This is a genomic window from Micromonospora globbae, assembly GCF_003610785.1.
GTDB classification, from domain to species: domain Bacteria; phylum Actinomycetota; class Actinomycetes; order Mycobacteriales; family Micromonosporaceae; genus Micromonospora; species Micromonospora globbae.
Window position 1 is genome coordinate 284263 of sequence record NZ_RAQQ01000005.1, and the last position, 56915, is coordinate 341177.

Here is a 56915-nt window from a genome sequence, read left to right on the forward strand (position 1 = left end):
GGGTGTAGAAGCCGGTGTGGTCGCCGAACGGCCCCTCCGGCAGCCGCTCGCCGGGCTCCAGGTAGCCCTCCAGCACCACCTGGGCGTGCGCCGGCACCTGGAGCGGCACGGTGAGGCAGTCCACCATCTCCACCCGCTCGCCGCGCAGGAAGCCCGCGAACAGGTACTCGTCGATGTCGCTGGGCAGCGGCGCCGAGGCGGCGTACGACACCACCGGGTCGCACCCGATCGCCACGGCGACCGGCAGCCGCTGACCGAGCCGCTCGGCCACGGCGTGGTGGGCCGTCGAGTCCTTGTGGATCTGCCAGTGCATGCCGAGGGTGTTGGGCGAGTGCTGCTGGAGCCGGTACAGGCCGAGGTTGCGCTTGCCGGTCTCCGGATGCTTCGTGTGGGTCAGCCCGAAGTTGTGGAAGACGCCGCCGTCGCCGGGCCAGACCTGCAGGCCGGGCAACCGGTTGAGGTCGACGTCGTCGCCCCGGTAGACCACCTGCTGGCAGGGGGCGGTCTTCACCTTCCGCGGCGGCAGGGACTTGAGCTGCATGACCTTCCCGAGCCCCTCGCGGATGCCGGACCAACCGACCGGAAGCTCCGGCTTGACCAGCTCACCGATCCGCGCGCCGACCTCGTCGAGCGTCTCGACGCCGAGCGCCATGGCCATCCGCTTCTCGGTGCCGAAGAGGTTGATCGCGACGGGCATCTCGCCCCGGGTCGGGCGCTCGAAGAGCAGCGCCGGGCCGCCTGCGCGGACCGTCCGGGTCACGATCTCGCTGATCTCCAGGGTCGGGTCGACCGGGACGGTCACCCGCCGCAGCTCGCCCGCGCGCTCCAGGGCCGCGAGGAAGTCCTTGAGGTCGGTGTACGGGAAGCCACGAGCCGCCATAGGCGCAAGTCTCCCCCACCGCCGCCCGGGGGGTGCCGCCGCCCCGGCCGGTCGCGTACGTTCCGCAGGCCGGTGAGGTCCGCCACAGCGACCGCCCGGAGGGGCCCGGCTGTCGGTGCCGGACGGCACCATCCGTGGGCTGCCGCACGAGAACGAGGGAGTCCCGCCATGCCGCGCCGTACGTCCGTGACCCTGAACGCCGTCGAGCACGGCACCGGCGTCCCCGTGCTGGCGTTGCACGGATGGACACCGGACCACCGGCTGATGCTCGGCTGCCTCGAACCGGTGTTCGCCGGCCGCGCCGGCTACCGGCGGCTGTACCCGGACCTGCCCGGCATGGGCGCGTCGCCCGCCCCGCCGGAGATCGCCAGCTCCGACGACGTGCTCGCCACCGTGCAGGACTTCGTGGACGACACCCTCGGGGACACGCCGTTCCTGCTCGTCGGCGAGTCGTACGGCGGCTACCTCGCGCGGGCGCTGGCCCGGTCCCGGCCGGCGCAGGTGCGCGGCCTCGCGCTGATCTGCCCCATCGGCACCGCCGTGGAGAACGCGGAGCGCCGCGTGCCGCCGCCGCAGGTGCTGCGACCCGATCCCGACCTGCTCGCCGCGACCGACGCCCGGGCCGCCGCCGAGTTCGCGGACATGGCCGTCGTGCAGACCCCGGAGACGTTGCGCCGGTTCCGCGAGGAGATCCTCGTGGGCCTCGACGTGGCGGACACGGCGGCGATGGCCCGCATCCGGCAGCGCTGGACGCTCAGCGAGGATCCGGAGGGCGGTGAGCCGTTCGCCCGGCCGACCCTGATCCTCACCGGCCGGCAGGACCACGCCACCGGTTACCTCGACCAGTTCGCGCTGCTGCCGCACTACCCGCGGGCGACGTTCGCGGTGCTGGACGTCGCCGGGCACAACCTCCAGATCGAGCAGCCCGCCCTGTTCGACGCGCTGATGGGCGAGTGGCTCGACCGGGTGGCCGCCGAGGGCTGAGCGCCGGGCGCGGTCAGGCGGCGGGCTCCCAGGCGTACGCGGCCAGCGGGGCGTCGAGCGGCGCGTCGACGAGACGGTTGGCGAACGTCGAGATGGTGTACGCCCCGACGCCGAGCACCACGTCCAGGGCGTGCCGGGGCTGGTAGCCGGCGGCCAGGAAGGCCCGCAGGTCCTCGTCCGGGACGGCGCCCCGCCGCTCCAGCACGGCCAGCACGAACCGCCGCAGCGCCTCCAGCCGGGCCTCCGGCAGCGGTGTGCCGGCGCGGAGCCCGTCGACCAGCTCGGTGGCGGCGCCGAGCCGGTGCAGCGTGGCGGTGTGCAGGGCCACGCAGACGTGGCACTCGTTGCGGGTGGCGACGGTCAGCACGACGACCTCCCGCTCCAGCGGGGCCAGCCCCGAGGACTCGAAGATCTTGTTGACGGTGAGGAAGCCCTTGAGGGTCTCCGGTGACTCGGCCAGCCGCGCGACCGCGGTGGGCACGTAGCCGAACGTCCGCCGGACGCCCTCGATGGTCTGGCGGGCGGCGGGCGGGGCGGTGTCGGGCGTGTGGGTGGGGAAGACGTGCTCGGGCACGGGTGACCTGCTCTCGGAGGGGTGGCGCCACGTACGATGGTCAACGTGGTTGACGAAATAGTAAACGTGGTTGTCGAACGTGGCAACGCCTGACCCCGACCGGCCCGGCTTCCTCCTGCCCCTGCTGCTGCTGGCCGGCTTCCGTACGCTCATCGACGACCTGCACGCGGAACTCGCCCGGCAGGGGCACCCCGACCTGCGGCCCCTGCACGGCTTCGTGCTCCAGGCCGTGGGCAACGGCACCACCGCCAGCGAGCTGGGCCAACGCCTGGGCGTCTCCAAGCAGGCCGCCGGCAAGACGGTGGACCGGCTGGTCGCCCTCGGCTACCTCGAACGGGCCGACGATCCCGCCGACGCCCGGCGCAAGCTGGTCCGGCCGACCGACCGGGGCCTGGACGGGCTGCGCCGTTCCGCTGTCGTCTTCGACCAGCTCCGGGACCGCTGGGCGGCCACCCTTGGCCCCGACCGGGTCGCGGCCATCGAGGACGACCTGCGCCGCATGGTCCCGGCCGACGTCTTCCGCCTCGACGTGCCCGGCTGGTTCGGCACCTGACACCGGATCGTCGGCGGCGTAGCCATCAGACACGCCGGGGCGGCGACGGCTGCGCTGTCACCCATCACCAGTCGACCCGGACGAGGGTCAGCTCAGGCCGCCGTACGAGTGCAGGCCCGTGAAGAAGATGTTCACGCCGAACAGGTTCATGAGCATGGTGAGGAAGCCGACCACGGCGATCCAGGTCGCCACGTTCCGCTTGACGCTCGGGGTGGCCCGGGCGTGCAGGTAGCCGGCGTACACCACCCAGGAGATGAACGCCCAGGTCTCCTTCGGGTCCCAGCCCCACGGCCGGCCCCAGGCCGCCTCGGCCCAGATCGCGCCGGCGATCACCGCGAACGTGAAGACCGGGAACGAGAAGGCGTGCAGCACGAACGTCAGCCGCTCCAGCGCGGCCGCCGCCGGCAGCCGCTTGGCCAGCGTGTACGGGAAGCTGCGCTTGCCCGCCTCGTAGCCGCGACGCATGAGGAACGCCACGGCCGGCACCACACCGAGCAGGAGGATGCCGGAGCTGAACACGATGGTGGAGACGTGGATGATGAACCAGTACGAGTTCAGCGCCGGGACCAGCGGCACCACCGGCACGTACAGCACCAGCTCGGCGGTCGCCACCAGCAGCACCATCACGAGGGTGAGGAACAGGCCGAGCTTGCGCAGCGACGGCCGCTTGGCGAGCACCACCAGCCAGCCCGCCACGCCGACGAAGGTGACCGTCAGCACGAACTCGTACATGTTGCCCCACGGCATCCGGTCGGCGGCGATGCCACGGGTGACCAGGGCGGCCAGGTGCAACGCGGCGGCCACCACGGTGGCGCCCACCGCGACCAGCCCGGCGATCCGCGCCTGGCCGACGGGACGGCCCTCCACGCCCGTCACCCGCGGCGCCGGATCCGGGGCCTTCGTGATCGTGCCACCGGAGCCGCCGACGGCCGCGCCGACCAGCTCCCGGGCGGGCTGCGCCACGACGTACCGCCGCCGGGCGTTGCCGAGGGCGTACTCGACGGCGTGGCTGATCATCGCGACCAGGTACGCGAGGATCGCGAACGTCACCAGCTGGTCGGAGAGTGCGGACATCAGTCGGTCCCTTCCCGCGTCCCGGCCCGGTCGTGGCCGTCGCGACCCGTGCCGGCCGCCTCGTCCGGCCGCCCGCCACCGCCCACGGCGGCGACGAGCTGCGCGAACTCGTCGGCGAAGCCTGGATAGTCGGTGCGCGGCAACCCACCGGCCTCGACCAAACTACTACCGCTCGTCGGAGTTTCGCCCGCGGGGTCCGCATCTCCGGGCGTCGTCACCCGGAAGAACACTCGCCGCCGGCGGCCGAACAGCGACCCCATCAGCCCGGCGAGCAGGAACCCGCAGCTCACCAGCAGCAGGCCCGAGCCGGGGTCGTGCCGCACCGAGAGCGTCACGTACCGCTTGGTGCCGAGGAACTCGACAGTCGTGCCGTCGTCCAGCTTCCACGACTCGCCCGGCCTGAGCACCTTGTCGCCGATCTGCTTCACCTTGCCCGTACGGATCTGCCGCTCGTCCAGCTCGTAGACCGATCCGGGGATGCCGGCGTCGAGGCCCAGGTTCCCCCGGTACGCGACGAGGTTGAGCGCCGGGTTGCGCTCGGCCGGATACTGCGAGCGCACGTACGGCGGGGCTTCCGGCGCCGTCGGCAGGTAGAGCCCCGTGAAGGCGACCTGGAGGTTCGAGTCCCGCCGGCCGGTCTTCGGGTCGACGTTGGCGTCCGGGAACGCGGCCAGTCCCTCGCCCGTCAGGCCGGCGTCGCCCGTGGTGAGGAAGGGCTCGTCGCTGACCTGGCTCTTGCCGTAGCGGTCGGTGTAGCGGATGACCGGCGCGTACCCGTGGCCGAGCAGGTAGACGTTGGCGCCGTCCAGCCGCAGCGGCGAGTTCACCGAGAAGTCCGCGCTGCGAGGAGCCTTGCCCGGCTCCTCGACGGTCACCGTGGCGTTGAAGTGGTCCGGCTGCCCCGACTCGAGGAACCGGGCCTCGAACCGGTCCAGGACCAGGCAGAACCCCGGCAGGTGGGCGCTGTCCACCCGCGGCCCGAGCTTCGCCTCCGCGTACTGCTGGCGGGTGTTGCAGAAGGCGTTGTCCTCGCCGGCCACCAGCAGCCGGTTGCCGCTCCAGCCGTACCAGTGGCCGAGCGCCACGCCGGCCAGCACCACGACCATGGAGATGTGGAAGACCAGGTTGCCGGTCTCCTTGAGGTAGCCCTTCTCGGCCGAGACCTCGTTGCCGCGCACCGCGACCCGCCAGCGGCGCCGGCGCAGCGCCTCGACGATCGCCGGCACGCCCCCCTCGGGAAGCGGCAGGACGGCGTGCTGGGGCAGCCGGTCCAGCCGCTTCGGGGCGGCCGGCGGCTTCGACCGCAGCGCCCGGACGTGGTCACGCATCCGGGGCGTGATGCAGCCGATCAGCGAGGTGAACAGCAGCAGGTAGATCGCGGAGAACCAGACCGAGCCGAAGACCTCGAAGGCGCCGATCCGGTCGAGCCGGGGAGCCAGGTCGGGGTGCTCGACGAAGTACTCGTTGACCTTCTCCGGGCTGATGTTCCGCTGTGGCAGCACCGAGCCCGGGACGGCCGCGACCGCGAGCAGGAAGAGCAGGACCAGCGCCGTACGCATGCTGGTGAGCTGCCGCCACGAGTTGCGCAGCAGCGCCAGGAGCCGGTTGGGGCGGCGGCGCGGCGCCTCGGCCGGGGTGGTGGGCCGCTCGTCCACGACGGTCATCAGATGCTCACCTCACCCACCCCGACGGTGGTCTGCAACCAGATCACGATGTTCGTCCACCCTCCGGTGACCAGCGCGAGCCCGATGAGCACGAGCAGGACGCCGCCGACCCGCGTGACCCAGCGGCTGTTCCGGCGGATGGCGCGGAAGACGCCCAGCAGGCGCTGGAAGCCCAACCCGAAGACGACGAACGGTATCCCCAGACCCAGGCAGTACGCCACGGCGAGCACCACGGCCCGGTCGGTCTGCCCGCTCACCGTGGCCATGCCCATGACGGCGGCCAGGGTGGGGCCGACGCACGGCACCCAGCTCAACGCGAACACGGCGCCGAAGACCGGTGCTCCCAGCAGCCCGGCGGCGGGGAGGCGCCGGATGCGGAACTCGCGCTCCATGCCCGGGATCAGGCCGACGAAGGCCAGCCCGAGCAGGATGACGAGCGCACCGATGACGATCTCCAGCGTCCGCTCGTACGTGAAGAAGACCTTCCCCACGCTGGCGAAGAGCACGGCGGTGGCCGTGAAGACGACCGTGAAGCCGGCGATGAACAGCAGCGTCCCGGCGAGCACCCGGCCCTTGACCGCGGCGACCGCGGTGGCCCGCCGGCGCACGACGGTGGCCGTCCCGCCGCCACCGGAACCGTCAGCCGGTGCCCCGTCCTCCACCTCGGGCGTCGAGAGAGCGCCCGTCCGTGCGCCGCGGCCCTCCAGGTCGGCGCCGGCCAGGCCGGTGACGTACGAGAGGTAGCCGGGAACCAGCGGGAGCACGCACGGGGACAGGAAGCTCACGAGGCCGGCGAGGGCCGCCGCGCCGATGGCCAGCAGCAGCGGGCCGGAGAGGGCGACCTGCCGGAACGTCTCGCCCATCAGCGTGCACCGGACTGCTCGGCGGCGATCCGCTCGACGATGGGTTGCAGGCCCTCCTGCCGTACGGCGGCCCGGATCACCACGGCGATCCGACCTTCCCGGTCGAGCACCACGGTGGCCGGGATCGTGTTCGGCGGGATATCCAGGGCGAGCGCCAGCCGGCTCGGCGGGTCGAAGATGCTCGGGTAGGTGACCCGGCCCTCCTCGAACGCAAGCGCCTTGTCCTTGCTGTCCTGCACGTTGATGCCGAGGAACGTGACGCCCGAGCCCTTGGTCGCCTGGTAGGTGGCCTCCAGGTCGTCCGCCTCCGCCCGGCAGGGCGCGCACCACGAACCCCAGAAGTTGAGGACGACCACCTGCCCGCGGGCCTGCGAGACGTCGTAGTTGCCGCCGGTGAGCAGCTCACCGGCGATCTTCGGCGGCGCGGACCGCTGGTCGGGCGCGCACTCGATGACGCCCTCCGGGGTGGTCGCGCACGTCTTCTCCTGGCTCTTCGACGTGCAACCCGCCAGCGCCACCGCGGCGACGGTGGCGAGCAGACCGGCGGTCCACCTCCGGGCGCGCATCAGGCCCCCTTGGCCGTCCGTGCGGTCGGCGACATGGCGACCAGGTGGGCGGCGGGCTCCGAGTAGCCGATGCCGACCACCTTCGCCCCGTCGAAGTGGAACGAGGTGAGGCTCGCGAGCCCGCACTGCCGCTTGCGCGGGTCGTGCCAGAGCCGCTTGCGCTCGACGTACCGGCGGAGCGTCCAGATGGGCAGCTGGTGCGAGACCAGGACGGCCTCGCGTCCCTCGGCGGCGACCCGGGCGGCGTGCAGCGCGGCGAACATGCGCTCGGCGATCGCCCGGTACGCCTCGCCCCACGACGGGGTGACGGGATCGCGCAGCACCCACCAGTTGCGCGGGTCGCGGAACGAGCCGTCGCCGGGCGAGACCCGCTTGCCCTCGAACCAGTTGGCGCTCTCGATGAGCCGCTCGTCCACCCCGACCGGCAGGCCGAACTGCGCGGCGATCGGCTCGGCCGTCTGCTGGGCGCGCTCCAGCGGGCTGGCCACCACGTGCACCACGTCCCGCTCGGCGAGCACCTGCGCGGCGGCCTTGGCCATCTGCACACCCAGCTCCGAGAGGCGGAAACCGGGCAGGCGCCCGTACAGGATCCGGTCCGGGTTGTGCACCTCCCCGTGCCGGAGCACGTGGACCACCGTCTTGCTCACCGCGTCACCCCCCGTGACCCGCCGCTGCCGCCGCCCGCGCCGCCGTCGGCAGCGCGGTGGCGATCTGCTCCAGGGCGGCGTCGTCCAGCGCCGCCGAGACGAACCAGGCCTCGAACGCGCTCGGCGGCAGGTAGACGCCGCCGGCGAGCATCGCGTGGAAGAACGCCTTGAACGCCGGCACCTGCTGGGTCCGCGCGCTGTCGTAGTCGACCACGTCGGCGTCCGTGAAGAAGATCGAGAACATGTTGCCCGCGTACGACAGCCGGTGCGGGACCCCGGCGGCGGCCAGCGCGTCGGACGCCAGCTTGCTCACGGCGGCGGCCGTCTCGTCCAGCCGGCGGTAGAGCGCGTCGTCGGCCAGCCGCAGGGTGGCGAGGCCCGCCGCGCAGGCCAGCGGGTTGCCGGAGAGCGTGCCCGCCTGGTAGACCGGACCGGCCGGGGCGAGCCGGGCCATGATCTCCGCGCGCCCGCCGAACGCCGCCGCCGGCAGGCCACCACCCATGACCTTGCCGTACGTCCAGAGGTCGGCGTCGCACGGGTCGAGGCCGTGCCAGCCGGAGCGGGACACGCGGAACCCGGTCATGACCTCGTCGACGATGAGCAGCGCGCCGTGTGCGTGGGCGATCCGGGCCAGCTCCTGGTTGAAGCCGTCACGCGGGGCGACGACGCCCATGTTGCCGGCGGCCGCCTCGGTGATCACGGCGGCGATGTGCGGGCCCTCGGCGGCGAAGGCCTCCTCCACCGCCCGCAGGTCGTTGTACGGCAGCACGATCGTCTCGCTCGCCGCGGCGCCGGTGACCCCGGGCGAGTCGGGCAGGCCCAGGGTGGCCACGCCGGACCCGGCGGCGGCGAGCAGCGCGTCCACGTGACCGTGGTAGCAGCCGGCGAACTTCACGATCTTGGAGCGGCCGGTGAAGCCGCGGGCGAGCCGGATGGCCGACATGGTGGCCTCGGTGCCCGAGTTGACCAGCCGGACCTGCTCGACCGGCGTACGGTCGACGATCTCGGCGGCCAGCTCGACCTCACCCGGCGTCGGGGTGCCGAAGCTCGTGCCCCCTGCCGCGGCGGCCTGCACGGCGGCGACCACCTCGGGGTGGGCGTGACCGAGGATCAGCGGCCCCCAGGAGCAGACCAGGTCGACGTAGCGCCGGCCGTCGGCGTCGTAGAGCCAGGGCCCCTCCCCCCGGACCATGAAGCGCGGGGTGCCGCCGACGGCACGGAACGCGCGCACGGGGGAGTTGACCCCGCCCGGCACGAGGGCGCGGGCGCGGTCGAACAGGGCCTCGGAGGCCGGCGCGTCGGCCGGGTAGCGGCCGGATCCGGCGGAAACGGTATCGGTCACGATGCCGCCATTGTGTCAGCGCCGACCGGCGAACCGGCAGGCACCCCGGCCAGGGGTTACCGGGCTCACCCGGCACGGGACTTCGCCACCCGGCAGGGGCGGGGTCGCTCCTCGGCAGGCCGGGTCGATCGGATCGCGTTAGGCTGGCCGGGTGGATCGTGCCGAACTGTCCATCACGCTACACCGGACGGGTGACGAGGTCGTGCTGCGTCTCGCCGGTGAGATCGACATGCTCACGGCCGCCCAGCTCTCGACCGTCGTGAACGAGGTGCTCACCGATCCGCCGCCGCGGATCGTGCTGGACCTCGCCGGTGTCACCTTCTGCGACTCCCAGGGCCTGGGCACGCTGGTCGTGCTCAGCCGCAAGGCGAGCCACGCCCAGAGCCTCCTGGTCCTCACCCACGTGGGCGATTTCCTGCTGCGCGTCCTGGACATCACGGGCCTCCGCTCGGCCCTGATGATCCGCAACGACCAGCCAGCCAGCTGACGACCCCTGCCCGACCCGGCGGCCGCCGCCCACCGCGCCCCCGGTCTGCCCGTCTGCCCGTCTGCCCGTCTGCCCGCCCGTCTGCCCGGTGATCATGAGGTTGACGGGGCGACGTGCCCCGTCAGTGCCCGCCAACCTCATGATCACGGGAAGGAACGCGGGGCGCGGAGGGCGCGTGCGCGGGTCAGGCCGGGGCGCCCCAGCGGGCCTGTTCCAGCAGGTCCGCGGCACGGTCGCGCGCGTCCGGGTCGTCGCTGCGCAGCAGGGCCGTGGCCTCGTCGACCGCGTCGGTCAGCATCCGCCACTGCGCCTCACGCTCCCGCACCAGCTCCGACTGGGCGGCGAGCTGCCGGGTCTTGACCCACAGCTCGACGAAGACGGAGACCTTGGCGCGGAGCACCCACGGGTCGAACGGCTTCGTGAGGTAGTCGACCGCACCGACCTGGTAGCCGCGCAGGGCCAGCTGGGCGTCCCGGTCGGCGGCGGTGAGGAAGATGATCGGCACGTGCCGGGTCCGCTCCCGGCGCTTGATGTGCCCGGCGGTCTCGAAGCCGTCCATGTCCGGCATCTGGGCGTCCAGCAGGATCACCGCGAAGTCGTCCACCAGCAACTGCTTGAGCGCCGCCTCGCCGCTCTCCACGGCGACCACCTGGACCGGCAGGCCCTGGAGGATCGCCTCCAGCGCCATCAGGTTCTCCCGGCGGTCGTCGACGAGCAGCGCCTTGGCCATCTGGGTCACGAGTTCTCCTCGGTCCGGCTGCCGCTGATCCAGGACGACATGAGTTCGATCAGTTCGTCCAGGTCGACCGGCTTCGTGATGTAGTCGCTACCGCCGGCCGCCAGCGCCGACTCCCGGTCGCCCGGCATGGCCTTCGCGGTCAGGAAGACGATGGGCAGGTCGGCGAAGCGGTGGTTGCGACGGATCTGGCGGGTCGTCTCGTACCCGTCCTGGTCCGGCATCATGGCGTCCATCAGCACGATGTCCACCTCCGGATGCTCGGCCAGCAGGCGGACGCCGTCCGCCCCGTTGTCCGAGTACAACACGGTCATCCCGTGCAGTTCCAACGCGCTGGTCAGGGCGAAGACGTTCCGGACGTCGTCGTCGATGATCAACACGGTCGCGCCGTCGAGCTGGCGGCTGGTCGGCCCGGGCGCCGGCTCGGGCACCTCCAGCGGCGGCATGAGCAGCGACGACGGCAGACCGGCCCGGGACGGCGACGGCGGCAGCGGGGCGACCACCGCGTCCGGCGCCAGCACGTCCGGTACGAAGAGCGTGAACGTCGAACCCTGACCGGGCGCCGAGGTCACGGTGATGGTGCCGCCGAGCAGCCGGGCCAGGTCGCGGCTGATCGACAGGCCCAGGCCCGTGCCGCCGTACCGGCGGCTCGTCGTGCCGTCGGCCTGCTGGAACGCCTCGAAGATGATCGACAGCTTGTCGTCCGAGATGCCGATGCCGGTGTCGATCACGGTGAACGCGATCACCTGACGGGCGTTCGTCAGCGTCGGCACGTCGAAGACGGCGCTCTCGGCCGCCGGGGCGATCCGCAGGGTCACCGCGCCGTTGTCGGTGAACTTCACGGCGTTGGAGAGCAGGTTGCGCAGGATCTGCTGCAACCGCTGCGCGTCGGTGACGAGCGACGGCGGCAGATCCTTGCTGACCCGCACCTGGAAGTCGAGCCCCTTGTCCTCGGCCTGCGGCGCGAACGCCTGCTCGACGTAGCCGCGGATCTCGTCGAACCGGACCTCGGTCGGCTCGATGTCCATCCGCCCGGCCTCGATCTTGGACAGGTCGAGGATGTCGTCGATCAACGAGAGCAGGTCGGAACCGGCGCTGTGGATCGTACGGGCGAACTCGATCTGCTTCGGCGTGAGGTTCTGCTCCGAGTTCTCGGCGAGGAGCCGAGCCAGCAGGAGCAGCGAGTTGAGCGGCGTACGCAGCTCGTGGCTCATGTTCGCCAGGAACTCCGACTTGTACGCCGAGGCGCGGGTGAGCTGCTGCGCCTTCTCCTCCAGGCCCAGCCGGGCCAGCTCGATCTCCCGGTTCTTGATCTCGATGTTGCCCTTCTGCTCGGAGAGCAGGGTGGCCTTCTCCTCCAGCTCGGCGTTGGTGCGCTGCAGCTCCGCCGACTGTTCCTGGAGCTCGTGCGCCAGCCGCTGCGACTGGGCCAGCAGCTCCTCCGTACGCCGGTTGGCCTGGATGGTGTTGACGGCGATGCCGATGGTGAGCACCAGGCGCTCCAGGAACGACAGGTGCAGCTCGGAGAAGGGCACCACGCTGGCGAACTCGATCACGCCGAGCAGCTCCCCCTCGAACAGCACGGGGAGCACCACGAGGTCGGCGGGGGGCGTGCTGGCGAGCCCGGAGCGGAGCGTCAGCGAGCCGTTCGGAGAGGCGCTGACCCGGATGGTCCGGCGCGAGAGCGCCGCCTGCCCGACCAGCCCCTCACCCGGCCCGAACGTGACGTCCTGCCCGCGCGCCACGTACCCGTACGAGGCGGTGAGCCGCAGCCGCATGCTGCCCTCGGAGTTGTCCACCAGGAAGAACGCGCCGAGCTGCGCGTCGACGAGCGGCGTGACCTCCATCATGATCATCCGGCAGACCTCGCCGAGGTCGCGCTGTCCCTGGAGCAGACCGCTGATCCGGGCGAGGTTGGAGTCGAGCCAGCCCTGCTCGGCGTTCTTCTTGGTCGTCTCCCGCAGGGTGACGATCATCTGGTTGATGTTGTCCTTCAGCTCGGCGATCTCGCCCTGCGCCTGGACGTTGATCCGCTGGGTCAGGTCGCCGCGCGTCACGGACGTCGAGACCTGGGCGATGGCCCGCAGCTGGGTGGTCAGCGTGGAGGCCAGCTGGTTGACGTTCTCGGTGAGGTCCCGCCACGTGCCGGAGACGCCCTTGACCTGGGCCTGGCCGCCGAGCTGCCCCTCGATGCCGACCTCGCGGCCGACCCGGGTCACCTCGTCGGCGAACGACGACAGCTGGTCGACCATCGTGTTGATGGTGTTCTTGAGTTCCAGGATCTCGCCCTGGGCGTCGACCGTGATCTTCTGGCTCAGGTCGCCCTTCGCCACGGCCGTGGTGACCGAGGCGATGTTGCGCACCTGCGCGGTGAGGTTCGACGCCATCGAGTTGACGTTGTCGGTGAGGTCGCGCCAGGTGCCCGACACGCCCTTGACCTGCGCCTGACCGCCGAGCTTGCCCTCGGTGCCCACCTCGCGGGCCACCCGCGTCACCTCGTCGGCGAACGACGACAACTGGTCGACCATCGTGTTCACGGTCGACTTCAGCTCCAGGATCTCGCCCTGGGCGTCGACCGTGATCTTCTGCGACAGGTCGCCCTTCGCCACGGCCGTGGACACCTGGGCGATGTTGCGCACCTGCGCGGTGAGGTTCGACGCCATCGAGTTCACGTTGTCGGTGAGGTCGCGCCACGTGCCGGCGACGCCCTTGACCTGCGCCTGACCGCCCAGCTTGCCCTCGGTGCCCACCTCACGGGCCACCCGCGTCACCTCGTCGGCGAACGACGACAGCTGGTCCACCATCGTGTTCACCGTGTTCTTCAACTCCAGGATCTCGCCCCGGGCGTCCACGGTGATCTTCTGGCTCAGGTCGCCCTTCGCGACGGCGGTGGTGACCGAGGCGATGTTGCGGACCTGGCTGGTCAGGTTCGACGCCATCGAGTTCACGTTGTCGGTGAGGTCGCGCCAGGTGCCCGACACGCCCTTGACCTGCGCCTGGCCGCCGAGTTTGCCCTCGGTGCCCACCTCGCGGGCCACCCGCGTCACCTCGTCGGCGAACGACGACAGCTGATCCACCATCGTGTTCACCGTGTTCTTCAGCTCCAGGATCTCGCCCTGGGCGTCGACCGTGATCTTCTGCGACAGGTCGCCCTTCGCCACGGCCGTGGACACCTGCGAGATGTTCCGCACCTGCGCGGTGAGGTTGCCGGCGAGCTGGTTGACGTTCTCCGTGAGGTCACGCCACGTCCCGGAGACGCCGCGGACCTGGGCCTGACCACCCAGCTTGCCCTCGATGCCCACCTCACGGGCCACCCGCGTCACCTCGTCGGCGAACGACGACAGCTGATCCACCATCGTGTTCACCGTGTTCTTCAACTCCAGGATCTCGCCCTGGGCCGCGACCGTGATCTTCTGCGACAGGTCGCCCCGGGCCACCGCGGTCGAGACCTGGGCGATGTTGCGCACCTGCGCCGTCAGGTTCGACGCCATCGAGTTGACGCTGTCGGTCAGGTCCTTCCAGGTGCCCGCGACGTTCGGCACCTCCGCCTGGCCACCGAGCTTGCCCTCGGTGCCCACCTCGCGCGCCACCCGGGTCACCTGCTCGGCGAAGAGCCGCAGGGTGTCGGTGAGCGAGTTCATCGTGTCGGCGAGTTCGGCGACCTCGCCGCGCGCCCCGACGGTGATCTTCTGCGACAGGTCGCCCTTCGCGACCGCCCGGGCCACCTGGGAGATCGACCGCACCTGGCCCGTCAGGTTCGACGCCATGGTGTTCACCGAGTCGGTGAGGTCCTTCCAGGTGCCGGCCACGCCCCGCACGTCGGCCTGGCCGCCCAGCTTGCCCTCCGTGCCCACCTCGCGGGCCACCCGGGTCACCTCGTCGGCGAACGACGACAACTGGTCGACCATCGTGTTCACGGTGCGCCCGATCCGCAGGTACTCACCGCGCAGCGGCCGGCCGTCGATCTCCATGGCCATGTGCTGGGACAGGTCGCCGTCGGCCACGGCGACGATCACCCGGGCGATCTCGGTGGTGGGCCGCCCCAGGTCGTCGATGAGCGAGTTGACCGCACGGTGGTTCTCGGCCCAGGAGCCGTCCAGCCCCTCCTCGTCCAGCCGCTCGGTGAGCCGGCCGTCCCGGCCGACGACCCGGCTGATCCGCTTCAGGTCGAGGTGCTGCCGCTCCTGGAGCGACACGACCTCGTTGAAGGCGTCCGCGACCTCCCCGACCCGCCCGGCGCGCCGGGGCAACCGGACCTTCAGGTCACCACGGCGCATCCGCCGCAGCGCGTCGGTCAACTCGTCGAGGAACGCCTCGTGGTCGGACGCGGACGGATCCGCCACCGACTGCTTCACCGCGGTCATTCTTCCTCGTCTCCGCTCGGGGGCGACCGGCTCGTGCCGAGATGCCGGCCATCCCCATATTGTGCCCGTGGAGCCGCTGGTGCCAGGGCCAGCGCCCACGCGCCACACGCCGGGCGGCCCGGGCCGCCCGGCCAGCACGCCGCGCTTCCCGCCGGTCGTGGCCGGCACCGGTTTGGCAGCCACCGGGCCGGCGGTGGAGGATACGAGGGTGTCGGCGGAGACGAGGCCCGCGGCGGCCGGGGGCCCGGACGGGCACCTCCGGCGCGTCCGCCTGCCGGCCGACCGGCGTACGCCCGCGGCCGCCCGCGCCCTGGTCCGCTCCGTCCTGGCCGAGGCGCACCTGGACGAACTGCTCAACGAGGCACTGCTGCTCACCACCGAGCTCACCACGAACGCCGTGGAGCACGCCGGCACGGACCTGGACATCGAGGTCGTCGCGGACGATGTCGGGCTGACCGTCACGGTCTCCGACTTCGCCTCCGGGCCCGTCGAGGAACTGATCGTCGGCGTCCGCAACGAGGCCCACGAGATCGCCGAGGTCGCCGAGCGGGGTCGCGGCCTGCTGCTCGTCGACCACTTCGCCAGCCGGTGGGGCACCACCTACCTGCCGAGCGGCAAGGGCGTCTGGTTCCGGCTCGACCGGACCGCCGGAGCCGGGACCGCGGAGGAGCCCGCCGTCGGCGCGCTGGCCACGCCGGGCGCCACCGGGAGCGCCGACCCGTCGCCGGAGGCCAGCTCCGCGTCGAGCGCCGCCGCCGTGAGCGAGCTGATGCAGATCGGCCCCGACCCGTACGCGGAGGACCCGCTGCCCGACTTCGCGACGAGCCTGCTCACGCGGGTGGCCGAGATGGTCGGCGCGGCCGGCGGGCTGATCCGGCTCGACCGGGGCGACGGCACGGGGCCGCAGGTGCTCGCCCGCTACGGGCGGCAGCCCCGGGCCGGCAACGAACTGCTCCACGTGCCGCTGACCGTGCACCGCCCGTACACCGGCGAGCTGGAGCTGGACGCCGCGCCGTCGGCGTACGCCCGGCCGCTGGCGGTGCTCGCGGCCGAGCGGCTGTCGCTGCACCTGGAGAACGACCGCCTCCGCCGAGCCGACGTCCGGCGGCAGGCGTGGCTGACCTTCCTCGCCGAGGCGAGCGAACTGCTCGCCCAGTCGCTCGACGTCGAGTTGACCATGGCGCTCGTCCCGCAACTGGTGGTGCCCCGGCTCGGGCAGTGGTGCGCGGTGCACACGACCGACGAGTGGGGACGCCTGCGGTTGGCGGCGGCGACCCACGCCGACGAGTCGGTCCTGCCGCAGCTGCACAAGGTGCTCGCCGAGACCGGCCCGGACTCGATCCAGGCGCGGCTGCGCGAGGCGTCCCGCAGCGCCGCGCAGGTGCCGCTCGGCGGGCCGATGGAGGGTTTCGCCGTCCCCCTGATCGCCCGGGGCCAGCGGCTCGGCACCCTGGCCGTGGGCCGTCACCAGCGGCACCGGCACGACCCGGACGAGCTCGCCGTCCTGGAGGACGTGGCCCGCCGGGCGGCGCTGGCGATCGAGAACGCCCGGATCCACGCCGAGCGTCGCCGGGTCGCCCAGACGCTCCAGCAGTCGCTGCTGCCCCCGGTGCTGCCCGTCGTGGAGGGGATCGGCTTCGCGGCCGAGTACGTCCCGGCCGGCGGCGACGCCGACGTGGGCGGCGACTTCTACGACGTGGTGCCCCTGCCGGACGGGCGGTGGCTCGTGGTGATCGGTGACGTCTCCGGCAAGGGCGTGCAGGCGGCGGCCGTCACCGGGCTGGTCCGCGACGTGATCCGCGTACTGGTCGGCGACGGCAAGCCGCTGCCCGAGGTGCTCGCCCGTCTCAACGAGACGCTCGTCGAGCGCGGCGGTGGGCGGTACTGCACGCTGGCCCTCGCGGCGGTCGGCCCCGGCGACGGCGACCGGCTGGACGTCTCCCTGCACCTGGCCGGGCACGACCGGCCCGTGCTGCTCCGGGGCGCGGGCGGCGGCCGGTTCGTCGGCACCGGCGGCACCGCGCTCGGCCTGCTCGACACGATCAGCACGCCCAGCGCGAACGTCCCCCTCGGTCCGGGCGACGCCCTGGTCTTCTACACCGACGGCGTGACCGAGCGGCGGCGCGGACGGGAACTCTTCGGCACCGAGCGTCTCCGCGAGGCCGCCGTGCCGCTGGCCGGCTACTCGGCCGACGTGGTCGCCGCGAGGCTGCGGGCCACCGCGCTGAACTTCTCGGTCGAGGCGCCCCGCGACGACATCGCGATCCTCGTCCTGCGCAACGACGCCGCCTGACGGCGGCCGGCCGGCAGCCGGGCGGGACGGGGGTCAGCCGCCGCCGGGGAGGCGGCCGGGGGCGAGCCGGTGGTGCGGATCGAGGTGGGCCTTGGCCGCCCGCAACCGGGGCAGGCCGGTCAGCTCACCCCACAGGTCCACGGCCCGGCGGACCGTCGGGGGCGCGGACAGGACCACGCAGCGCCCCTTGCGCGCCAGCAGCACGCCGCGGACGGCGGCCAGGATCGAGGCGACCCGGTCGGCGGGGAGCGACCCGGGCAGCGCGGCGTGCACCACGCCGAGACCGGCGGAACCGCGTACCGGCACGGGCGCGCCGGCCGCGTCGCGCAGCGCGTAGACGGCCGCGTGCAGGTCGGTGATCGGCACCTCGATGCGCAGCGCCGTGTCGCCCGGCGCGAACGGGTACCGCCGCCACCACGGCGGGGGCGAGTGGGTGACGGTCGCCTCGCCGTCCAGGAGGGCGACCAGCCGCTCGGCCCGCTCGGCGGCGTCCGCCGGCCCGCCCTCCAGCAGCACCACGAGGCTGCCGGCCCGCGACGGTACGCGGGCGCGGCCGGCCATCGACGGGTGCCGCGCCCGCGCCGCGGCGGCCGGGTCGTCGGGTCGGATCCTCGGCCGGGGCCGCGCGTCGCCGGGAAGGTCCAGCTCGATGGCGGCCGGGTCGAGCCGCGCCGCGAGGATCGCCCGCACCAGGTCGTGCACCTCCAGCGGCGTCCACACGGGACGGGACACCCACAGCCGGCTGGCCGGCACGGGCTGCACCCGCAGCGTGGCGGAGACCAGGACGCCGAGCGCGCCCTGCGAGCCGCAGAGCAGCCGGGCCAGGTCCAGCCCGGGCACCCCGCCACCGGCGCTGACCAGTTCGCCCTCGGCCGTCAGGTAGCGGAGGCCGACGAGCTGGTCGCAGGGGGCGCCGTGCCGGTGCCGCAGCGGACCGGCCTCGCCCGCGGCGAGCACCCCGCCCACGGTGGCCCCCGGCGAGGGCGCGTCGACGGCGAGCCGCTGCCCCGTGCGCTCCAACGTGGCCTGCACGGCCCGCAGCGGCGTGCCCGCGCCGACCTCGGCCACCGGAGCGCCGACCGGCTGGTGCCCGATGCCGGCCAGCCGGCCGGTGTCGAGCAGGATGTCGACCTGCTCGGGCGCCGCACCCCAATCGATCTTCGTGCCGGCGCCGCGGGGCACCACCGTGAGGTCGTGTCGGGCGGCGAGCCGGAGCACCTCGGCCGCCGCGTGCGGGCTGCCCGGGACGGCCACCCAGCGGGCGGCGCGACCGGCCACCTCGTCGGCGGGCCCGGCGAACCGGGCGAAGGGCGGCCCGCAGATCTCCGTCAGTCGTTGGGTGATGTCGAGGGCGCCGGGTCGATCGGTGGAACTCGCTGCTGCCGCCATGTCGGCCATCGTACACATGTTCGAAAGCGGAGGTGGCGGATTTGCGACCGCGCGCGGAACAGGCGCCTGTGCCGTCCGCATCCGGAACGCACCCCCGACGGGCCGGTAACGTGGCGCCGTGACCACCGAGACTTCCCCGCCCGTCGCCAAGCGGGTGCCCGCCGAGCGCACGCACCACGGCGACACCGTCGTCGACGAGTACGCCTGGCTGGCCACCAAGGACGACCCCGACACGATCGCGTACCTGACGGCCGAGAACGAGTACACCGAGGCGCGTACGGCACACCTGGCGCCGCTGCGCGAGCGGCTGTTCGAGGAGATCCGCCGGCGTACGCAGGAGACCGACCTCTCGGTGCCGACCCGCAAGGGCGGCTACTGGTACTACACGCGCACCGTCGAGGGGCAGCAGTACGGCGTGCACTGCCGCCGCGCGGTCCGCGACGGCGAGACCGAGCCGCCGGTCAGCGCGGACGGCGCCCCGCTCGACGGCGAGGAGGTGCTGCTCGACGGCAACGTGCTGGCCGACGGGCACGACTTCTTCGCCCTCGGCGCGTTCGACGTCAGCCCCGACGGGCGGTGGCTCGCGTACTCCACCGACTTCTCCGGCGACGAGCGGTTCACCCTGCGGGTCAAGGACCTCGCCACCGGGGAACTGCTTCCCGACGAGGTGCCCGGCACCTTCTACGGCACCGCCTGGTCCGCTGACGCGTCGGTGCTCTTCTACGTGACCGTCGACGAGGCGTGGCGGCCGTACCGGGTCTGGCGGCACGTCATCGGCTCCCCCTCCGCCGAGGACGTGGTCGTCCACCAGGAGGACGACGAGCGCTTCTGGGTGGGTGTCGAGCTGACCCGCTCGGAGAAGTTCATCGTCATCGACATCCACAGCAAGATCACCAGCGAGGTGCGGGTGATCCCGGCGGGCAACCCGACCGGGGTACCCGCCGTCGTGGCGCCCCGACGGCAGGGCGTGGAGTACACGGTGGAGCACCACGGCCACCGGTTCCTCATCCTGCACAACGACGGCGCGGAGGACTTCGCGCTGGCGTACACCTCGGCGGACGCGCCCGGCGACTGGGTGCCGTTGATCGAGCACTCGCCGGGCACCCGCCTCGAGGCGGTCGACGCGTTCGAGAACCACCTGGTGGTCTCGCTGCGGACCAACGGGCTGACCGGGCTGCGGGTGCTGCCGATCGGCGGCGGCGACGCGCACGACATCGACTTCCCCGAGCCCCTCTACAGCGTCGGCCTGGACGCCAACCCGGAGTACCGCACCGGGCAGATCCGCCTGCGCTACTCGTCGCTGGTCACCCCGGACTCGGTCTACGACTACGACCTGGTGACCCGCCGGATGGTGCTGCGCAAGCGGAAGCCGGTGCTGCCCGGGCCGGACGGGCGGCCGTACGACCCGGACGACTACGAGATGCAGCGCGACTGGGCGCTCGCCGACGACGGCACCCGCGTACCCATCTCCCTGGTCTTCCGCAGGGGCACGCCCCGCGACGGCTCCACCCCCTGCCTGCTGTACGGCTACGGCTCGTACGAGGCCAGCATGGATCCGTGGTTCTCCGTGGCCCGGCTGTCGCTGCTGGACCGTGGCGTGATCTTCGCGGTCGCGCACATCCGGGGCGGCGGCGAGCTGGGGCGGCGCTGGTACGAGCAGGGCAAGCTGCTGGCCAAGAAGAACACGTTCACCGACTTCGTGGCCTGCGCACGGCACCTCGTGAAGGCCGGCTGGACGTCGAGCGACCGGCTGGTCGCCCGTGGCGCGTCGGCCGGCGGGCTGCTGATGGGCGCCGTGGCGAACCTCGCCCCGGACGCGTTCGCGGGGATCGTCGCGCAGGTGCCGTTCGTGGACGCGCTCACCTCGATCCTCGACCCGTCGCTGCCGCTCACGGTCACCGAGTGGGAGGAGTGGGGCAACCCGCTCGACGACCCGGAGGTGTACGCGTACATGAAGTCGTACACGCCGTACGAGAACGTGGCGGACGTCGACTACCCGGCGATCCTCGCGGTGACCAGCCTCAACGACACCCGCGTGCTCTACCACGAGCCGGCGAAGTGGATCGCCCGGCTGCGGGCCACCGCGCCGCAGGGCGACTACCTGCTCAAGACGGAGATGGGCGCCGGCCACGGCGGCCCGAGCGGCCGGTACGACGCGTGGCGCGAGGAGGCGTTCGTCAACGCCTGGATCCTCGACCGGCTCGGCCGCGCCTGACGTCGTACGGGGAGGGGCCCTCCGGAAGGGCCCCTCCCCGACGCGCCCCGGGTGCTCAGCCCAGCACTCCGGCCAGCACCGCCGGGTCGACGTTGCCGCCCGTCACCACGGCGACGGTCCGCCCGGCCGGCAGGTCGTCGGCGTGGAACAGCCGGGCGGCGGCCGCCACGGCGCCGCTCGGCTCGACCACCAGCCGGGCCTCCCGGACGAGCCGGGCCATGGCCAGGGCGATCTCCTCCTCGGTCACCGTCACGATGCCGTCGAGCCGGTCCCGCAGGTGGGCGAGGGTCAGGTCGGACAGGTGGGTCCGTAGCCCGTCGGCGCTGGTCCGCTGGGTCCGCTCGACGTCCCAGAGCACCACCTCGCCGGCCGCGAGCGACTCGCGGGCGTCGGCGGCGAGCAGCGGCTCGACCCCGATCACGGCGGCGGACGGCCGCAGGGCCTTCACCGCCGTCGCGACCCCGGACGACAGCCCCCCGCCGCCCACGGGGACGAGCACCACGTCCACGTCCGGCAGGTCCTCGACGATCTCCAGACCGATGGTCCCCTGACCGGCGATCACGTGCCGGTCGTCGAAGGGCGGCACGAGCGTGCCGCCCGTCTCCGCCGCGATCCGCTCCGCCTCGGCGAGCCGGCGGGCCGGCGGGACGAGCACGACCTCCGCGCCCCGGGCCCGGATCCGGTCGACCTTGACCGTGGGCGCGCCCTCCGGCACGACCACCCGGCACGCCACGCCGGCGGACCGCGCCGCGTACGCCAGCGCCTGCCCGTGGTTGCCCGACGAGTGGGTGACCACGCCACGGGCGCGGACCGCCGGGTCGATCCGGGCCACGGCGTGGGTCGCCCCGCGCAGCTTGAACGACCCGACGGGTTGCAGGCTCTCCGGCTTCAGCCACAGGGCGTCGTCCCAGGATGCCGGCAGCAGCGGCGTCCGCACGACCGTGCCCGCGATGTCCGCGGCGGCGGCCCGGACGTCCTCGATCGAGATCAGCTCCATCGCACCATCCTGCCCCGGGTCACGCCGGCACGCCGCCCCTCATGATCGCGCTCGATCGCGGAACGAGTTCCCTCCCCGACAGGCGGAAGCCACTACTTCCCGGACCAGGCACGATCTTCCCGCCGCGAGCCCCGCCGCAGGCCACCTAGACTGCGCGGGTGACCGAGGAGCCTGCGGCGGGAGAACCGGACGGTACGCGGCGCCGTCCGCCGTTGCTGATCGTCGCGGTGCTGGTCGCCGCCCTGATCGTCTGCTGCTGCTCGGCGGTGGTCGGCCTGTTCATCGCCTGGTCCGCCGGCCTGTTCCACCCGCCGGCCTGACCGCGCCCGTTCCACCCGCAGCCTGGACGCGCCGGCCGGAACGGCCAGCCGCACGGCCGCCGCCGCTCCGCCCCGCCGCCCCTCAGGTCGCCCGCAGCTCCTCGACCGCGGTGCTCGACCGCAGGAAGAGCAGGCCGACGGCCACCGTGACGAGCACCGCCGCGAGGGCGCCGGCCCCGAGCAGCGCCAGGTGTTCCAGCGGTACGTCCGGCACCCGGTGCGTCGCGGGGACCTCCACGATCCGGCTGTACCGCTCCCGGGTGGCCGGGTCCGAGCAGAGCCGCTCGCCCGCGTCGCACACCAGCGAGGTGTAGGACCCGCTCGTGGCGTCACCGAACAGCCCCCGTGCGACGAGCGTGCCGACGGCCAGCGCCAGCAGGATGGCCGGGACGGCGGGGAGCACCGACTGCCAGGCGATCGACCGGGCCAGCGTGCCCCGGGGAACGCCCGTCGCCACCAGCGCCGCGTACGCCCGTCGCCGCGCCACGATGCCCTCCACGACGGCGACGAGCAGACCGGCGGCGGCGATCACCACGGCCACCGTGACCGCGAGGTCCACGAGCGTCATCGTGGCGAGGTAGAACGGGTTGTCGCCCGCCTCGACACCGACGCGGCGGCTCGCCTCACGCCGGAGTTCGTCCTGCGCCACGAAGTGGGCGCGGAGAGCCGCGGCGCCGGCCCCGAACGTCACCGCCGCCAGCAGGGCCGCGAAGGTGCGGCTGCCGGCCCAGGGGTCGGCCATCAGCCGGCTCGCGGCGAGCAGCGCGGCGGGCCGCCGGGCGTACCGGCGCAGCACCCGGCCCGTGGTGTACGAGAACCAGCCGGCGGCCGACACCACGCCGGCCAGCGCGGCCAGCCCGCCCCCGACGAGGAACACCGGCCCCAGTGCCGCGGAGGGGCCGTACGCGGACCACCGGGCCAGGAGCGGCCACCCGAGGACGAGGACGGCCGCGCCGACGACGATGAGGACCATCGCGCCGGGGCCCGGGCCGCGCTCCCGGGCCGCCCGGCGGGTCACGCCGAGCGGCGTGGTGATGACCCCGCGCAGCATGAGCGCCGTGGCCGCACCGGCGACGACCGGCAGCCCGAGCACCACGGCCGCCAGCGCCCCCACGGGCGGGAGCACGTCGGTGGGGAGGGCTAGGCGCCCGTGCTCGTCCGGGCGGTGCAACAGCTCCCGGGCGGCCAGGTACAGACCCAGACCGGTGAGCGTGCCGAGGAGGCTCGCGACGCCGGTCTCCAGCATGGCGAGCCAGGTGACCTGCCGCGGGGTGGCGCCGGCGAGCCGGAGCGCCGCGAGCCGGCGGTCCCGGGCGGGAGCGCCGAGCCGGGCGCACTGCCCGGCCAGCGCCAGCACCGGGACGGTGAGCAGTACCAGGGCGAAGGCGGTGCCGCCCCGCAGGCCCGGCTCCCGCAGGAGGGCCTGGGAGTAGTGCTCGGACCAGCGGACGGGATTGTCGGCGGTGGCCGGCGGCGTTGGGATGGCCAGCACGGTGAACGCGGCCAGTACGGCCAGTGCGGCGAGCACGGCACTCAACGCGGTGAGCAGCACGCGAGCGGTGTCGGTGCGGGTGCCGGCCAGGGCGAGCCGGACCAGCGCGCCCGGCGTCACCGGTGGCCGCCGGTCGACGGGACGCCGAGGCCGCTGTGGTCGACCGTTCCGTCCCGGAGGACCACCTCCCGGTCGGCGTAGGCCGCGATGCGCGGCTCGTGGGTGACCAGCACCACCGAGGTGCCCTTCTCGCGGGAGAGCCGGACCAGCGTGGTGAGCAACTGCTCTCCCGCGAGGGTGTCCAGCGCGCCGGTCGGCTCGTCCGCGAAGAGCACGCGCGGCCCGGTGACCAGCGCCCGGGCCGCCGCGCACCGCTGCTGCTGCCCGCCGGACATCTCACCCGGCCGGACGTCGGCCACCTCGCCCACGCCGAGCCGGTCCAGCCAGCTCGCCGCCACCGCCCGCGCCTCTCGCCGCCCCGTGCCGGCGAGAAGCAGCGGCAGCGCGACGTTCTCGGCCGCCGTGAGTTCGGCGACGAGCTGGCCGAACTGGAACAGCACCCCGAACTCGGTGCGACGCAGCCGCGAGCGCGCCGCCTCCGACCAGGTGTCGATCCGCTCGCCGCGCCAGGTCACCTCGCCCGAGTCGGGGCGCAGGATCCCGGCGAGGCAGTGCAGCAGCGTGGACTTGCCGCAGCCGCTCGGGCCGGTGACCGCGAGGATCTCGCCCTCGTCGAGGTCGAGCGTCACTCCGCGCAGGGCGGGCGTCCGCCCGTACGACCGGACCACGTCGCGGGCCTGGAGCTGGGTCATGGGTGCACCTCCCGGTGCCAGTCGGCGACCCGGTCGAGGGTGGTGGCCAGCCACCTCAGGTCGGCGTCGAGGTGAGCGATGGCGTAGTCGGCCGCCACGACGTCGTCGAGGGTGGCCGAGGGTGCGTGCTTCACGCCGGTCAGCTCCCGGAGCCGGGCGGTGTGCGCCTGGCGTTGGGCGACCAGACAGGACCGTGCCCGGTCCACGTCGGCGACGAGCAGCGCCACCACCACCTTGGCGAGGAGCGTGCTGGCCACGTACGGCAGGGGCGGCTCGACGTCGCTGAGCCAGCGGTCGAGCGCGGCCCGCCCCTCGTCGGTCAGCGCGTAGGTGGTGCGGTCGGGACCGCCGTCCCGCTCCTGCCCGGTGACCGCCACCATCCCGTCCCGTTCGAGGCGGCCGAGCGTGGCGTAGACCTGGCCGAAGGCCAGCGGACGCGCCTGCGGCAGCCGCGCGTCGTAGGCGCGCTTGAGCTCGTAGCCGTGCCTGCCGCCGCTGGCGAGCAGCCCGAGCAGGACGTGCGGAGTGGACACCTCGCTCACTATTCACCGGGTGAATAGTGGTGTCAACGGTCCTCCGGCTCCACCTGCCGGAGCCGGCGGGGGCCGTTCAGCCCCAGCGGGACCGTTCAGCCCCGCGGGGGGCCGGCGGCGACCAGGGCGGCCGCCTCGCCGGTACGGACCATGCGGTGCCAGCGCAGCCGGTTGCCGATCACGGCGGTGACCACCGACTGCACCACTACGAGGTACATGACCTGGCGGTAGACCACCTGCTGCAACGGCAGCGCCCAGAGCGGCCCGAGGCGTTCCCGGTCCAGCCGCAGCGCGTAGCCGGCGGTCACCGCCTGGAGCAGCAGCAGCCCCACCCAGGCCAGCACGAGCGACGACCAGGGCAGGAAGAGCAGGCCGTAGAGGGCGAAGACGTCGACCGCCGGCGCGGCCAGCGGCAGCAGGATCTGGAACACCGTGAGGTACGGCAGGCCGCGCCGGCCCAGCCTGCCGCCCGCCCCGGGCTCCCGCAGGGCGTGCCGGTGCTTCCACATCGCCTGCATCGTGCCGTAGCACCAGCGGTAGCGCTGCCGCCACAGCTGCCGCAGCGTGGACGGCGCCTCGGTCCAGGCGACGGCCGCCTCCTCGTACACGACCCGCCATCCGGCCCGCAGCACCGCCATGGTGAGGTCGGTGTCCTCCGCCAGGGTGTCACCGGGGACTCCGCTCACGGCGCGCAGCACCTCGCGGCGGAACGCGCCGATCGCGCCGGGGATCGTCGGCATGCACTCCAGGACGTCGTACATGCGCCGGTCGAGGTTGAAGCCGATCACGTACTCCAGGTGCTGCCAGCGGCCGAGCAGCCGCCGGCGGTTCGCCACCTTGGTGTTGCCGGAGATCGCGCCCACGGTCGGGTCGGCGAAGCCCTGCACCAGCCGGTACACGGTGTCCGGCTGGAACACCGTGTCCCCGTCCACCAGCACCAGCAGGTCGGCCCGGGCCGCCCGGATCCCCGTGTTCAGGGCCGCCGGCTTGCCGGCGTTCGCCTGCCGGATGACCCGCACCCCGCGCAGCCGCATCCGCTCGACGATGTCGGCCGTGCCGTCGCTCGACCCGTCGTCGACCACGATGACCTCGAGCGCCGGGTACGCGCTCGCCACCAGCGACCGGACGGTCGCGGCGATGTTGGCCGCCTCGTTGTACGCCGGCACGATCACCGAGACCGGCGCGCGGACCTCGGGCTGGTGCCCGGTACGCCGCCGCACCCGCCGGACGTGCCGCTGGGCGCACACCACCTGGATCGCCAGCCGGGCGACGCCGAGCACCAACGCGATCCCGAGCAGCAGGTTCATCCCGGCCGCGACCCAGCCCGCGCCGAGCTGGGTACCGCGCAGCGCGAGCCCGCTGAGCCGGGTGCCGGTGCCGGCCGGAACCGTCGACTCGGGCGCGCCGATCCCCGCCGACACGGTGGTGAACCGGTAGCCCTGCCGGGTCAGTTCGGGCAGCAGCCGCTCCAGCGCCGCCACCGTCTGGTCGCGGTTCCCGCCCCCGTCGTGCATCAGCACCACGGCGCCGCGGCCGCCGGCCGGGGTGGCGGCCCGCACGATCCGCGCGACTCCGGGGCGCTGCCAGTCCCGGGTGTCCCGGTCGGCGAGCACCGCGACGTGGCCGCTGCCGGCGGCGGCGCGCAGCACGTCGTACTCCGGCCCGTCGAGCGCCGACGGCAGGGACGAGAAGGGCGGCCGCAACAGCGTGGGCTCGCGCCCGGTCGCCCCGGCGACCGCCTTGCGGGTCAGGGACAGTTCCAGGTCCCGCCGCCAGCCCGGCACGGACGCGAGGTCCGCGTGCGTGAACGTGTGCGAGCCGATCTCGTGCCCCTCGGCGAGGATCCGCCGCACCAGGTCGGGATGTTCGTTGACCCGAGCGCCGACCACGAAGAACGTGGCGTGGGCGTGGTGCCGGCGCAGCACGTCGAGCACCCGCGGCGTCCAGCGCGGGTCCGGCCCGTCGTCGAACGTGAGCGCGATCGTCCGGTCCGGCATCGCCCGGGTCACCGGCTCGGGCCGGTCCAGCCGGATCACCGGCCCGCCGGCGACGACGCTCCCCGGCGTGCCCGCCACCGTTCCCGGCGTGGACCCGTCCCCCGCCCCGGCGACCGGCCCGGAGCCACCGCCGAGACCGGTCACGAGGCCGTGCACGGTGAGTGTGGCGAGCAGCAGGGCCAGGCCGAGCAGGAGGAGGAACCAGTGCGCCCGCGGATCCCGGCGGGCGCGGTGTCGCGGGGTCGTCACGTCGGCTTGCCCGGCGACCTGCTCGGCCTCGGCGTCGGACGCCGCTCGTCGCCCTGCCCCGGGTGGTCCGAGCGGGCGGGCCGCGCGGAGCGGGTGAGCGCCGGGACCGGCGACCGGTCCGCGGTCGACGGCGGCGTCGTGGTGGGCGTCCCGGTGCGGGCGTCCGGGGACGGGACGGTGGAGGGGGAGTGACCGAACCCGTCCCGACCGTCGACGCCCGCCTCGACGGGCTGCGCCGGCCGGGAGTCCGGCCAGCCGGGCACCGGCACGGGGGCCTCGAAGAGGAGGCCGGCAAGGATCAGCGCGATGCTGGTGAGCAGGCCGAGACCCATGACGGTGCCACCGATCACCGCCAGTCGGCGTCGGCGACCGGTGCGGTCGACGAACACCGGCGGTACGGCGCTCGGCTGGTCGTGCATCTGTATCGCTCCAAGGCTGCTGCCGTCGAGGCCCGTCCGGACCTCGGTGGGACCCGACCGTCCGGGCCTCCACGGCTCACAGCGCTGCCCGCGCGGGGGGCGTTACAGCGGTGACGGAGCGCGGGGTGGCGGGCTCACCCCGTCACCGGGGCATCAGACGGCCGTACCCGCCGAACCGGCCCAGGCCGGGTCGCGGCCGGTGAGAGCGAGCAGGCGGTCGAGGTCGGGCATGCCGTCGGCGGCCGGCACCGGGTCGGCGAACACGCCCATCTTCCGGCCGGTAGGGGCGAGGTTCTCGGTGAGGTCGTGCAGCACGGGAACGGCCTCGGGGGCCGCCGCGTACGGCTGCCCCGTGGCGACGGCGAGGTCCCACGCGTGGACGGTGAGGTCCAGCAGCACCATGCCGCCCACCGTGGTCTGCGGCATGCCCATCCCCGGTGACATGCCCTCCAGGCTGGCCGGGTCGGACCAGGCGGTGATCAGCTTGCCGGTCTCCACCTCGAACCGGTCGCGCCAGCCGTCGGTGAGGAAGTCCGGCTTCTCCGCCCACTCCACCGGCCGCTTCGCGGCCAGGTCCTGGAAGTTGACCACCACCTCGTAGAGGTGGTTGAGCAGATCCCGTACGGAGTAGTCGCGGCACGGCGTCGGCAGGTGCAGCTGGTCGTCGGCGATGCCCCGCACCACCGCGACCGTCCGTGGCGCCGCCGCCGCCAGCAGATCGCTAGTCTGGGTTGCCATAGGCCCAGCTTATGAGGGTGGTCTTGAAGAAATGCGACAGCGGCCGCGGGGCGACAGCCGGGGCATCCTGGCACCTGGCCGGCTGCTGCGACAGGTCCGCTTCCGCCGCCACCTGCCCGCGCCCGCGCTGCGCCCGTGGGTCGAGCACTACTGGTTCGTCGACTGGGACCTCGCCGAGCCGTTCGCGCAGCAGGTCGTACCCCATCCGGCCGTCAACGTGGTCTTCCGCCGCGACGGCGACGGCCCGGAGACGGCCGAGGTGGCCGGCGTCGGGCGGGAACTCTTCTCGATCACGCTGGTCGGCAGCGGGCGGGTCAGCGGTGTGCAGTTCCGCCCGGGCGGCTTCCGCCCGTTCTGGCCCGGGCCGGTCGCCGAGCTGACCGGCCTGCGCCGGTCGTTCGCCGACCTCGCCGGGCGCTGGCCGCCGGCGCGCGACCACACCGGCGGCGCCTGCGACGGTACGGACGCCGAGCGCTGCCACGTCCTGGACACCCTGCTCACCGGCTGGGCGCCCGCGTCGGACCCGGTGACCGACGAGGTGATCCGGCTGGTGGAGGAGATCCGCACGGACCGCACGGTGCTGCGGGTGGACGCCTTCGCCCGCCGCCACGGGCTGTCCACCCGGCGGTTGCAGCGCCTCTTCCTGGACCGGGTTGGCGTCGGTCCCAAGTGGGTGATCCGTCGCTACCGGATCCAGGAGGCCATCGAGCAGGCCGCCGACGGGCCGCCACCGGACTGGGCGCGGCTCGCCGCCGACCTCGGCTACAGCGACCAGGCGCACCTGATCCGCGAGTTCACCGCCGTCACGGGGACGTCGCCCGCCGCGTACGCCCGCTCCGTCGGCTGACGCCGCCAGGCTGTCGCGGGCCCGCGCCGGCGCCGCGCGGGCAGGGCGGCGCTGGCCCGGCTACCTGCGCCGCAGGGCCACCACCGCCACGTCGTCGTTGATCTCGTTCGGGGCGAGTTCGACGAGCAGCCGCTCGCAGAAGCGGTCCAGGTCGTCGTCGACCTGCGTCGCGGCGCCCGCCAACGCGGACAGCCCCTCGTCGATGGTGGCGTCCCGCCGCTCGATGAGGCCGTCGGTGTAGAGGACCAGCGTCGCGCCGACCGGCAGCACGAACTCCAGATCCTCCGGCCGACGGGCCCGGACGCCGAGCAGCGGCGCCGAGTGCTCGACGAACTCGACCTTGCCGTCGACACTGAGCACCGGCGGCAGGTGACCGGCGCTCGCCAGCCGGACCCGGCCGGTGGACGGCTCCAGGAGCAGCACGCAGAGCGTCGCCGACTCGTTCGGCAGCAGCGTCCGCATCAGCTCGTTGACCCGGTGCACGATCGTCCCCGGCTGGTGCCCCTCGACGGCGTACGCGCGGACGGCGTGGCGCAGCTCGGCCATCACCGTCGCCGCGTGCAGCGAGTGCCCCGCCACGTCCCCGACGGCCAGCAGCAGGTGCCCGTCCAGCATCACCAGTTCGTAGAAGTCGCCACCCACCTCGGTCCGGGCGCTGGCCGGCTCGTAGCGCACGGCGAGGTCCAGGCCGTTGACCTCGGGGATCCGGCGCGGCAGCAGGCTGCGCTGGAGGGTGACGGCGATCCGGTGCTCCTCGTCGAAGGAGCGCTGCGCCTCCACGGCGGCCGTCACGTTCTGCGCCAACTGCACGAGCACCGGCGTCCGGGCGGTCTGCGTGCTGGTGGGCACCACGACGTAGAGCGGAGGGCGGTCGTCGCGCAGGCGGGCCGCGGCCACCGTGAGCGTGTCGCCGGCCGGCCAGTCCAGCAGCGCCCATTCGGCCGGGTCGGTGACCCGGACCGTCGCGCCGATCGGCACGTCCCTGTCGTCGACGGTCCACGGCACGATGACGGTGCCGGCGTCGGTGCCGGTGGCGACGGCGGCGAGGCAGTCTCCGTCGGACGATTCCGCCACCACCACCGCCGGGCTCTTGAAGATCCGCGCCGCGCCGGCCGCCGCCGCTTCGAGCAGCCGGGTGAACGTCGATGCGGTGTGCACCGCCACCGTGGTGTCGGCGAGCGCGAGGAGCCGTTCGACGAGGAACTCCGCCCGCTGCCGCGCCTGGTAGTAGCGGAGCACCGCGTGCGCGGTGGCCACCAGTTCGTCCGGCTCGATCGGCTCGGTCAGGTAGGCGTCCGCGCCCCGGGTCAACCCCTGGGCCCGGTCCACCACGTCCACCGCGTGCGCCGACACGTGGATCACCGGCACGGCCGGGTAGGCGTCCTTGATCCGCTCGCAGACGTCGAAGCCGCTCACGTCGGGCAGCCGGACGTCGAGCACCACGAGGTCGACGTCCCCGCTCTCGACCCGGGCCAGGGCCTCCGCGCCGTTCTCCGCCTCGATCACCCCGAACCCGGCCCGGGTGAGCCAGTTGACGAGCAGGTACCGCTTGGCGCTGTTGTCGTCGACCACCAGCACGGTCGGGTGGGTGGCCACCTCAGGCTCCGCTCGCCGGTAGAGCGACGGTGAACGTGCTGCCCCGCCCCGGCTCGCTGTCGAGGTGCAGGGTGCCGCCGAGCAGGGTGACCAGGCGCCGCGCGTACGGCAGGCCGAGGCCGGTGCCGTACGCCCGGGTGGTGCCGGGCACCTGGTAGAACTCCTCGAAGATCCGATCGTGGAGGTCGGGGGCGATGCCGGGGCCCGTGTCGGTGACGGTGAGTTCCCAGCCCTCGTCCCGCCGGCTCGCCCGGAGCCGGACCTCCCCCCGCTCGGTGAACTTCAACCCGTTGTGCAGCAGGTTGCGCAGCACCTGGGCGAGCAGCACCTCGTCGGTACGCAGGACGGCGGGGCTCGGCGGCTCCTCCACGACCAGTTCCACCTCGGGTCGGGTGGCGAGGGCGCGAAGGGTGCCGCGCAGCTGCCCGAACACCGGCCGGAGGTCCACGTCCGCCCAGGTCGGCTCGATCCGTCCCGACTCCGCCTTGGCGAGGTCGAGCAGTTCGTTGACCAGGTTCAGCAGGTCGGCGGCCGAGGAGCGGATCAACCCCACCTGCCGGGCCTGCTCCTCGGTGAGCGGGTCGGAGGCGGAGTCGGCGAGCAGCCGGCCGAGCCCGATGATCGCCGTGACGGGCGCCCGCAGCTCGTGGCTGACGTTGGCCAGGAACCGGCTCTTGGACTCGCTCGCCGCCCGGAGCTGGGCCGACTTCTCGTCCAGCTCGGCGTAGAGCGCCACCACGCCGCGGTTCGTCTCGTCCAGCTCCTCGGAGAGCTGGTTGTAGAGCGCCATCACACCGCGGTTGGTCTCCTCCAGCTCGGTGTTGAGCACCGCCAGTTCGTCCCGCTGGCTGCGTACCTCGTCGAGCGCCGCGATCAGCTGCTGGTTCTGCGCCGTCAACTCGTCCAGGGCGCTGCCCGGCACGCTGCGGCCGAGCTCCGTACGAAGCTCGGCGAGCCGTTCCGGGGTCAGCGCCTGAGCGGTGACCGGCACGCGTCGGGACATCCTCACGACGGTATCCCGGCCGAGCCCGACGACGCCCAGGCTGTCCACGAGACGCGCCACCGCTCCGGACTGCGGCACGTACCGGCCGTCGGGCAGCGGGCCGACCGGGACGAGGTCCACGCGCAGGTGCCACCGGCCGTCGGGGCGTGGCTCGGCGTAGAAGATCACATCGGCGCCGCCGACGGCGCGCAGCAGGTCCCGGGCCACCTCGCTGAGCGCGGTCGCCATCCGGACCTGGTCCTGGTGCTCCAGTCCCACGGCCGCGGCGACCTCGCGGCCCCGCTGCCGGACCACGAAGATGTCCTGCTCGACCCGCAGCACCATCTGGAGCAGCGGCGGGCGGTCGGACCCCGACGTCACTCCCCGGCCCTCGCCACCAGCACGCAGGCGTCGTCGCGGCGGGTGCCGGCGTCCCGCAGCACGGTCGCCGCCACGACGAGCGGGGAGCGCGCGGCGAGCCCCGGGTAGTCGTCGAGCTGCCACCGGTCCACCACACCGTCACTGTGCATGACGAGCAGGTCCTGCGGTTCGAGGCCGTACTCGTACTCGCGTACGGTCGGGCGCTGGTGCCCGGCGATGCCGGGCAGCGAGACCAGCCCGCGGCGCCGGCCGCCCGCCACCACCTGCGCCGTGATGTTGCCCAGGCCGGCGTAGCGCAGCACGCCGGCCGGCGGGTCCAGCTCCGCCACGCCCACGGCGGCGCCGCGGGTGTGCGACATCGCCCGGTGCAGGTGCTCGACCACCACGGCCGGCGACGCGGCCGGCGCGGCGTGGAAGGCGGCGATCGCCGCGTCGCTGGCCGCGGAGGCCAGCGGGCCGTGTCCCAGGCCGTCGCAGACCAGCACCTGGCGGCGCCCGTCGGCCACCCGGACGGCGTACCCGTCACCGCTGACCGCCTCGCCGCTGAGCGGCCGGGTCAGCGCGCCCACCCACGGTGTGCCGTTCGCGTCCGACGGCCAGACCTGGACGGCCAGGACGGTGCCCCGGCCGGGCAGCGAGTAGCCGTCGAACCAGCTGGCCTGGCGCGCGATCGCGCCGAGGCCGATACCGAGGGTGCCGGCCGTGGAGTGCCCGTCCCGGGAGGAGAGACCGAGGTCCGCCATGCCCGGCCCGGCGTCGATGGCGACGAGCTCCACGCCGGCCTCACGCTCGCCGCGGACCGGGCGCAGCAGCAGGACGCCGTCCTCGGCGTGCTTGGCCAGGTTGCTGCTCAGCTCGGCGGCCACGATGGCCAGGTCCGCGGTGCGCGCGTCGCCCAGCTCCAGTTGCTGGCCGAGCCGCTCGGCGGCCCGCCGTACGACGCTGCCCGTGCTCCCGGCCTCCAGCCGGAACCAGATTCCGCGGTCGGTGACCGCGTCCTCCCTCATCGGGCCCACTTGACGACGGTCACGCGGGTGCCACGGTCGGCTCCGGTGTCGATGGCGAACTCGTCGACGAGCCGTCGTGCGCCGCTGAGCCCGAGGCCGAGGCCGCTGCCGGTGGTGTAGCCGTCGGTGAACGCCAGTTCGAGGTCGGCGATCCCCGGACCGGAGTCGGCGAAGACGATCCGCACCCCGCGGCGCAGCCCGTTGTCCACGGTCGCCACCTCGACGCTGCCGCCACCGCCGTAGACGAGGGTGTTGCGGGCCAGCTCGCTGGCCGCCGTGACCACCTTGGTCTGGTCGACCAGCGACAGCTTCGCGGCCACCGCCGCCGTACGCACCAGCTGCCGGACACGCACCACGTCCTCATCGCTCCGGATCGCCTGCACCTGCGGCTGACCCAGGTCGATGCCCGCGGTCACGGCGACGCCGTCGTCTCGACGTCCGTGTCGCCCGCGTCGTCGACCCCGTCGGAGTGCCCGAGGTCGTCCGCACGCGCGGCCGCGATCAGCTCCATGCCCCGCTCGACGTTCAGGGCCGTCCGGATGCCGTTGAGCGACAGGCCCAGCTCGACCAGGGTGATGGCCACCGCGGGGCGCATCCCGACCACGACGGTCTCGGCGTCGAGCACCTTCGAGATCGACGCGATGGTGGAGAGCATCCGCCCGACGAAGGAGTCGACGATGTCCAGCGCCGTGATGTCGATGATCACGCCGTGGCTGCCGGTCGCCACGATCCGCTCGGCCAGGTCCTCCTGGAGTTGCAGGGCGGTCTGGTCGGACATGTCGACCTGGATGGAGACCAGCAGGATGTCGCCGATCTTGAGGATCGGCACCCGCTCCATCAGGACTCCCGGCGCGGCCGGCGCGCGGTCTCGACGCCGGTGAGGCGCAGGACGTGCCGGAGGGCGTCGGCGAGGCTGGCCTTGGTGGCGATGTCGCCGAACTCGATGCCGAGCGCCACGATCGTCTGCGCGATCTGCGGCCGGATGCCGGAGATGATGCAGTCGGCGCCCATGAGCCGGGCCGCCACGACGGTCTTCAGGATGTGCTGGGCCACCTGGGTGTCGACGGCCGGGACACCGGTGATGTCGATGATCGCGTACGGCGAGCTGGTGTCGACCAGCGTCTGCAACAGCCGTTCCATGACCACCTGGGCCCGCGCCGAATCGAGCGTGCCGACGAGCGGCACGGCCACGACGCCCTCCCAGAGCTTGACCACCGGGGTGGAGAGTTCGAGCAGCTGCTCGGCCTGGTCGGCGATCAGGCTCTCCCTGGTCCGGACGTAGCTCTCGAAGGTGAACAGGCCCATCTGGTCGATCAGGCCGGAGAACGCGACGTAGTCGCGCAGGGTCCCCTCGCCGCCGCGGGCCTCGAGCACCTCCAGCAGCACGTCCTTCAGCGCGAAGACGCTGATGGCCGTCTCGGTGGCCGAGAAGCCCTGCCGGGCCCGGTCCCGCGACAACTCGCCGAGGACCGCGCGCAGCTCGGCGGCGTGCTCGGCGTCGAGGTCCAGGGGTCCCTGCTCCCCCACCGTGAGCAGGGCCCGGTGCAGCTCCTCGATCTGGCGCCGCAGTTCGGCCTGACTGAGGCGGCCCCGCAGCGACCCCGCCACGGCCTCGGTCCAACGCTGCGTGACCTTCTCAGCGCCGTCCGTCAGCACGGCCGCGAACCGGCCGCTCTCCTCGGCGTTCAACGCCATGACGAACCCCCCTCGATCAGGACCGGCCGGACTCTATCACCGCAGCCCACGAACTAGTTGCTGGAGGGCAACGGAATGACGGCGGCCACGCGACGGGTGCTCCCGTTCTGCGTACGACCCGATTCGTGGGATACCGTTCCACCGATAACAGGAGGTCTGGCGAATGTCCTTGACGGTGCACACGGAACAGCGCGGCGACGTGGTCGTCGTGTCGGTCGCGGGCGAGCTGGACATGGCGACCGCACCCCAGCTGCAGGACCAGATCACCGACCTGCTCGACAAGGGCCGCAACCGCCTGGTCTTCGACCTCGCGGAGGTCTCCTTCTGCGACTCGACCGGGCTGTCGGTGTTCGTACGGGCCAAGAACAGCTGCGACGAGGCGGGCGGTGTGGTCCGGCTGGCCGCGCCGCAACGCGGGGTGCTGCGCATCCTCGAGGTCAGCGGCCTCGTCGAGGTGCTCCAGACGTACCCGACGGTCGAGCAGGCCGTCGCGGGCGACCCGACGCCGGCCTCCTCCTGACCGTCCGCTCTCACGCCTCGTCCTCGATGTGCCGGGGACGGGCGATCACCATGCCCGCGCCGGTCTGCACGGCGAGCGCGACCAGCAGCAGGCCGATGGGCGCGGTCCACCCACCGGTCCGCTCGTAGAGCACGCCCACCAGCAGCGGACCCAGCGCCGCGATGAGGTAGCCGGTGCTCTGCGCGAACGCGGAGAGCGCCACCGTCCCGTCCGCGGTCCGGGCGCGCAGCCCGATGGCGGTCAGGATCAGCGGGAACGCCCCCTGGCCGAGCGCCAGCAGGCCCACCCAGAGCAGCGCGGCGTCGTGCGGCGCCACCGCCAGCCCGACGTACGACACGGTCGACGCCGCCGTGAGCCCGAACACCAGCGGGTGCAGCGTCCGCAGGCGGCCGGCCACGGTCGGCATCAGCAGCGCGATGGGCACGCCGAGCGCGGTCACCCCGGCCAGCAGCAGCCCGGCCTGCTCCGGCTGGAAACCCGCGTCCCGGAAGAGCTGGGCCAGCCAGCCCATGATCGCGTACCCGCTGAGCGACTGCGCGCCGAAGTAGACCGCCATCGCCCAGCCGAGCCGGGTCCGGGCCGGCCGGATCCGGGACACGGCCGTCGCGGTCGTCCGCCGCGGGACCGACCGGGCGCGCAGCGCCAGCGGCACCCACGGGAGTACGGCCAGCGCCGCCAGCCCGGCCCAGACGCCCAGGCCGGCGCGCCAGGAACCGAACGCGTGCGCGATCGGCACCGCGGAGGCCGCGGCCACCGTCGTGCCCGCGGTCAACGTCATGGTGTACGCCCCGGTGACGAGCCCGGTGCGGTGCGGGAAGTGCTGCTTGACCAGCATCGGCAGCAGGATGTTGGCGACCGCGATGCCGGCGAGCGCCAGCGCGCTGGTGAGCAGGAAGACCAGCGCCGAGTCGGTGACCGCTCGGAGCACCTGGCCGACGACGAGGGCCGCCATCCCGACCACCAGCACCCGGGCCGGCGCCACCCGGCGGACCAACCACGGGGTGAGCGCCCCGAGACCGGCGAACGCGATGGTCGGCAGGGTCGTGGCGATGCCCGCCATCGTGCCGGTGAGGCCCAGCCCGTCGCGCACCTCGTCGAGCAGGGCCCCGAGGCTCGTCACGGCGGCGCGCAGGTTGACGGCGACGAGCAGCATGCCGGCGAGCACCAGCGCGCCACCGGTCGCGGGGTGCGCCCTGCGTCCCGTGCCCGACGCCACCGCGCCCGGCACGGGGGGCGCCTCGGCGGCGACGGAGGAGCCGGCGGACGCGGGTGGGGGCGGCGGTGTCATGCTGTTGAACCTACAATCATGGGATGAATTTCGAGCCGGTGATGTAACCAGTGCCACCCTCGGTCGATTCCCCGTCGGTGCCGCCGCGCGGCCACCGCGTACGCCAGACGATCGCCCAGCTCCGGGAGCGGATCCTCGCCGGCGAGTGGCCGGTGGGCGGGCGCATCCCGACCGAGCCGCAACTGGTGGCGGCGCTGGGGGTCGGACGGAACACGGTCCGCGAGGCGGTCCGGGCGCTCCAGCACGCGGGCGTCCTGGAGTGCCGGCAGGGCTCCGGGACGTACGTGGTGTCGACCGACGAGCTGGCCCCCGTGGTGGCCCGCCGGGTCGGCGACCACCGGACGGCCGAGGTGATCGAGGTACGCCGGGCCTTCGAGGTGGAGGCGGCCCGCCTCGCGGCGCTGCGGCGTACGCCCGAGGACCTGGCGGCCCTCGACGGCGCGCTCGCCGCCCGCGAGGCGGCCTGGCACGGCGGCCGGGTCGACGAGTTCGTGGAGGCCGACGCCGCCCTGCACACGGCGGTGGTGGCCGCCGCGCACAACGCCATGCTGGCCGAGCTGTACGCCTCGGTCGGCACCGCGCTGCGCAGCAGCCTCACCCAGGCGATGAGTGAGTCGCTGACGCCGGAGCGCTACGTGGACCACTCACGGCTGGTGGCGGCCATCCGTGCCGGCGACCCGGAGTGGGCGGCCCGCGAGGCCGGGTCTTTTCTGGAGCCGACGCCCAGGGCATAGGTTGTCCCGGATCGAGAAACCGGACAGCACGGGAGTGCGGATGCTCAAGGGCTTCAAAGACTTCATCATGCGCGGGAACGTCATCGACCTGGCGGTCGGTGTCGTCATCGGCGCCGCGTTCACGGGCGTGGTCACCCAGCTCACCAAGTCGTTCCTCGACCCGCTGATCCGGGTCATCGTGCTGGTCGTCACCGGCAGTGACAAGGGCCTCTCCGGCACCGCCCCGAAGTTCCGGGGCATCGAGTTCGACTGGATCGCCTTCGTCAACGCCGTGATCACCTTTCTGCTCACCGCGGCGGCGCTGTACTTCCTCGTGGTCTTCCCGATGAACAAGCTCGCCGAGCGGCGGCGCCGGGGCGAGGAGCGCCGCCCTCCGCCCCGAGCGAGGAAATCAAGCTGCTCACCGAGATCCGGGACGCGCTCGTGGCGGCGGGTCACCGCACGCCGGCGCAGCAGCGCGGCGCCCTCGACGACGTGCTCGGCCGGAACGAACCGCCCACCGGGCGCTGAATCCGGGCACCGGCACACCGGCCCCTGTGGGAATCCCGCAGGGGCCGCACATTCTCGTACGTGTGTTCGATAGAGTCCGCGCATGGAGCAGCGGAAGCACTGGTGGAACGGGAAATGGGGGCGGCTGGCGCGGCGGGACGTCTTCCTCCGTGTCGACGGCGACCGGTGGCACGTCGAGCAGCGGGCCGGCGGCGCGGAGGGGGTCTCCCGTTTCTACGAGTACGACAGTGCCGACGAGGCCGAGGAGACGGTCCGAGCGTTGCTCGAAGGGCCGGACACCTGGCGGGAGCTGTCGCCCCGCCCGCCGAGCGGCTGGGGACCGCCCAGCGTTTAGCGGCGCACCGCCCCGGGAACCGCGACGGAATGAGGCAGCAGGGCGACCAGCAGACCATCTCCCGGATCACCACGGGCATGCCGGTGATCGACGCCGACGGCATCGAGGTCGGCACGGTGGATCTCGTCCAGCGGGGCGACCCGAACGCGGTGACCGTGCAGGCCCCGAGCGCCGACCCGGGCAGCAGCCTGGACGAGCTGATCGAGTCGACGGCCGTCGAGGAGCCGTACGTACCGGCCGACCTGGCGGCCCGCCTCCTGCACGGCGGCTACCTGAAGGTCACCACCGAACTCGCCGCCACCGGAGCGGTCTACGTGCCGGCCGACTGGGTCGCCGCCGTGGACGACGGCCGGGTCCGGTTGGAGGTACCGGTCGGCGACCTCCCCGCCGAGGAGTGAGTACCGGCTTCCTCCGCCCGTCCGTTTCCGGGGTCGGCCCCCGCGTCGACAGCGGGGGCCGACAGTGTCGTCAGGGGGCTGTCGAGCTGCCCCGGATATGGGGCACGGCGGGCGGCCACCCGCAGCGGGGCGGTTGAACAGCACGCGGCAGCGCAGGCAGAGCACCATCCCTTTCCAGCACGCCCAGATATGGGGCACGGCGGGCGACCGCCCACAGCGGGGCGGTTGAACAGCACGCGGCAGCGCAGGGAGAGCACCATCTCTTATCCAGCAGCGGCAGCGCAGGGAGAGCACCATCTCTTATCCAGCACGCCCCAGATATGGAGCAGCTCGCCCTTATCCAGCACGCCCCAGATATGGGGCAGCTCGACAGCGGCCCGGCAGGGCGGTGCCACGACCTGACCACTTCGGCGCCCGTCCACCCGTCCGTGCCTGCCACGCCCCTCGCGGCACGACGAGCGCGACCGGCCAGACCAGGCATGGACGGCGGTCACCGCGATCCGACCCCGTCACAGGGCCGCGGGCAGCCGGCGGGTCAGCTCGGGATCAGTAGCGGGTCGACACCGGCGGCCGCGCGGACGGCCCGGCGTCCGGCTCCGACCCCGCGGCCCGCTCCGACCCCACGGACCGCTCCGGGGCCAACTCCGACTCCGCGGCCCGCTCCGGGGCCGGCTCGGAGGCCGGTTCCGGCGCGGGGCGGCGGCGGAAGAGCAGCAGCATCAGGCAGCCGGCGACCAGCCCCCAGAAGGCGCCGCCCACGCCGAGCAGGGTCACGCCGGAGGCGGTGACCACGAAGGTCACCACGGCGGCCTCGCGCCCGTCCGGCTCGCTCACGGCCGAGGTCAGCGCCGTGGCCAGCGCGCCGATCAGCGCGAGCCCGGCGACCGCCTCGATCAGCACCGGCGGCGCGACCGCCACCAGCGCGGTGGCCACCCCGGCGCCCAGCCCGAGCAGGGCGAGCCCGGCCCCGGCGGTCACCGAGGCGATCCACCGGCGGTCCGGGTCCGGGTGGGCGTCCGGCCCGGCCGCCAGGGCCGCGGTGATCGCGGCGAGGTTCACGGCGTGTCCGCCGGCCGGGGCGGCCAGCAGCCCGGCCACACCGGTGGCCCGCAGGGCGGCGGTGAACGGCGGCCGGTAGCCGTAGCCGACCAGCACCGCCATCCCGGGCACGTTCTGGGCCGCCATCGTGACGAGGAACAGCGGCAGGGCGAGTCCGATGAGGACCGGGACGTTCCAGGCCGGCGGGGTGAACTCGAACACCGGACGCAGCCCGACCCCGTCGAGGCCGGCGCCGGTCGAGGTCGACGCGATCGCCGCGACGGCCACCACGAGCGCGCCCGGCACGGCCCAGGGACGGGCGAACCGGTGCAGCACCAGCCAGGCCACGACGACCGGGCCGGCCAGCCAGGGCACCTCGACCAGGGCGCGTACCGGTGCGGTGCAGAGAGGCAGCAGCACCCCGGCGAGCATCGCGCCGGCCACCGGCTTCGGGATGGCCGCCACCGCCCGGCCGAGCGGCGGCACCAGCCCCGCCGCCACGATCAGCAGACCGGAGACGAGGAACGCGCCGACGGCCGCCGGCCAGTCTCCGGGCACCGGACCGGTCGCCACCAGCAGCGCCGCGCCCGGGGTCGACCAGGCGACGCTCATCGGCAGCCGGTACCGCAGACCGAGCCAGGCGGCGGCGAGCCCGGACGCCACGCAGAGCGCCAGCAGCCCCGAGGCGGCCTGCCCGGCGTCCGCCCCGGCGGCCCGCAGACCGGCGAGCACGACGGTGAACGAGCTGGCGAAGCCGACCAGCGCGGTCACCACGCCGGCCAGCACCGGTTGGATGCGTCCCACTCGCCCACCCTTCCCCCGCGTTCCGTTTACGGAACGATCGCGTGTAGCACCATAGCGGCATGCCCCAGCCGTCACCAGGCCGCCGTGCCCTCGACGCCGACCCGGCCGTGATCGGCGCGCGGGTCCGCAGCCTCCGCGAGGAGCGGGGGATCTCGCTCTCCGCCCTGGCGCGGCTCGCCGGTGTCGGCAAGGCGACCCTCTCCGGCCTGGAGAACGGCACCCGCAACCCCACCCTGGAGACGCTCTACGCCGTGACGGCGCAGCTGGGCGTACCGCTGACGGCGGTGCTCGCCGAGCCGGCCACGACGCCGACCGTGCACGGCGCGGCGGTCCACGCCACCCTGCTCGAGGTGTTCACCGACGCCGACGCGACGTACGAGCTGTACCGGATGCGGGTCGCCCCCGGCGCCGGGCAGCTCTCCCCCGCCCACCAGCCCGGCGTCACCGAGCACGTCACGGTCTTCGCCGGGGTGCTGCGCGCCGGCCCGGCGGACGCGCCGTCGACCGCCGCGGCGGGCGGATACCTGCGGTTCACCTCGGACGTGCCGCACAGCTACGCGGCCGTGGGCGACGAGGAGGTCGACGCGAGCCTGCTGCTGCGCTACCCGCGCCGCTGACCGGCCGCGCCGCTGACCGGCCCGGCGGCGGCGTGCCTCGCCCGGCGCTGACCGGCCCGACCGGGCCACCGGCAGCGGCTCAGCCGTCGACGGGCGCCGTCACCGGGAGCCGGTGCCGGACGGCCCAGAGGGCGACCTCCGTCCGGGACGCCGCCCCCGTCTTGCGCAGCAGGTTCGACACGTGCACGGTGACCGTCCGCACCGAGATGCCGAGCGCCTTCGCGACCTGCTTGTTCGACATCCCGGCCACGAGACAGCCCAGCACCTCGATCTCCCGGCCGGTCAGTTCCGCGCCGTCCGGCCCGGACGGGTCCGCGGCGCGCGGGGATGTCCGGCGACCCGCCGGGCGGGGCACCACCGCCGTGCGGGGCACCACCGCCGGCCGGAGCGGAGCCGGCCGGAGCAGCGCCTCCAGCGGCTGGCCGGCGTGCGCGGCGAGCAGCTCGGTCAGCGCGAACGGGTTGCCCCCGGTACGCCGCCAGAGGCTGGTGACCAGGCGACCGGACGGGCGTGTGCCCGCGTACACCTGGGTCAGCACCTCGGCGACCTCGCCGGGGCGCAGCGGCCCGAGGTGCTGGCGCACGACGCCGCGTACGCCGCAGAGCCGGGACAGGGCGCGGAGCGCGAGGTCCGGTGTCACCGCCTCCTCGGCGGGCCGGGTGGCCACCACCAGCAGGGCCGGCAGGTCCGGGGCGGTGGCCAGTTCCCCGATCAGGTTGAGGCTCGCCGGGTCGAGCGCGCGTGCAGGTCCTCCACGACGACCACGGCCGGTCCGTCGCCGACCAGCAGGCGGACGGTCCGGACGGCGAGGCGCAGCAGCGCGCCCGGTGCGTACCGTTCGCGGGGTGCCTCCGGGTGCTGGGCCAACCAGGCCAGCGCGTCGGACGGCAGGTCGAGGCGGCTCGTGTCGCGCCCGCTGAGGACGGCCGCCAGCCAGTCGTAGGGGGCCGGGCTGTGCACGCGCGCGGCGCCGGAGAGCACCACGGCCGGGCGTGGGGTGAACACGTCCAGGGCGGCGGAGACCAGGAGACTCTTGCCGACCCCTGCCCCGCCGCTGACCACCGCGACGGCCGGCGTCCGTCCCCGGCCGGCGACCACGGCCGACCACGCCCGGTCGAGCTCGGCCAGCTCACCGGCGCGCCCGACCATGGACACCGGCATCATTCCCCAACCCTACGCAGTAGTGCGTAGAGACGCGGGTGGGGTGTTCTTGGCAAGCTAGGCGCATGACGCTGATCCTCCGCTCGGCCATCCTCAACGACATCGGTCTGATCCGGACCAACAACGAGGACTCCGCCCTCGCCGGTGAGCGGCTGGTTGCCGTCGCCGACGGCATGGGAGGGCTGCCCGCGGGGGAGGTGGCGAGCGAGATCGTCATCCGGATCCTGGACGAGCTGACCCCACCGACCGATCCGGAGGCCGCCGCGGAGGCGCTGCGCGCCGTGGTGAGCACCGCCAACCAGCGCATCCACGCCGCCATCACCGTCGACCCGGCCCGCGAGGGCATGGGTACGACGCTGACCGCCGCCCTGCTCGCCGGCGACACGCTCGTGCTGGCCCAGGTCGGTGACTCGCGGTGCTACCTGCTGCGCGACACCAAGCTGACGCAGCTCACCCGGGACGACACGTTCGTGCAGGCGCTGGTCGACCAGGGTGCGCTCTCCCCCGAGCAGGCGCGGCAGCACCCGCAGCGCTCCCTCGTGACGCGGGCGGTGCAGGGGGCCGACAGCCCGCCCGCCATCGGCACGCTCACCGTCCGGGCCGGCGACCGGCTGCTGCTGTGCAGCGACGGGCTCTCCGACTACGTCGACGACGAGGCGATCGCCGTGACCCTCGGCGCGTACGGCGACCGGCAGCTCTGCGGGGAGCAGCTCGTGAAGCTCGCCCACCAGGCCGGCGCGCCGGACAACGTGACCGTGGTGGTCTCCGACGTCACCGTGGTGGCGTGACCGTGGTCATCCGTCGCGTCAGTTCCGAGGAACGCCTCACCACCAGTTTCGTGCTCGGCGCGTACGCCTTCGAGGCGTCGCCGCGCAGCCTGCGCCGGGCCGAGGAGTTCCGGCGCTACCTGCCCTACAACGAGGGCAACCGGACGCTCATCGTCGAGGAGGACGGCGAGACGCTGGCCGCCGCGTCGGCCATCCCGATGCGGCAGAACCTGCGGGGCGCCGTGCTCCCGATGGCGGGCGTCGCCGGGGTGGCCACCCACCCGCTCGCCCGCCGCCGGGGGCACGTCCGGGCGCTGATCCACCAGCTCCTCGACGAGATGCGCGACGAGGGGCACGCCCTCACGGCGCTCTATCCGTTCCGGCCCAGCTTCTACGAGCGGTTCGGCTACGTCGGGCTGCCGAAGCCGCGTACGGCCACCTTCTCGCCGGCCGACCTGCACCCGCTGCTCCGCGCCGACCTGCCCGGCGAGGTGGGTTGGGAGCGGATCGGCGCCGGCTACCCGGTGTGGCGCGCGTTCACCGAGCGCTGCCTCCGGGAGCGGCACGGGTTCGCCGTCTTCCCCGACTATCGCGACGTGGACGTGCGCGACCGCGACGAACACTGGCTGCTCACCGCCCGGCTCGACGGCGCGGTGATCGGCGCGGTGACATACCGGATCGACAACCACGGCGGCGAGCTGGCCGCCGACGACCTGCTCGCCACCGACCCGCACGCCCGGGCGCTGCTGTTGCAGTTCTTCGCCCGGCACGTCGACCAGGTGGAGCGCGTCAGCGTCCGCATACCCGCCGACGAGCTGCCCGAACTGTGGCTCACCGACCTCGCCGTGCACGTCGAGGCGCGGATATCCCGGCCGGACTCGTCGGCGCCGATGGCCCGGCTCCTCACGATGGACGCGCTGGCCGGGCTGCCCGCCGGGCCGGGCCGCGTACGGGTCGAGCTGACCGGGGACCGCTGGCTGGCGGGGACGCACCTGCTCGACGGCACGACGGGAGCCCTGGAGCTGCGCGACGGGACGGCCGCCGCCTCGACGGCGCCGACCGCCACGCTCACGGCCGCCGGGCTCTCCGCCCTCGCGTACGGGGTGCTCGACCCGGTGGAGGTGCAGCTACGCGGGTACGGGGAGGTGCCGGCCGACGCCGCCGCCGAGCTGCGCCGCATCTTCCCGCGCCAGCTGCCGTACCTCTTCGCCGACTTCTGACGCCGGCGACCCTTCGTCGGTTTGCCCCCACATGAGGGACGGGTAGGTCGGGAACGTGCCGGAGTGGTTGCAGGCGGGGGGCTGGGGGCTGCTGGCCGGATCGGCGCTGCTGCTCGGGGCGGTGACCGGCTGGTACGTCCGGGTGCCGCAGTGGGTGAACGCCTCGATCATGGCGTTCGGCGCCGGCGTGCTGCTCTCCGCCGCGGCGTTCGAGCTGATCGGCAAGGCGCACGAGCGGGGTGGGACGTTCCCGACCGCGATCGGAGCGGCGGGCGGCGCCGTCGCCTACACGCTGGCCAACGTGGCGCTGGCCCGGCACGGCGCCCGGCACCGCAAACGCTCGGGCCGGCAGCCCACCGAGAGGGACCGGCCCGGTTCCGGGTCCGCGATCGCCGTGGGCGCCGTGCTCGACGGCGTGCCCGAATCGGTGGTCATCGGCGCGAGCCTGCTCACCGGCAACACGGTCAGTCTCGTCACGGTGGCCGCGGTGTTCCTCAGCAACGTGCCGGAGGGCCTGTCCAGCGCGGCCGGGATGCGACGGGCCGGCCGCAGCCGGCGTTTCGTGTTCCTGCTCTGGACGGGGATCGCGCTGCTCGGGGGCGTGGCGGCGCTGGCCGGACGGGTCCTGCTCGGCGGCGCGTCACCCGCGCTGCTGGCCGCGATCACCGCGCTCGCCGCCGGGGCGATCCTCGCGATGGTCACCGACGCGATGGTCCCCGAGGCGTTCGAGAACGCGCACCTGCTCGTCGGCCTCATCACGGTGGCCGGGTTCCTGGCCGCGTACGCCCTCTCGATCGCCTGAGGGCCCGCGGCGCGTGGGCGCCGCCACCCAGCCGGTGCCGGTCGCCGCTGTTCGGCCTGTCCCTGCCGGGCGACCCCGGCGGCGCGGCGAGCCGCCCGCCCGCCGGGCATCGATCCGGTCGCGATCGGCTTAGCAGCGGGTTAAGCCGGCCCGGCATGACCCCTCCGGCGGCCCGACCGCCTTCTAGCATCGGTGGGTGCGCGCCACGCCCGTCGTCGTCCTGCTGACCGCCGGCCTCGTCGCCCTGGCCGCCTGCGGCACGGGCGGACCCGCCGCGCCAGCCGCCGCACCCGCCACGACCTCCCCGGGAGCGTCGCCGTCCACCGCCCAGCAGGCGGCGCCGGCGGCCCGGACGGGCCTCGGTGGTCCCGGAGTGAGCCCGTCACCGTCCCGGCGGCCGGCGGTGTTCCGGGTCGGCAACCCGGACGGCGACGCGCCGGTGCCCGCCGAGGCGCGGGCGGTGGACACGTCGAAGCCGACCCGGACCGTCGGCACCGGCACCCCGGCGAGCTGCACCTCGGCGGCCGTCGTGAAGGCGGTCGCGGCCGGCGGGATCATCACGTTCGACTGCGGACCGGACCCGGTGACGATCCGGATGGCGGCCACCGCGAAGGTACGCAACGCCAACGGCCCGAGGGTGGTGCTCGACGGCGGCGGCAGGGTCACCCTGAGCGGGCAGGGGAAGCGCCGCATCCTCTACATGAACACGTGCGACGCCAAGCAGGGCTGGACCACCTCGCACTGCCAGAACCAGGACCACCCGCAGCTCACCGTCCAGAACATCACCTTCGCCGACGGCAACTCCACGGGCGACACGACCGAGGGTGGCGGCGGTGGGGCGATCTTCGTCCGGGGCGGGCGGGTGAAGGTGGTCAACACGCGTTTCGTCGGCAACCGCTGCGACCGTACGGGCCCGGACCTGGGTGGCGCCGCGCTGCGGGTGCTCAGCCAGTACGAGAACCGGCCGGTGTACGTCGTGAACAGCACCTTCGAGAACGGCACCTGCGCCAACGGCGGCGCGCTGAGCAGCATCGGCGTGTCGTGGACCGTGCTGAACAGCGTCTTCACCGGCAACCAGGCGGTCGGCAGGGGCGCCAACCCGGCGAAGGCCGGCACGCCCGGCGGCGGCAGTGGCGGGGCGATCTACTGCGACGGCGACCGCTTCACCGTACGGATCGCCGGCACGGTGATCCGGGACAACCGGGCCAACGAGGGCGGCGGCGCGATCTTCTTCGTGAGCAACGACCGTACCGGCACCATGACGATCGAGGACTCCACCCTGCGCCGCAACCGCAGCGGCCAGTTCGAGACGAGCGGCTACCCGGGCATCTTCTTCCTGGGCGCCCGCAACCCGTCGACCCCCGGCTCCCACCTGAGCTGACCCCCCGGCCGACCCGGGTCCGCCCCGGCCCGGCCTCGGTCCGGTGATCATGAGGTTAGCGAGCCGACACGCCGAGGACGACGCCCGCTAACCTCATGATCATCGGTGCGTTGCGGCTGGGGCGCCCGGACTCGGCGGGTTGGTCAGTAGGGGTTGGTGTGGCCGGCGGGGTGGCCGCGGAGGACGGCGGCGAGGCGGCCCGGCAGGTCCCGCGCCCCGGACATCGGCGGGCTGGCGGTGTGGGCGCGCTCGGCCATGCCGGCGAGGAGTTCCTTCAGAGCGGAGACCGCGTCGACGCGCGGCCGCCAGCCCAGCTCCGCCTCCGCCCGCTCGCTGGACATCAGCGGCACGTTCAGCGCCAGCTCCACCCAGCCGGCGTCGACCGGCTGCAACCGCGCGTACCACGTCAGCCGCGCGGCCATCCGCAGCAGCGGAGCCCCGACCGGCACCGTCCAGCCGTGGAAGTGCCGGGCCACCAACTCCGGGGTCAGCACCGGGTCCGCGGCCAGGTTGAAGGCGCCGCGGGCGTCACCCAGAACCGCCCGGGCGTACGCCTCGGCGACATCGTCGGTGTGCACCGCCTGCATCCTCAGCCGGCGGTTGGCCGGCACCAGCGGGATCCGGCCGTACCGCAGCAGCCGGACCGGCGCGAACGGCCCCAGGAAGTAGCGGCTGATCTCCGTGGCCGCGTCGCGCTGGAAGTTCAGGCCGGGCCGCATGCGTACGACACGCAGGTCCGGGTGCTCGCGCTCGACCTCGTCGAGCATCGCCTCCACCTCGGCCTTGTCCCGGCTGTACGACGACGCGGGCACCCCCGTGGCCGGCCAGCGCTCGCTCACCGGGTGGTTCTTCGGGCCGGCCGCGTAGACACCGACCGACGACGCGTACACCAGGGCCGGCACCTTGGCCCGGACCACCGCGTCGATCACCGCGCGGCTTCCGCCGACGTTGGTCCGGTGCAGCACCCGCTGGTCGTGGCTGGGCTGGATCTGCCAGGCGAGGTGCACCACGGCGCCGGCGCCGGCGAACACCTCCGCCAACTGGTCGACCGCGCCCGGCAGGCCGACGTCGCACGAGTGCCACTCCACCTGGTCGTACGGCTCGCCCGCGTCCGGGCCGGGCAGCCGGCGGGCCACCCCGGCCAGTTCCACACCCCGCTCCCGGCGCAGCCGGCGCAACAGGGCCGTCCCGGCGTTGCCGCTCGCCCCGACCACCACGATCCGCATGCCCGCCCCGTACCCGCCCAGACCGCCCCTATACGTGCCGGCCGGCCCGTTCACGGGCGGGGCGCGTGGCGGACCCAGCCGTGCTTCTCGTCCCGCCGGCGGCCCTGCGTGGCGGCCAGGCAGCGCGGGCAGATGCGGCCGATCGCATCCGCGTCGGTGAGCACGTCGGTCGAGGAGAAGTCGAACCGTACGTGCGGGAAGCGGCGCAGCCGCGCCCGGCTCAGCGGGAGCCCGCAGACCGTCTGGTTCTGCCCGGGCAGCCAGGCGTGCACCTCGCCGCCCGGCTCGCGTACGCCGTCCGGGCCGATCTCCTCGCCGGACGCCGCGATCGCCGGTGCGCTGCTCGACCGCATGCCCGACCAGTTCCCCGGGCCGGCGCGTCCATGCCTGGCCGCCGATCATCCGCCGGCGCGGAGCGCTGGGGCTCGTTACGTCCTGACTCGCTGCTGACTTGGGCCGAGCGGCGCGGCGGCGGAGGGTGGCTCCGGGTCGAGTTCCGGTAACCTGAGCGCGCGGGCCGCTAGCTCAATGGCAGAGCTGTGGACTTTTAATCCATAGAATTCTGTTGGCGCATGAGCGGTCAGGCGCCTGAGCTGCGGGAATGCCCCGCTCTGCGATCCACTGTGGACTTCGGGTGCTCGTAGCGTGCTCGCTTGTTATGTGCAGGCTTGTCTGCCACCCGGGTGACAGGCGGAGACAGCTGGCTGCTGGACTGCGTCCCGCAGATTGATCAGTGGTCACTACCAGAGTGGCACCTGTTGACTGTCCTGCGCCCGGGCTGCCGCTCGGCTCGGCGGGGAGGACCTCCTGCCGGACGTGCGCCACGAAGGACGCCGCCCGGATTCGTCGCTGAAAACGCCGACGCTTACGGACTTCCCTCGCTGCAGCGACAGTTCGATCTCCCGCGCAACGAGTGTCGTGGCGGAACCACTGGTGCCGACGCAACCCAAGGCGACCAACTGAGCGAATAGGGTGCTGGTCAGGTAGTCCCTGACCGTGTGGAAGTCCAGGTACTTGGGGGCATCGGGGCGCTCGAGGTGCTTTTCGACCTGCTCGCGAGGCATGCACATCCCGGAGATCATCGAGGTACTGTCGACGTCCAGAGTGTCGAGCTGGCAGATCTTCACGAAGCTGGGCGTCGGAACCATTCGGTAATCTCCACCTGGTTCTCCCTGTCCGCACTTCTTGTCGAGGGTCCGCATCACGTCGAGTTGTTGCCGGAAGTGGTCGTCGACACGACAACGCCAGGACGAACCGTCCGGGACCATCCGCTTGTACTGGACCAGGACGAAACTGCGTCGTTGCTGGTGGTAGTAGATGAGGTCGGTGCCGAGCCGGGTTTCGATCGGCCACCGGTTGACGTTCATGATTTGGAGCGTGCGCCCATTACCGTCGGTGAACTTCCGAACGGCCAGCCGGTCGCTTTCCTGGCGGGTCCAGCCAAGGAACGCGTTCGCGTCGTGTTCGACCATCGGATCCTCTCGTGGCGTGATGCCAGGCCCCGCGGGAAGGAAGGAGTCGCGATCGGAGATGCTGCCGATCTCGTCCTCCGTGAGGAAACCGTCGGCCGGCAGTAGGTCGGGAGCGCCGGTGAACGCACACAGAGATGCAATGGAGTCCCGCTCCTCCGCCAGTGCCGTCTTGCGCGGCGCCGGCAGATCGATGTCCCTGATGCCGAACAGCGATCCAATCACCGGATCAAGCTCGGGGTCCTCGGCCAACAGGACCTCGAGCACGGCCCTGCTGGCCTTGTCGGTCAGCTTGCCCTGATGCTCCAGCGGCCGTCGCTGGTCCTTCCGAAGTGCAGCCTGCAGACGGCTCATTTCCAACGGACGCTTGAGTTGAGTCAGTTCTCGCAGCCGAAACGCCCAGCGGATGTCGTCGGCCCTACTGTCGTCATCGACACCCGCCATGAAATGTACGGCTTGTCGATATGAAATCAGGACCACGCCGGCTCCGACCCGCGACCGGATCGGGAAGGAGACTCGGCAGTCACCCGCACCGGCGCCTCGTGCTCGCCGGCCAGCGACCTCCTGTAGATACGACATGCACGCATCGTCGGCAAAAACTATCCCCAACTGGCGGCCACCCACTGTGCCTCCCTGCGATCGGCCGAGGTGTGAGTTCCGTTGTGGCTATTTCGCGGCCGCTCCAGGCGACCACTCGTTGGCGAACGTCTCCATCTGGCGGATGACCAGGTCGACGGCGGCACGTTCGTGGTCCGGTGGGTAGTCGTAGCGGGCCAGCAGCCGGCGGATGTGGCTGCGGAGCTTGGCGCGTACCGGTTCACGGGAGAACCAGTCCACCGTGATCGACGACTGGATCGACTTGACCAGCTCCCGGGCGATCTCCGCCAGGGTGCCAACTCCCATGAGCTCTGTCGCCGCGCCGTTCTGCGCGACGGCGTCGTAGAAGGCCAGTTCGGCGTGGTTGAGCGGAGGGTCGAACTGCTGGCCACGCCGGGCGTCCGCAGACACCTGCTTGGCCAGCTCGACCAGCTCGACGATCAGCTGCGCACTGGTCAGCTGCTGGCGCATGTAGCGGTTCATCAGGTCTTCGAGCTGCGCGGAGAAGCGTTCCTGGCGAACCACGTTGTGCTTGGTAACCTCGCGCATCTTCCGTTCGATCAGCCGGCGCAGCGCCGAGGCGGCTAGGTGCGGCGTCTCCGAGTTCTGCAGGCGCTGCAAGGCGACCCCGTTGAGCTCGGTGATGTCGAGCTTGCCGAGGCCGGCCTCCTCGTAGATGTCGGTGATGTCGGCGGCGTCGACCACCTCGGCGGCAAGCTGGGACAGGTAGCGCTCAACCTGAGCCGTGTTGGGCAGGCCCTTGGCCTCCCGGTCGGCTGCCTCCTCCTTGACGATCCAGACCCGGACGTCGCGGAAGAAGTGGATGTCGCGGCGTAGGCGCTGGATGTCCCCGGCACGGGCGACGAAGTCGCGGCTGGTGGCGCAGAGCGTGTAGAACCGTTCCAGCCGGCCCGCCGAGTCGCGGAATCGCTGGTGCAGCGGCTTCGTGCCGGGCTCGACGACGTTACCGGGGGTCCGCGGGTCGCGCAGGAAGTTGGCGGCCTTCCGCACCGCCCGCAGCCAGCGGGTCGGGTTCTTCTCGTCGTCGAGGATCGCCCGCCACTTCACCGGGGCCAACATGGCCTCGATGACGGAGATCTCGTTGTGTACTTCGCTGATCGCCCGGTCGATCTCCCTGCCGAGGGTCTGGTCTTCCTGGTCGCTGGGGGTGTACTCGGTGAGCGCCTTGCGCAGGTTCTCGGTCAGGGGGGCGTAGCCGACCAGCAGCCCGTCCTGCTTCTCGCGGAAACGACGGTTGACCCGGGCGAGGGCCTGCATCAGGTTGGCGCCCTTCATGGGCCGGTCCATGTAGATGGTGTGGATCGGCGGCGCGTCGTAGCCGGTGAGCAGCATCGAGTGCACGATGAGCAACTCCAGCTCGTCGTTGGGGTCCTTGGCACGCGCCTGGATAGTCCTCTGCTGCGACGGACGCAGGTGATGCGGGCGCAGCAGCTCCTCGTCGCTGGGCACCCCATGGAAGACGATCTTCATCTTGCCCTTGTCGACGGCCGGATCCGCCCAGTCGGGCCGTATCACTTTGATGGCGTCGAAGACGCGGACGCAGATCTCTCGGGTCGCACAGACGAGCATCGCCTTGCCGGGCCCGCCGAGCTGCGGCCGCATCAGCTCGCGTCGCTTCTCCCAGTGTTCGACCAGGTCCTTCGCAAGGGTCTCGACTCGGTCGGGGGCACCGTAGATGGTGTTCATGGTGGCCGCGTACGCCTCGGCCTTACGCCGCTCCGCGTCGTCCAGGCTGGCGGTGAGCGTCTCCACCTGCTCGTCGATGCTGTCCGGATCGATGTCCAGTGGCAGCGACACGGGAATGATCCGCGGCTCGTGGTAGACCCGTACGGTCGCCTCGTCGTCGACGGCACGCTTGAGGTCGTACACGTCGATGTAGTTGCCGAAGACGGCGCGGGTGTTCACTTCGGCGGTGGCGATGGGGGTGCCGGTGAAGGCGATGAACGTGGCGTGCGGCAGCGCGTCGCGCAGGTGCCGGGCGTAGCCGTCCAGGCTGTCGTAGTGGCTGCGGTGCGCCTCGTCGACGATCACCAGGATGTTGCGCCGGTCGGAAAGCAGGGGATGTGGCCTCCCGGCCTCCCGCTCTTCTTTTGTACGCCCGAACTTTTGCAACGTCGTGAAGATGATGCCGCCGGAGTTCCGGTTCGACAGCTTGTCCCGCAGTTCGGCACGGGTGTCGGCCTGCTCCGGCTCCTGACCGAGCAGCAGCTGGCTGTCCTGGAACGTGTCGTAGAGCTGGTCGTCGAGGTCCGTGCGGTCGGTGAGCACGACGACGGTCGGGTTCTTCAGGGCGGGGTGGCGGGCGGTCAGCGCCGCCGTGCACACCATCTCCTCGGACTTGCCGGAGCCCTGGGTGTGCCAGACAACGCCCGCCTTTCCGTCGCTCTGCGATGCCCGCACGATGCAGTTGACGGCTCGGATGACCGCGAAGTACTGGTGTGCCTTGGCGATCCGCTTGCTCTTCGACGTGAAGTTGACGAACCCACCGGTGAGCTCAAGGAAGCGCCGTTGGTTGAACAGTCCGTAGAGGGCGACGATCAGCGCCTCGGGGCCGTCGTAGTCAGGCGCGGTTGTGTCGACACGCTCGCCCTCGTCGTCGATGTTCCACGGGGCGAAGTGCTCGTATGGGGTGAATGGGGTGCCGTACTTCGCGGTGATCCCGTCGGAGATCAGGCATAGCACGGCGTGCCGGAAGGCGAGCGGGAACTCCGCGAGGTACGTCTGGAGCTGGGCATGCGCGCCGGTGAGGGTGGCATTCTCGTCGGCAGCGTTCTTCAGCTCGATGATGGCGACCGGCAAGCCGTTGAGGTAGAGCACGATGTCGAGCCTGCGTCGGAAATCACCGTCGACGATCGTGACCTGGTTGATCGCCCGATAGACGTTGCGGCCGGGGTCGTGCAGGTCAGCCAGGCGCACGGTGGGATTGTGCTCGGCACCGTACGCGTCGGTGTACACGACCGAGCGGATCCCGTGGACCAGCCGCTTGTGCGCCTCCCGATTCTCGGCGAACGCCTCCCGGGACGCTACGTCCGTGGCGGTCCGCACCGCGTCGGCGACCGCTGTCGGCGGCAGGTCGGGGTTGAGACGCTCGACCGCTGCGCGGAGGTCCTCGAAGAGCACCAGGTCGGCCCAATCCCGTCGCTGCCCCGAGCCCGGCGCGAAGTCCTTCCCAGCCCCTGGTTCCCACGCAAGCTCGCCGAGCTGCTCGAGCGCGAGCGCCTCCCATCCCGCCTCGTTCATCCGCCCGCCCAACCCGATCACAGCCCCTCCCCGTGAACCTTCGTCCCGCCTAAATCGCTTCTTCGACAGCCTTCTCGGCGTCCTTGACCAGCAGACGCCCTGACATCAGCTTCGGCAACAAGGTGTCGCGCAACTGAGCCAGTCGATGCGACTCAGCAAGGCCGTATTGCACCCTCTTGATCAAGGGATGCGCTAGGTCGGTGTAACGTTGTACGACCGATGACTTGGCCCAAGGCACCCGAAAGTCGGCAAGATCGCTCCAACGGGTGCGGGGCATCCTGGTGCCGTCGCTTCTCGCGGTGGCATGGGCAACCACCTCGTCACTCGACAGAGCCATAAGTAGCCACGGCAGGTAGTTGGGACTCGACGGCCGGATGACCATGATGTCGGTAGAACACACCCCGCTAACCTGGGCCAGGCCTACCTTATGGAAGTAGGGACGCAGCTTGCCAAAAAGGATGTCGCCAATTGCGAATCGGGTCTTCTGGCTGATGACCCCGGCTGAAGAACCCCAGCGATCGAGCCATACTGACCTGCGTGGCATGTGTTCGAGCCCGATGTACGGTTCGTCGTCGGCCAGATCGCTCGGCCGGCTGCTGTCCCTGATTAGCGAGCCGATTTCGCCGATAGCGATCAGCTCCCCTCCGTCGGCCAGAGCCTCGTAGTTAGCCCGGAGAAGGGCTTCACCTGTGGTCGCAATGCGGTCGTTGACCGCAATCTTGTCATCGAGCGCCCCGAGAACACCGACTACGGCATCCTGCCGATCAACAGATGGGATGCCAATCCGCATTCGCTGGAGATCCCCGAGGCTAAGGAAGTCGGCCATGTCGGTCTGGCCCTTGAGCGCATTAGCCTGGATCCAAAACTCGGCACTCTTGAACCAGTAGTAGAGAAACCGCGACCTCAGCGGACCGTTAGCAGCAGGGCGGAAAAAGCAAAGTTGGGGGCTGTAGGCGAACGCCGGCCCATCGGGCGGCATCAGAGCCACTCGCCCTACCGTTCCCTTGGTCGTGAGAACAATATCGCCAGGCCTTGAAACCTTCGATCCTTCACCCTGCACATCGTGATTCGACGCGTGAGCCTGAAGCCCGTATTCAACCCTGCCATCCAAGACATCCGCGACGCGCAGGATAGGAAGGTCGTGCCCGTTCGTATTTACGGTCCGTGGCCGTCCCGCGCCGATCTCGATCAGGTGCTCGCCGACCAGCTCAGAGAAGGTGGTGGTGCGGTCAGGCATCGAGGCGCTCCAGTTGCTGGCGGATGACGTTCTCGAGGCGGTTGGACTCCTCGAAGTGGGTGTACAGCTCCTTCGTGAGGCGGGTGATGCGGTCTGTGAAGGGCTCAGCGTCAACGTCTTCGTCGGTTTCGGTGGCGCCCACGTAGCGGCCGGGAGTTAGCACGTGCTCATGGGCTGCTACCTCGTCGAGCTTCGCGGAGTAGCAGAAGCCGGGCACGTTCTCGTACGTCTGGCCCTTGGATTTGGCGGACTTGGTCCCGCGCCAGGCGTGGTAGGTGTCGGCAATCTTGGCGATGTCGTCGTCGGTGAGGACGCGTTCGGTGCGGTCGATCATGGTGCCGAGGGCGCGGGCGTCGATGAAAAGGATTTCGCCGCGCCGGTCGGTCAGCGCCTTCGCACCCTGTGGAGTCTTGTCCTTCGTCAAGAACCACAGGCAGGCGGGGATAGCGGTGGTGCGGAACAGGTTCGGCGGGAGGGCGACCATGCAGGCCACCAGGTCCGCCTCAACCATTGCGCGGCGGATCTCACCTTCGCCGGATTGCTTTGAGGACATCGAGCCGTTGGCGAGGACGACGCCGGCGCTGCCTCGGTCGCCGAGCTTGGAGAGAATGTGCTGGAGCCAGGCGTAGTTGGCGTTGCTCTGCGGCGGCACACCGTAGCGCCAGCGGGGGTCAGTCTCGCGGCGCGCCCAGTCGCTCATGTTGAACGGTGGGTTGGCCATGATGAAGTCGGCCCGCATGTCGGGGTGCTTGTCGTCGGAGAACGTGTCGGCCCAGCGGTCGCCGATGCCCACGGGGTCCATGCCGTGGATGGCGAGGTTCATCTTCGCCAGTCGCCAGGTGCGCTCGTTGGCTTCCTGGCCGTAGATGGCGATGTCGTGGGTGTGGTCTCGCCCGGCGTGCTTCTCCACGAACTTCTTGGACTGTACGAACATGCCCCCGGATCCGCAACACGGGTCGTAGACCCGGCCCTCATAGGGCTCCAGCACATCGACTAGCACCCGTACCACGCTGGGCGGCGTATAGAACTCGCCAGCCCGCTTGCCCTCGGCACGGGCGAACTTCTCCAGGAAGTACTCGTACGTCTCACCGAGGACGTCCTTCGCCTCTCGGTCGTCGTGGCCGGTGAAGCGGGCGTCGCTGATCAGGTCGACGAGTTCCCTCAACCGCTTCTGGTCGACGTTGTCTCGGTTGAAGATCTTCGGGAGCACGCCGGTCAGCGCGGGATTCTCTCGCATGATCGCGTCCATGGCGTCGTCGAGCAGCGCGCCGACACCTCCGGGAGCGTTCTCCACCAGGTAGTCCCACCGAGCGGTCTCCGGAACCCAGAAGACGTTGGCGCTGATGTACTCGTCGCGTTCGTCGAGGAACTGGGCGCGGCGGTTCTCCGGGATGTCGGAGAGGCTGGCCTTGATCTGGGCGCGGCGTTCGGCGAACGCGTCCGAGACGTACTTGAGGAATACCAGGCCGAGGACGAACTCCTTGTACTGTGCAGCGTCCATGGAGCCGCGCAGCTTGTCGGCGGCCTTCCACAGGACGTCCTGGATCTGCTTGGTGCTGGACACGCCGAACAGCTCGGCCTGTCCGTTGGCACGTTTACGTGGGGGCACTGTGTGTTCCGTTCTCTCGTTCAGGAGTTCGTACCGTACAAAGTCGTGAGGGTGCCGTCGGCGAAGCCGGTCACGATGAGTTCGCGCAACTTCGCCAAGAGGTCGGCTTGCCGCTGCAGTAGATGCTCGCGTTCCTCCAGACGGCGAAGCACCTCGTCCAGTCGGGCCGCCTCGTCGCGCGTCAGGTCGGGAATCGTGGCGTCCCGCAGTCGCGGGCCACGTACTGCGCCAGGGCTACGTGCGGTGTTGCGGGCAGTGATCAGGAGGGCCCTCAGCACCCGGGGAGTGAGCGGGTCGCCCGGGGAGATACGCAGGCCGCACGCCGGGAACTCGATTACCGAGAAGCCGCCGTCGTCGAGGAAGACGCCGAACCGAGGGACGCTGGTGACTACGAGGTCGCCCGGTTCGGTGAGAGCGACGTGCGGGTACTCCGCAGCGAGCATGAGCCGATCCATCCAGCGCTTGGACGCCTGCGCGAGAACCTCCGCCGCGCCGATGACCCGGTGGTGACCACGCGGCCCGACATGCTCACGTGAGAGGCGGTGCCCGGTAAGGAGGCGGACCCGGCGAGCCGTTCGCAACGCCCCGAGGGAAAGCTCCTTCGGCCTGACTCCGTCGCGCTGCGCCGCCCCGGTATTCAGGGGACTATGCTCCGTCGCGTACCGAAGGGCCTCTTGCTCCGCGTCGGTGAGACGGCGCTCAACCTCGCCGATGAGCGCGGGGCGGTCGGCGGCCAGCCGGGCACGCAGGGTGACCGACGCCGGACCCGGCGGTCGGAGTGCGGCACCCCGACGCAGGTCGATTCTCTCCAACGGGACGATCCGGCCGGTCCGCGGATCGTGGCCGTCGCTGCGGTGCCCCTCGGCGCGCCAGAGAAGGACGTCCTCGGCTGCGGACTCGATAGTGGGTTGGTCAAGCGCGAAACCGCTGAGGTCGGCGAGCAGCACGCGGCCCTTAGTGGTGGGGATCGGGCCCCTGGTCAGCAGCCACAGCGCGGTTGGATGGCCTGGCCTGGCCGGATAGACACCGCCAGGAAGCTGCACGATTGCCTCGACGATGCCACTGCCCAGCAGCGCCGCTCGGCGCATCACTGCTGATCCGTCCCGCAGCTCATCGACAAGGCTGCTGGCAGGACCGACGACGATGGCAGTGCGGCCCGGACCGAGTAAATCGGCGATTGCCTCGACCCGGTTGAGGTCGGCGAGGGCGTCGCGGCTCTCAGCCGGCCGATAGGGGAGCCGGGTGA

50 protein-coding genes, 1 tRNA gene and 3 pseudogenes (2 of these 54 only partly in view) are annotated in these 56915 nt (G+C 72.5%); 18 read left to right on the forward strand and 36 right to left on the reverse strand.

Annotation, left to right across the window (positions count from 1 at the left end; genetic code table 11):
- On the reverse strand, positions 1-880 hold the 5' portion of the coding sequence (locus D7I43_RS09310; protein ID WP_120328010.1) for a menaquinone biosynthesis decarboxylase. The gene continues 581 nt to the left of window position 1, outside the view; the window shows 880 of its 1461 coding nt (coding positions 1-880); its start codon is at positions 878-880; its stop codon lies off the left edge, out of view.
- 168 nt (positions 881-1048) lie between these two features.
- On the opposite strand from D7I43_RS09310, the gene D7I43_RS09315 reads away from it, so the two are divergent.
- Complete coding sequence (locus D7I43_RS09315; protein WP_120328011.1) at positions 1049-1864, forward strand: alpha/beta fold hydrolase; 816 nt, start codon at positions 1049-1051, stop codon at positions 1862-1864.
- Positions 1865-1877: 13 nt separating this feature from the next.
- On the opposite strand, the gene D7I43_RS09320 is transcribed toward D7I43_RS09315, so the two are convergent.
- Positions 1878-2438 (reverse strand): carboxymuconolactone decarboxylase family protein, encoded by a 561-nt coding sequence (locus D7I43_RS09320; RefSeq protein WP_240032869.1) that lies wholly within the window; start codon positions 2436-2438, stop codon positions 1878-1880.
- A gap of 79 nt (positions 2439-2517) precedes the next feature.
- Here D7I43_RS09320 and D7I43_RS09325 point away from each other — a divergent pair, with 79 nt between their 5' ends.
- Complete coding sequence (locus tag D7I43_RS09325) at positions 2518-2991, forward strand: MarR family winged helix-turn-helix transcriptional regulator (protein ID WP_120328083.1); 474 nt, start codon at positions 2518-2520, stop codon at positions 2989-2991.
- Between the two features lie 87 nt (positions 2992-3078).
- Here the strand turns inward: D7I43_RS09325 and ccsB are convergent.
- From ccsB to hemL, 7 genes and pseudogenes are all read right to left on the reverse strand, one after another.
- Positions 3079-3834, reverse strand: a pseudogene (gene ccsB, locus D7I43_RS09330) (c-type cytochrome biogenesis protein CcsB); the annotation flags it as partial.
- 69 nt (positions 3835-3903) lie between these two features.
- Positions 3904-4065 (reverse strand): annotated as a pseudogene (locus D7I43_RS34340) (c-type cytochrome biogenesis protein CcsB); the annotation flags it as partial.
- Positions 4065-5729: a cytochrome c biogenesis protein ResB gene (gene resB, locus D7I43_RS09335; RefSeq protein WP_120328014.1), complete on the reverse strand. Its 1665-nt coding sequence runs from the start codon at positions 5727-5729 to the stop codon at positions 4065-4067. The gene resB and the pseudogene D7I43_RS34340, both read right to left, overlap by 1 nt.
- Positions 5729-6592, reverse strand: a complete 864-nt coding sequence (locus tag D7I43_RS09340; RefSeq protein ID WP_120328015.1) for a cytochrome c biogenesis CcdA family protein — start codon at positions 6590-6592, stop codon at positions 5729-5731. The genes resB and D7I43_RS09340 overlap by 1 nt, the downstream gene beginning before the upstream one ends.
- Positions 6592-7158 (reverse strand): TlpA family protein disulfide reductase, encoded by a 567-nt coding sequence (locus tag D7I43_RS09345; RefSeq protein WP_120328016.1) that lies wholly within the window; start codon positions 7156-7158, stop codon positions 6592-6594. The genes D7I43_RS09340 and D7I43_RS09345 overlap by 1 nt, the downstream gene beginning before the upstream one ends.
- Complete coding sequence (locus tag D7I43_RS09350; protein ID WP_120328017.1) at positions 7158-7805, reverse strand: histidine phosphatase family protein; 648 nt, start codon at positions 7803-7805, stop codon at positions 7158-7160. The genes D7I43_RS09345 and D7I43_RS09350 overlap by 1 nt, the downstream gene beginning before the upstream one ends.
- Positions 7806-7809: 4 nt before the next feature.
- Positions 7810-9147 carry a glutamate-1-semialdehyde 2,1-aminomutase gene (gene hemL / locus D7I43_RS09355; protein ID WP_120328018.1) on the reverse strand — a complete coding sequence of 446 codons (1338 nt, stop codon included), beginning with the start codon at positions 9145-9147 and terminating at the stop codon, positions 7810-7812.
- Positions 9148-9298: 151 nt separating this feature from the next.
- Between hemL and D7I43_RS09360 the strand changes: the two genes are divergently transcribed.
- On the forward strand, positions 9299-9634 hold the full coding sequence (locus tag D7I43_RS09360; RefSeq protein ID WP_120328019.1) for an STAS domain-containing protein: 336 nt from the start codon (positions 9299-9301) through the stop codon (positions 9632-9634).
- A 184-nt stretch (positions 9635-9818) separates the two neighbouring features.
- Here the strand turns inward: D7I43_RS09360 and D7I43_RS09365 are convergent, their stop codons facing one another.
- Both D7I43_RS09365 and D7I43_RS09370 read right to left on the reverse strand, forming a co-directional pair.
- Positions 9819-10373, reverse strand: a complete 555-nt coding sequence (locus D7I43_RS09365; RefSeq protein ID WP_120328020.1) for a response regulator — start codon at positions 10371-10373, stop codon at positions 9819-9821.
- Positions 10370-14734, reverse strand: coding sequence for a HAMP domain-containing protein (locus D7I43_RS09370; RefSeq protein ID WP_120328021.1), 4365 nt, complete (start codon positions 14732-14734; stop codon positions 10370-10372). The genes D7I43_RS09365 and D7I43_RS09370 overlap by 4 nt, the downstream gene beginning before the upstream one ends.
- Before the next feature lie 208 nt (positions 14735-14942).
- Between D7I43_RS09370 and D7I43_RS09375 the strand changes: the two genes are divergently transcribed.
- Positions 14943-17027, forward strand: a complete 2085-nt coding sequence (locus tag D7I43_RS09375) for a SpoIIE family protein phosphatase (RefSeq protein WP_120328022.1) — start codon at positions 14943-14945, stop codon at positions 17025-17027.
- 33 nt (positions 17028-17060) lie between these two features.
- Here the strand turns inward: D7I43_RS09375 and D7I43_RS09380 are convergent, their stop codons facing one another.
- Positions 17061-18416: an FAD-binding oxidoreductase gene (locus tag D7I43_RS09380; RefSeq protein ID WP_120328084.1), complete on the reverse strand. Its 1356-nt coding sequence runs from the start codon at positions 18414-18416 to the stop codon at positions 17061-17063.
- A 118-nt stretch (positions 18417-18534) separates the two neighbouring features.
- On the opposite strand from D7I43_RS09380, the gene D7I43_RS09385 reads away from it, so the two are divergent.
- Positions 18535-20631 (forward strand): S9 family peptidase, encoded by a 2097-nt coding sequence (locus tag D7I43_RS09385; protein ID WP_120328023.1) that lies wholly within the window; start codon positions 18535-18537, stop codon positions 20629-20631.
- Positions 20632-20686: 55 nt separating this feature from the next.
- Here D7I43_RS09385 and D7I43_RS09390 read toward each other — a convergent pair whose 3' ends face one another.
- Positions 20687-21628: a threonine ammonia-lyase gene (locus D7I43_RS09390; RefSeq protein ID WP_120328024.1), complete on the reverse strand. Its 942-nt coding sequence runs from the start codon at positions 21626-21628 to the stop codon at positions 20687-20689.
- A gap of 158 nt (positions 21629-21786) precedes the next feature.
- Between D7I43_RS09390 and D7I43_RS32730 the strand changes: the two genes are divergently transcribed.
- Positions 21787-21948 (forward strand): hypothetical protein, encoded by a 162-nt coding sequence (locus D7I43_RS32730; protein WP_158610087.1) that lies wholly within the window; start codon positions 21787-21789, stop codon positions 21946-21948.
- 82 nt (positions 21949-22030) lie between these two features.
- On the opposite strand, the gene D7I43_RS09395 is transcribed toward D7I43_RS32730, so the two are convergent.
- The 6 genes from D7I43_RS09395 to D7I43_RS09420 all read right to left on the reverse strand — a co-directional run bounded on the left by D7I43_RS09395 (position 22031) and on the right by D7I43_RS09420 (position 28188).
- Entirely contained in the window at positions 22031-23560 is a 1530-nt protein-coding gene (locus D7I43_RS09395) for an FtsX-like permease family protein (RefSeq protein WP_120328025.1), read from the reverse strand.
- Positions 23557-24252: an ABC transporter ATP-binding protein gene (locus D7I43_RS09400; protein WP_120328026.1), complete on the reverse strand. Its 696-nt coding sequence runs from the start codon at positions 24250-24252 to the stop codon at positions 23557-23559. Before D7I43_RS09400 ends, D7I43_RS09395 begins: the two co-directional genes overlap by 4 nt.
- The gene (locus tag D7I43_RS09405) at positions 24249-24785 is read right to left on the reverse strand and encodes a PadR family transcriptional regulator (RefSeq protein WP_120328085.1); all 537 of its coding nucleotides are present in this window, start codon (positions 24783-24785) and stop codon (positions 24249-24251) included. Before D7I43_RS09405 ends, D7I43_RS09400 begins: the two co-directional genes overlap by 4 nt.
- A 95-nt stretch (positions 24786-24880) precedes the next feature.
- The gene (locus D7I43_RS09410) at positions 24881-27031 is read right to left on the reverse strand and encodes a bifunctional polysaccharide deacetylase/glycosyltransferase family 2 protein (RefSeq protein WP_240032870.1); all 2151 of its coding nucleotides are present in this window, start codon (positions 27029-27031) and stop codon (positions 24881-24883) included.
- Positions 27028-27450, reverse strand: a complete 423-nt coding sequence (locus D7I43_RS09415; protein WP_120328027.1) for a hypothetical protein — start codon at positions 27448-27450, stop codon at positions 27028-27030. Before D7I43_RS09415 ends, D7I43_RS09410 begins: the two co-directional genes overlap by 4 nt.
- A gap of 153 nt (positions 27451-27603) precedes the next feature.
- Entirely contained in the window at positions 27604-28188 is a 585-nt protein-coding gene (locus D7I43_RS09420; protein ID WP_120328028.1) for a TIGR03086 family metal-binding protein, read from the reverse strand.
- 31 nt (positions 28189-28219) lie between these two features.
- Here D7I43_RS09420 and D7I43_RS09425 point away from each other — a divergent pair, with 31 nt between their 5' ends.
- Positions 28220-29035, forward strand: a complete 816-nt coding sequence (locus D7I43_RS09425) for a helix-turn-helix domain-containing protein (protein WP_120328029.1) — start codon at positions 28220-28222, stop codon at positions 29033-29035.
- A gap of 60 nt (positions 29036-29095) precedes the next feature.
- Here the strand turns inward: D7I43_RS09425 and D7I43_RS09430 are convergent, their stop codons facing one another.
- Genes D7I43_RS09430 through D7I43_RS09455 form a run of 6 tightly spaced genes read right to left on the reverse strand, consistent with a single transcriptional unit; the run spans position 29096 to position 34696 of the window.
- Positions 29096-30631: a SpoIIE family protein phosphatase gene (locus tag D7I43_RS09430; RefSeq protein WP_120328030.1), complete on the reverse strand. Its 1536-nt coding sequence runs from the start codon at positions 30629-30631 to the stop codon at positions 29096-29098.
- 1 nt (position 30632) lies between these two features.
- Complete coding sequence (locus D7I43_RS09435) at positions 30633-31958, reverse strand: sensor histidine kinase (RefSeq protein ID WP_120328087.1); 1326 nt, start codon at positions 31956-31958, stop codon at positions 30633-30635.
- Positions 31959-31990: 32 nt separating this feature from the next.
- A complete protein-coding gene (locus tag D7I43_RS09440) occupies positions 31991-33001 on the reverse strand; it encodes a SpoIIE family protein phosphatase (RefSeq protein WP_120328088.1) in 1011 nt (336 codons plus the stop codon).
- Entirely contained in the window at positions 32998-33417 is a 420-nt protein-coding gene (locus D7I43_RS09445; protein WP_120328031.1) for an ATP-binding protein, read from the reverse strand. Before D7I43_RS09445 ends, D7I43_RS09440 begins: the two co-directional genes overlap by 4 nt.
- Positions 33414-33839, reverse strand: a complete 426-nt coding sequence (locus tag D7I43_RS09450) for an STAS domain-containing protein (protein WP_120328032.1) — start codon at positions 33837-33839, stop codon at positions 33414-33416. Before D7I43_RS09450 ends, D7I43_RS09445 begins: the two co-directional genes overlap by 4 nt.
- On the reverse strand, positions 33839-34696 hold the full coding sequence (locus D7I43_RS09455) for an STAS domain-containing protein (protein ID WP_120328033.1): 858 nt from the start codon (positions 34694-34696) through the stop codon (positions 33839-33841). The genes D7I43_RS09450 and D7I43_RS09455 overlap by 1 nt, the downstream gene beginning before the upstream one ends.
- 163 nt (positions 34697-34859) lie before the next feature.
- Here D7I43_RS09455 and D7I43_RS09460 point away from each other — a divergent pair, with 163 nt between their 5' ends.
- Positions 34860-35216: an STAS domain-containing protein gene (locus tag D7I43_RS09460; protein ID WP_120328034.1), complete on the forward strand. Its 357-nt coding sequence runs from the start codon at positions 34860-34862 to the stop codon at positions 35214-35216.
- 10 nt (positions 35217-35226) lie between these two features.
- On the opposite strand, the gene D7I43_RS09465 is transcribed toward D7I43_RS09460, so the two are convergent.
- A complete protein-coding gene (locus tag D7I43_RS09465; protein WP_120328035.1) occupies positions 35227-36504 on the reverse strand; it encodes a CynX/NimT family MFS transporter in 1278 nt (425 codons plus the stop codon).
- Between the two features lie 50 nt (positions 36505-36554).
- Between D7I43_RS09465 and D7I43_RS09470 the strand changes: the two genes are divergently transcribed.
- From D7I43_RS09470 to D7I43_RS09485, 4 genes and pseudogenes are all read left to right on the forward strand, one after another.
- Positions 36555-37238, forward strand: coding sequence for a FadR/GntR family transcriptional regulator (locus tag D7I43_RS09470; protein WP_120328036.1), 684 nt, complete (start codon positions 36555-36557; stop codon positions 37236-37238).
- Positions 37239-37278: 40 nt separating this feature from the next.
- A pseudogene (mscL, locus tag D7I43_RS09475) lies at positions 37279-37748 on the forward strand (large conductance mechanosensitive channel protein MscL).
- A gap of 82 nt (positions 37749-37830) precedes the next feature.
- Positions 37831-38082, forward strand: a complete 252-nt coding sequence (locus D7I43_RS09480; RefSeq protein ID WP_120328037.1) for a hypothetical protein — start codon at positions 37831-37833, stop codon at positions 38080-38082.
- A gap of 29 nt (positions 38083-38111) precedes the next feature.
- Positions 38112-38480, forward strand: a complete 369-nt coding sequence (locus tag D7I43_RS09485) for a hypothetical protein (RefSeq protein WP_120328038.1) — start codon at positions 38112-38114, stop codon at positions 38478-38480.
- A gap of 546 nt (positions 38481-39026) precedes the next feature.
- Here the strand turns inward: D7I43_RS09485 and D7I43_RS09490 are convergent.
- A complete protein-coding gene (locus D7I43_RS09490) occupies positions 39027-40322 on the reverse strand; it encodes a benzoate/H(+) symporter BenE family transporter (RefSeq protein WP_120328039.1) in 1296 nt (431 codons plus the stop codon).
- A 59-nt stretch (positions 40323-40381) separates the two neighbouring features.
- Between D7I43_RS09490 and D7I43_RS09495 the strand changes: the two genes are divergently transcribed.
- On the forward strand, positions 40382-40939 hold the full coding sequence (locus D7I43_RS09495) for a helix-turn-helix domain-containing protein (protein WP_120328040.1): 558 nt from the start codon (positions 40382-40384) through the stop codon (positions 40937-40939).
- 79 nt (positions 40940-41018) lie between these two features.
- Here the strand turns inward: D7I43_RS09495 and D7I43_RS33550 are convergent, their stop codons facing one another.
- Together D7I43_RS33550 and D7I43_RS33555 are read right to left on the reverse strand one after the other, a co-directional pair.
- Positions 41019-41606, reverse strand: coding sequence for a helix-turn-helix transcriptional regulator (locus tag D7I43_RS33550; protein WP_240032871.1), 588 nt, complete (start codon positions 41604-41606; stop codon positions 41019-41021).
- 44 nt (positions 41607-41650) lie between these two features.
- Positions 41651-42103 (reverse strand): ATP-binding protein, encoded by a 453-nt coding sequence (locus D7I43_RS33555; RefSeq protein WP_240032872.1) that lies wholly within the window; start codon positions 42101-42103, stop codon positions 41651-41653.
- Positions 42104-42165: 62 nt separating this feature from the next.
- Here D7I43_RS33555 and D7I43_RS09505 point away from each other — a divergent pair, with 62 nt between their 5' ends.
- From D7I43_RS09505 to D7I43_RS09520, 4 genes are all read left to right on the forward strand, one after another.
- On the forward strand, positions 42166-42888 hold the full coding sequence (locus D7I43_RS09505) for a PP2C family protein-serine/threonine phosphatase (RefSeq protein ID WP_120328041.1): 723 nt from the start codon (positions 42166-42168) through the stop codon (positions 42886-42888).
- A gap of 2 nt (positions 42889-42890) precedes the next feature.
- On the forward strand, positions 42891-44087 hold the full coding sequence (locus D7I43_RS09510) for a GNAT family N-acetyltransferase (RefSeq protein WP_120328089.1): 1197 nt from the start codon (positions 42891-42893) through the stop codon (positions 44085-44087).
- A gap of 55 nt (positions 44088-44142) precedes the next feature.
- A complete protein-coding gene (locus tag D7I43_RS09515; protein ID WP_120328042.1) occupies positions 44143-44889 on the forward strand; it encodes a ZIP family metal transporter in 747 nt (248 codons plus the stop codon).
- Between the two features lie 196 nt (positions 44890-45085).
- Positions 45086-46270, forward strand: coding sequence for a hypothetical protein (locus D7I43_RS09520; RefSeq protein WP_120328043.1), 1185 nt, complete (start codon positions 45086-45088; stop codon positions 46268-46270).
- A 143-nt stretch (positions 46271-46413) separates the two neighbouring features.
- On the opposite strand, the gene D7I43_RS09525 is transcribed toward D7I43_RS09520, so the two are convergent.
- Both D7I43_RS09525 and D7I43_RS09530 read right to left on the reverse strand, forming a co-directional pair.
- Positions 46414-47496: an NAD-dependent epimerase/dehydratase family protein gene (locus D7I43_RS09525; RefSeq protein ID WP_120328044.1), complete on the reverse strand. Its 1083-nt coding sequence runs from the start codon at positions 47494-47496 to the stop codon at positions 46414-46416.
- 50 nt (positions 47497-47546) lie between these two features.
- Positions 47547-47849 (reverse strand): hypothetical protein, encoded by a 303-nt coding sequence (locus tag D7I43_RS09530; RefSeq protein ID WP_120328045.1) that lies wholly within the window; start codon positions 47847-47849, stop codon positions 47547-47549.
- A 164-nt stretch (positions 47850-48013) separates the two neighbouring features.
- On the opposite strand from D7I43_RS09530, the gene D7I43_RS32735 reads away from it, so the two are divergent.
- Positions 48014-48117, forward strand: a tRNA-Lys gene (locus D7I43_RS32735).
- Positions 48118-48236: 119 nt separating this feature from the next.
- On the opposite strand, the gene D7I43_RS09535 is transcribed toward D7I43_RS32735, so the two are convergent.
- From D7I43_RS09535 to D7I43_RS09555, 5 genes are all read right to left on the reverse strand, one after another.
- The gene (locus tag D7I43_RS09535) at positions 48237-49544 is read right to left on the reverse strand and encodes a hypothetical protein (RefSeq protein ID WP_158610088.1); all 1308 of its coding nucleotides are present in this window, start codon (positions 49542-49544) and stop codon (positions 48237-48239) included.
- Between the two features lie 87 nt (positions 49545-49631).
- Positions 49632-52841 (reverse strand): type I restriction endonuclease subunit R, encoded by a 3210-nt coding sequence (locus D7I43_RS09540; RefSeq protein WP_120328090.1) that lies wholly within the window; start codon positions 52839-52841, stop codon positions 49632-49634.
- A gap of 31 nt (positions 52842-52872) precedes the next feature.
- Positions 52873-54060, reverse strand: a complete 1188-nt coding sequence (locus D7I43_RS09545) for a restriction endonuclease subunit S (protein ID WP_120328047.1) — start codon at positions 54058-54060, stop codon at positions 52873-52875.
- A complete protein-coding gene (locus D7I43_RS09550) occupies positions 54053-55624 on the reverse strand; it encodes an HsdM family class I SAM-dependent methyltransferase (protein WP_240032875.1) in 1572 nt (523 codons plus the stop codon). The genes D7I43_RS09545 and D7I43_RS09550 overlap by 8 nt, the downstream gene beginning before the upstream one ends.
- Before the next feature lie 65 nt (positions 55625-55689).
- A protein-coding gene (locus tag D7I43_RS09555) for an SAM-dependent DNA methyltransferase (protein WP_120328049.1) crosses the window boundary here: on the reverse strand, positions 55690-56915 show its 3' portion. The gene runs 811 nt beyond the window's last position; only the last 1226 of its 2037 coding nucleotides appear in the window; its start codon lies off the right edge, out of view; the stop codon is at positions 55690-55692.

Bases quoted from the DNA above. Each gene is read 5' to 3' on its own strand.
- D7I43_RS09315 (WP_120328011.1), top strand. From the start codon at position 1,049: ATGCCGCGCCGTACGTCCGTGACCCTGAACGCCGTCGAGCACGGCACC.
- resB (WP_120328014.1), bottom strand. From the start codon at position 5,729: ATGACCGTCGTGGACGAGCGGCCCACCACCCCGGCCGAGGCGCCGCGC.
- D7I43_RS09340 (WP_120328015.1), bottom strand. From the start codon at position 6,592: ATGGGCGAGACGTTCCGGCAGGTCGCCCTCTCCGGCCCGCTGCTGCTG.
- D7I43_RS09345 (WP_120328016.1), bottom strand. From the start codon at position 7,158: ATGCGCGCCCGGAGGTGGACCGCCGGTCTGCTCGCCACCGTCGCCGCG.
- D7I43_RS09370 (WP_120328021.1), bottom strand. From the start codon at position 14,734: ATGACCGCGGTGAAGCAGTCGGTGGCGGATCCGTCCGCGTCCGACCAC.
- D7I43_RS09380 (WP_120328084.1), bottom strand. From the start codon at position 18,416: ATGGCGGCAGCAGCGAGTTCCACCGATCGACCCGGCGCCCTCGACATC.
- D7I43_RS09390 (WP_120328024.1), bottom strand. From the start codon at position 21,628: ATGGAGCTGATCTCGATCGAGGACGTCCGGGCCGCCGCCGCGGACATC.
- D7I43_RS09400 (WP_120328026.1), bottom strand. From the start codon at position 24,252: ATGACCCAGCTCCAGGCCCGCGACGTGGTCCGGTCGTACGGGCGGACG.
- D7I43_RS09415 (WP_120328027.1), bottom strand. From the start codon at position 27,450: ATGCACGACCAGCCGAGCGCCGTACCGCCGGTGTTCGTCGACCGCACC.
- D7I43_RS09420 (WP_120328028.1), bottom strand. From the start codon at position 28,188: ATGGCAACCCAGACTAGCGATCTGCTGGCGGCGGCGGCGCCACGGACG.
- D7I43_RS09425 (WP_120328029.1), top strand. From the start codon at position 28,220: ATGCGACAGCGGCCGCGGGGCGACAGCCGGGGCATCCTGGCACCTGGC.
- D7I43_RS09435 (WP_120328087.1), bottom strand. From the start codon at position 31,958: ATGGTGCTGCGGGTCGAGCAGGACATCTTCGTGGTCCGGCAGCGGGGC.
- D7I43_RS09440 (WP_120328088.1), bottom strand. From the start codon at position 33,001: ATGAGGGAGGACGCGGTCACCGACCGCGGAATCTGGTTCCGGCTGGAG.
- D7I43_RS09450 (WP_120328032.1), bottom strand. From the start codon at position 33,839: ATGGAGCGGGTGCCGATCCTCAAGATCGGCGACATCCTGCTGGTCTCC.
- D7I43_RS09455 (WP_120328033.1), bottom strand. From the start codon at position 34,696: ATGGCGTTGAACGCCGAGGAGAGCGGCCGGTTCGCGGCCGTGCTGACG.
- D7I43_RS09460 (WP_120328034.1), top strand. From the start codon at position 34,860: ATGTCCTTGACGGTGCACACGGAACAGCGCGGCGACGTGGTCGTCGTG.
- D7I43_RS09465 (WP_120328035.1), bottom strand. From the start codon at position 36,504: ATGACACCGCCGCCCCCACCCGCGTCCGCCGGCTCCTCCGTCGCCGCC.
- D7I43_RS09480 (WP_120328037.1), top strand. From the start codon at position 37,831: ATGGAGCAGCGGAAGCACTGGTGGAACGGGAAATGGGGGCGGCTGGCG.
- D7I43_RS09485 (WP_120328038.1), top strand. From the start codon at position 38,112: ATGAGGCAGCAGGGCGACCAGCAGACCATCTCCCGGATCACCACGGGC.
- D7I43_RS09495 (WP_120328040.1), top strand. From the start codon at position 40,382: ATGCCCCAGCCGTCACCAGGCCGCCGTGCCCTCGACGCCGACCCGGCC.
- D7I43_RS33555 (WP_240032872.1), bottom strand. From the start codon at position 42,103: ATGATGCCGGTGTCCATGGTCGGGCGCGCCGGTGAGCTGGCCGAGCTC.
- D7I43_RS09505 (WP_120328041.1), top strand. From the start codon at position 42,166: ATGACGCTGATCCTCCGCTCGGCCATCCTCAACGACATCGGTCTGATC.
- D7I43_RS09525 (WP_120328044.1), bottom strand. From the start codon at position 47,496: ATGCGGATCGTGGTGGTCGGGGCGAGCGGCAACGCCGGGACGGCCCTG.
- D7I43_RS09530 (WP_120328045.1), bottom strand. From the start codon at position 47,849: ATGCGGTCGAGCAGCGCACCGGCGATCGCGGCGTCCGGCGAGGAGATC.
- D7I43_RS09535 (WP_158610088.1), bottom strand. From the start codon at position 49,544: ATGTCGTATCTACAGGAGGTCGCTGGCCGGCGAGCACGAGGCGCCGGT.
- D7I43_RS09545 (WP_120328047.1), bottom strand. From the start codon at position 54,060: ATGCCTGACCGCACCACCACCTTCTCTGAGCTGGTCGGCGAGCACCTG.